This is a genomic window from Bradyrhizobium genosp. SA-4 str. CB756 (genome assembly GCF_000473125.1).
Lineage (GTDB): Bacteria > Pseudomonadota > Alphaproteobacteria > Rhizobiales > Xanthobacteraceae > Bradyrhizobium > Bradyrhizobium arachidis.
This window is the reverse complement of record NZ_KI421499.1, coordinates 9,779,697-9,820,120: the sequence shown is the minus strand read 5'-3', so window position 1 is coordinate 9,820,120 and position 40,424 is coordinate 9,779,697. Positions and strand designations below refer to the sequence as shown.

At 61.5% G+C, this 40,424-nt stretch carries 21 protein-coding genes and 1 pseudogene (1 of these 22 only partly in view); 3 read left to right on the top strand and 19 right to left on the bottom strand.

Going from position 1 to position 40,424, the window contains the following annotated elements; all coding sequences use genetic code 11:
- Positions 1-412 precede the first annotated feature (412 nt).
- Positions 413-1,452, bottom strand: a pseudogene (locus BRAGE_RS51525) (IS110 family transposase).
- A 323-nt stretch (positions 1,453-1,775) separates the two neighbouring features.
- Between BRAGE_RS51525 and BRAGE_RS51520 the strand changes: the two are divergent.
- Positions 1,776-2,006 (top strand): hypothetical protein, encoded by a 231-nt coding sequence (locus BRAGE_RS51520; RefSeq protein ID WP_035730814.1) that lies wholly within the window; start codon positions 1,776-1,778, stop codon positions 2,004-2,006.
- Between the two features lie 129 nt (positions 2,007-2,135).
- Here BRAGE_RS51520 and BRAGE_RS51515 read toward each other — a convergent pair whose 3' ends face one another.
- The 8 genes from BRAGE_RS51515 to BRAGE_RS0147415 form a co-directional block, all read right to left on the bottom strand.
- On the bottom strand, positions 2,136-3,194 hold the full coding sequence (locus BRAGE_RS51515; RefSeq protein ID WP_035730812.1) for a hypothetical protein: 1,059 nt from the start codon (positions 3,192-3,194) through the stop codon (positions 2,136-2,138).
- 295 nt (positions 3,195-3,489) lie between these two features.
- Positions 3,490-6,231 (bottom strand): AAA family ATPase, encoded by a 2,742-nt coding sequence (locus tag BRAGE_RS0147445; RefSeq protein ID WP_027562695.1) that lies wholly within the window; start codon positions 6,229-6,231, stop codon positions 3,490-3,492.
- Between the two features lie 179 nt (positions 6,232-6,410).
- The gene (locus tag BRAGE_RS54115) at positions 6,411-8,039 is read right to left on the bottom strand and encodes a hypothetical protein (RefSeq protein WP_141263225.1); all 1,629 of its coding nucleotides are present in this window, start codon (positions 8,037-8,039) and stop codon (positions 6,411-6,413) included.
- A gap of 281 nt (positions 8,040-8,320) precedes the next feature.
- Positions 8,321-9,301 carry a hypothetical protein gene (locus tag BRAGE_RS0147435; RefSeq protein ID WP_199820248.1) on the bottom strand — a complete coding sequence of 327 codons (981 nt, stop codon included), beginning with the start codon at positions 9,299-9,301 and terminating at the stop codon, positions 8,321-8,323.
- A 520-nt stretch (positions 9,302-9,821) separates the two neighbouring features.
- Positions 9,822-13,364 carry an ATP-binding protein gene (locus BRAGE_RS51510; protein ID WP_051395261.1) on the bottom strand — a complete coding sequence of 1,181 codons (3,543 nt, stop codon included), beginning with the start codon at positions 13,362-13,364 and terminating at the stop codon, positions 9,822-9,824.
- Between the two features lie 3 nt (positions 13,365-13,367).
- Positions 13,368-14,639 carry a metallophosphoesterase family protein gene (locus BRAGE_RS0147425; RefSeq protein ID WP_027562692.1) on the bottom strand — a complete coding sequence of 424 codons (1,272 nt, stop codon included), beginning with the start codon at positions 14,637-14,639 and terminating at the stop codon, positions 13,368-13,370.
- A gap of 302 nt (positions 14,640-14,941) precedes the next feature.
- Positions 14,942-16,249, bottom strand: a complete 1,308-nt coding sequence (locus tag BRAGE_RS51505; RefSeq protein WP_063617214.1) for a hypothetical protein — start codon at positions 16,247-16,249, stop codon at positions 14,942-14,944.
- A 17-nt stretch (positions 16,250-16,266) separates the two neighbouring features.
- The gene (locus BRAGE_RS0147415) at positions 16,267-16,821 is read right to left on the bottom strand and encodes a hypothetical protein (RefSeq protein ID WP_027562691.1); all 555 of its coding nucleotides are present in this window, start codon (positions 16,819-16,821) and stop codon (positions 16,267-16,269) included.
- 370 nt (positions 16,822-17,191) lie between these two features.
- Between BRAGE_RS0147415 and BRAGE_RS0147410 the strand changes: the two genes are divergently transcribed.
- Positions 17,192-17,452: a pyocin activator PrtN family protein gene (locus BRAGE_RS0147410; protein ID WP_027562690.1), complete on the top strand. Its 261-nt coding sequence runs from the start codon at positions 17,192-17,194 to the stop codon at positions 17,450-17,452.
- 772 nt (positions 17,453-18,224) lie between these two features.
- On the opposite strand, the gene BRAGE_RS0147400 is transcribed toward BRAGE_RS0147410, so the two are convergent.
- Positions 18,225-19,694 carry an HNH endonuclease gene (locus BRAGE_RS0147400; RefSeq protein WP_027562689.1) on the bottom strand — a complete coding sequence of 490 codons (1,470 nt, stop codon included), beginning with the start codon at positions 19,692-19,694 and terminating at the stop codon, positions 18,225-18,227.
- 381 nt (positions 19,695-20,075) lie between these two features.
- On the opposite strand from BRAGE_RS0147400, the gene BRAGE_RS0147395 reads away from it, so the two are divergent.
- On the top strand, positions 20,076-20,933 hold the full coding sequence (locus BRAGE_RS0147395; protein ID WP_027562688.1) for a DUF3883 domain-containing protein: 858 nt from the start codon (positions 20,076-20,078) through the stop codon (positions 20,931-20,933).
- A gap of 9 nt (positions 20,934-20,942) precedes the next feature.
- Here BRAGE_RS0147395 and BRAGE_RS0147390 read toward each other — a convergent pair whose 3' ends face one another.
- The 9 genes from BRAGE_RS0147390 to BRAGE_RS0147350 all read right to left on the bottom strand — a co-directional run.
- A complete protein-coding gene (locus BRAGE_RS0147390) occupies positions 20,943-21,884 on the bottom strand; it encodes a 5'-nucleotidase (RefSeq protein ID WP_035730807.1) in 942 nt (313 codons plus the stop codon).
- Between the two features lie 70 nt (positions 21,885-21,954).
- Entirely contained in the window at positions 21,955-24,624 is a 2,670-nt protein-coding gene (locus BRAGE_RS0147385; RefSeq protein WP_027562686.1) for an RNaseH domain-containing protein, read from the bottom strand.
- Positions 24,617-28,105 carry a hypothetical protein gene (locus BRAGE_RS0147380; protein ID WP_199820247.1) on the bottom strand — a complete coding sequence of 1,163 codons (3,489 nt, stop codon included), beginning with the start codon at positions 28,103-28,105 and terminating at the stop codon, positions 24,617-24,619. The genes BRAGE_RS0147385 and BRAGE_RS0147380 overlap by 8 nt, the downstream gene beginning before the upstream one ends.
- Positions 28,106-28,173: 68 nt before the next feature.
- The gene (locus BRAGE_RS0147375; protein ID WP_027562684.1) at positions 28,174-29,466 is read right to left on the bottom strand and encodes a hypothetical protein; all 1,293 of its coding nucleotides are present in this window, start codon (positions 29,464-29,466) and stop codon (positions 28,174-28,176) included.
- Between the two features lie 191 nt (positions 29,467-29,657).
- Complete coding sequence (locus tag BRAGE_RS0147370) at positions 29,658-32,993, bottom strand: UvrD-helicase domain-containing protein (RefSeq protein ID WP_027562683.1); 3,336 nt, start codon at positions 32,991-32,993, stop codon at positions 29,658-29,660.
- Positions 32,990-35,677 (bottom strand): PD-(D/E)XK nuclease family protein, encoded by a 2,688-nt coding sequence (locus tag BRAGE_RS0147365; protein ID WP_231164117.1) that lies wholly within the window; start codon positions 35,675-35,677, stop codon positions 32,990-32,992. Before BRAGE_RS0147365 ends, BRAGE_RS0147370 begins: the two co-directional genes overlap by 4 nt.
- A gap of 246 nt (positions 35,678-35,923) precedes the next feature.
- Positions 35,924-38,161: a DEAD/DEAH box helicase gene (locus BRAGE_RS0147360; protein ID WP_027562681.1), complete on the bottom strand. Its 2,238-nt coding sequence runs from the start codon at positions 38,159-38,161 to the stop codon at positions 35,924-35,926.
- Positions 38,130-39,464, bottom strand: a complete 1,335-nt coding sequence (locus tag BRAGE_RS0147355; protein ID WP_027562680.1) for an ATP-binding protein — start codon at positions 39,462-39,464, stop codon at positions 38,130-38,132. Before BRAGE_RS0147355 ends, BRAGE_RS0147360 begins: the two co-directional genes overlap by 32 nt.
- Positions 39,461-40,424, bottom strand: the 3' portion of a protein-coding gene (locus BRAGE_RS0147350) for a TerB N-terminal domain-containing protein (protein ID WP_027562679.1). The gene runs 1,430 nt beyond the window's last position; the window shows 964 of its 2,394 coding nt (coding positions 1,431-2,394); its start codon lies off the right edge, out of view — the gene reads right to left on this strand; the stop codon is at positions 39,461-39,463. Before BRAGE_RS0147350 ends, BRAGE_RS0147355 begins: the two co-directional genes overlap by 4 nt.

Here is a 40,424-nt window from a genome sequence, read left to right as displayed (position 1 = left end):
TTCCCGTGGTTGTCGACGCCGTGAACTTCGAAGACATACTTCGCCAGATCTAGACCTATCCGAACGACCTGCATGATATCCTCCTTCACTGCAGTTGACGCTCGAGATTCCACCGCGGCGAGGGCGGGGTCCATACCATTGGCCCCCGACTTGCAAGGATTGGCTCTGGCAGCACGCTCGGATCGCTTGCGCTCATATGTCCGGCCTGTTTTCGGGTCTTACGACCACCGGCCAAGATGGGCTTCGCGGACAGTGAGATCCAAACACGAGAGCGGCATTTTCTGCCGGTAAACCGAGCGGAGCATTTCACTGACCGGCTTGCGCCGAACGTACCACCTCTTCCTGTCCTGCAAGTTCCGCCCCCAGCGTCAACCCTGCCGGTCTGGCGCCAAGCTCTGCATTTCGTTCAAGGCTATGTCGGCATCGGCACGACGCTGCTTGCAGGTCGGTACCGCTCGCCGCTGACCATCAGTTTCCAGGCGATCCGCGCCAGCTTATTTGTCAACGCTATGGCCACCAGCTTCGGCGGCTTGCGTGCGATGATATCTTTGAGCCAGGGCCAGGAGCGACCTTCCCGTCGGCGCATATCTGCGATCACAGCTGTCGCGCCTGCCACCAAGACGGTTCGCAACATTCCGTCGCCGGCGCGCGTAATCACGCCGAGGCGGTTCTTTCCAGCCGTCGAGTGATTCTTTGGTGTCAGGCCAAGCCAGGCAGCGAAGTTTCTTGCCGACTTGAACCCGCGTGCATCCACGACCTTGATTGACAGCAGCGTCGCGCCGATCGGACCAACACCCGGAATAGCCGCCAGTCGCCGGCTCATCTCGTTACTACGGTGGAGTTGCATGAGCTTTTTGTCGAGCTTGGCGATCTGGTCGTGGACGCGCGCCAGCTCTATTGCCAAAGCTTCCACCAGCTCCTTCGCCAAGTTGGGACTGTCGCGTCATCCCGAATGTCGATCAGCAATTGCTGAAGCCGGGAAAGCCCCTTGGGCGCAGTAAAGCCGAATTCCGCGGCGTAGCCTCGGATCGAATTGGCGAGCTGGGTCCGCCTGCCGATGAACTGGTTGCGCACACGCGCGAGCATCTGCGCGCCCTGCTGCTCGGGGCTTTTGATAGGCACAAAGTTCTTGCGCAATTTTGGCCGGCTTGCCGCTTCGCAAATCGCCTCGGCGTCTGCAGCGTCCGATTTTCCGCGCTGAACATACGGTTTGACATATTGCGGCGGAATCATCACCACCTGGTGCCCAAGCGATTGAAGCTCCCGCGCCCAATAGTGCGATGCCCCGCAAGCCTCCAGCGCGACAAGCGCAGGCGGCAAACGACGGAAGAATTCCAAAACCTGCCCGCGCCTCAACTTACGCCGTAAAACCGGCTGCTCGGTGCCATCAACGCCATGCAACTGAAAAACACTCTTTGACGTATCCAAACCGATGCGAACAATCGTTTCCACGGGCGGCTCCTTCGTTGAGGTCAGCGACGACCTCATCTTGCCACGCAGTTTGGCGGAAGGGGGCCGTCCACCCCAACACGAGAGCCCGGTGCGGCGACAGCCGCACGCGCAAAACGGACAGGGATCACCCACCTGAGCTCGGACGTCTGAAGTATCGGAAAACGGTTTCTTCAGTTCATTCCTGCCACCCTAGCACTTGGCCGCGCGGAATATTCGGCCGTCGAAAAACCAGGAGATCCCACGATCCCGAATCCCAGTCCTGTGTTAGCGATGGGGAACGTCTGGGGACTAAACGATTCGTCTCAGCGTGGGAGAACCTTTCAATGCTGATGACCAAGCAGAGACGGCCGGCGATCCGCACCCTGCGCGGTTGGGCGATCAACGTGCTGAATGAAGCCGGCGCCATCCGCGAGTGTGAGGAGCACGGTTGGATGCAGGACCGCGCCGATCCGCATGCGCGAGAGCGGGCCTTCGACATCGCCCGTCGAGATCCGCCAGCAGGCGCATCCCGTCAAGCAGCGTCTGCAAATATTCTCTATATTTCAGTACGTTAGGTCCAGCTATTGTGGAAGTGCGTATTTGTAGGTTGCGCCATACACCTCGTTCGCACCAATGATGCTTAACGCGAATGATCGACAGCACCCCGCAGCAGGCGATCGTGGCGATTCGCTCCGCTGAACAGATCAGCGCCCCATTCCCATCAGCATGTCGTCGACCTTCTCGAACATTACATTCTCAGGCGGATCTCCGGCATCAGCTCCTTCCAACATGGCGCAAAGTTCGGCCATGCTGATCACAAGGATCAGCTTTTGATCTTCGCGCAATGCTTGCTCGGCGGCGATCCTCGCCTGAGCCGAGGCCCCTTCGCGGGCGAGGATGATCGCTACCGTTCGAAGCCCGCCTCTGAAGAGATATTTCTTTGTCAGCTCGATCTCGTTCTGACCGACCGGTGCCTCATAGTTCTTGGCGTCGAAGACGACGTAGCGTGTCGAAAAATCGGAAGCGATCATTGACCAAAAGGAGTTCCCCTCCGACCTAATGCGGCAGATCAGATCCATACGATGCAGGCCTTCTCCACTGCGCTTCTGGGACGTGGACCGATGCAATTCCCGACCGAATAGGAACTTTACCGCATCTGCGCATGTGCGTTCGAACGCCTGCCACCCATGCGTACCAGCAAGCGTCGCCCGCAAAATGCCGGCGATCGCCGTACCCTTCGCGAGAACTTGAGTTTCGGCCCGCGGTGCAATCGAACGCGTGTCCATTGCTGTGTCGCCGGCAAGTTCGTCGAGCTGCTCGGCAAGCGTTTTATCCTCGCCGGCGAGCTCGCGAAGGTGCTGCAGAGTCCAGATGTCGATGGCTCCCGCTACCCGCGATCGCGTCGCAGCAAGGGTTTGGTCATTGACGTCGAACGAGAGGATGATTATCCCTCGCTGATAACGTCCTTGCGCCAGTATCTCCTGCATGTGGGCTACGGCTTCCCGCAGCCGCCGTTGCCATTCGCTCTGCCAGCGGTACATCTTGAACTCGACGGCGAGCGGCTCGCTCTCACCCGCCGGTGTAAAGGCTAGGTCTGGTACAAGCCGGAGCTCGTTCCATCTTTCCTCATCGTCGGGCGCCTCGTCCGGTCGCATGACGTAGGCCGCACCGACTTTATCTTGACTCAGAATTCGCCTGATCAGCTCGTGCCAATCCTGCGTCAGCCCCATGATCTCGATCTGGAGGTCCTTCATCGAACCCATGCGTCGTCACTTTCCACGCCAATGCCCGCTTTGGGCGGCAGTTGTAGCCGCGTAAACCAATGACAGGCTTTAAGCCTTGCGAAAAGATGGTCTCAACGGCCGATTTCAAGGATAGCCGCCGTCGCATTTAAGTTGAATGAGCGGCCAAACACAGCGTTAGCCCAAAACTGGACGTGCAGGTTTCCGCCGGGACTCCCCGCCTCAGAAAGCCCTTCAATACCCCACCCGGCTGAGAAGAGCGATTTCCAAGGAAATTTCGCTTGATCACAATATTCATCTGCCATCCTCCGCCACTTTAGCTTCGCTGGTGCAATGATTTGTAGAACTGCCGCGGCGCACCAGGACTCGGCTCATATCTGAAGCACTCACAGTACTGATCGATCGACTGCATCACGCCCAGAAGCGATGGACCCGAAAAACTGAGCGTTTGCCCCGTCCCCCAGTGACTGAGGAAATTACCAACGATGGTTGCCATGTTGGCATTCAGCCCGGCGATTTGAGTAGCATCGAGCACGAGAGAATTGGCAGCTTGATGCAGTTTGACGGCCGCCTCGATAGCCTGCAGAAATTCATGCGCAAGCTGTTTGTTGTCGTTGAACGCAACGTCGACAGGCACCGGGATGCGCAGGCGGCTGATGAGATCGCTAAGGCGGTATTCCAGATATTGCCGCACGCCTTCTTTGGCAAAATCCACCTGCCCTGCCTGCAGCATCGAGATCGTCTGATCGCGCACCTTGTTGACGGCGCCGGCCTGCGGCAGAACCGCGATTTGCGGAACGCCTTCGAGCCGCTGATGCCACCAGGTCCCTGTATTGCTGTGCTTGTTGAACAGCTTCTCCAGCATGGTGTCGTGGCTTAGCAGGATGACCTGCAGGCCGGATGGGTTCGCCGGACGGGCGAAAGACGTCCTGAGCAGCTCAACGAGGAAATTCTGATGACCCGCATCAAAGCTTGAGGTCACGTCGTCAAGCACGATGAACTTCGGAAGCCCGCCATAAAGAGAGGCGGCCGCGAGATAGAGAGAAATCGCGAACGCGTTGCGGAAGCTCTCCGAAAGCAACGCCTGCGGCGAAAGATTCTGCAGCCCGTGGAAGTCCGCGAGCGCGATTTGAAGGTCCTCGCTGTTGGCGCGTTTAGCCACCGTCGGAACGACACCGAAGAACGAGAGCTTGTCGAAGTACGCCCTGAAAACCGGCTCGACGGCGGCCAACCGCGCCTTGCTGAGAGCGCCTTCCGCGACGCCGAAGCAATCGGAAGCAGAATCAAGAAAGCGCTTCACCTGCGTGACCAACGCCTCCCGCCCTTGCTCGAGCCCCGCGGCTTTTTCAGCCTCGGCAAGCTTGTTCCAATTGGCCTGGAGGCGGCGAGCCGCCTCGACTTTGCGCGTGACCTCGACGGAGGACGGCGGCAGTTCCTTCTCAAGATCGGCTTGTTCGGCAGCCAGGCTCTGCTCTTTCTGGTCGGCCCGTGAGCGCAACGTTTTCAGCCACTCCGTGAGGCTCTCCGCGTCGTTAGATGTGATATCGCCTTTTTCCGCGCGCGCCTTCAGCTTCGCAATCAGCCGATTATCGGCGCGCTCCTCCAACTTAGATTCAAGATCGCCAAGATCGGACCAGCCGGCTTCGCCCCATTCTTTTGCAATCGCCGTTCCTGCCTGCTCCAATGCATCGAATTGGGAAAGCTTGGAAGCGATATGCGCCTTCAGATCGTGCGAGCCCTTCTGATCGCAAAGCGGGCACAGCGTGGGATCACTCCATTCCGGCAAGCCAAGCGCCTTTTGCCCGGCCTGAAACAGGGTCAGCATGACGTCGCCTGCGGTTTCAGCGAGCGCCTGATCGCGTGCCATTGCCAGGGCCACAAGCACTGCCGCACGCTCGGGTTTCGGAGCTTCGACATTGAGCTTCTTTAGATCCGCCCGCTCGCGAATGCATTCGCTCAGGCGGTCCCGCTTAGGCCCTCCCTCGGCCGCCTTCACCGCCTCAATGCAGGCGTTAATGTCAATGTCGTGAAAAGCTTTGTTCTCGCAGAGCGGCTTCAGAGGACCGATCTGCTCCAGAGCATGGTGACACTTCGCCTGTGCGGCCGCTCCATTGAGGGCTGCCAAAGGCTGCCCTACCAACACTGCATAGTCGGCCGCAATGGCGGCGCGCGCATCGGCCGCTGCCTTCTCCTCGCGGCCGCGAAGCTGCGCATGTTCTGCTACCGCGAAATGGTTGTTAAAGGCCCGCGTGTTCGCGACAGCCGCAAGTGACTGGCGCATTACACTGTATTGGGCGAGACCAAGCAGACCCGAGAACGTCCGGCCCCGATCCAGGGGTTTTGCTGAAATGAAGCTTTGAAACGTGTGCCCGTCCAGAAGAACAAATTCGCGATTGAGCGATCGCAGAATGCCTTCGGCATCTGCCGCCGGCGCCGACGAGACGGTGCGATTACCTTGCGCGTCCCGCTTCACCGTGATGGCTACTTGCTGGCCGCCCGGCTCGGCGATCAGCTTGAGCGTGATCGTCGCCAACCCGGATGAGTTGAATTTGTTCAGATAGTAGTCGGGGCCCCGTTCGCTTGCGGGCAAGTCTTCAAGCCACGCTACCGCACCGCATATCGCATATCGGACCGCATCGTAGACAGAGCTCTTGCCCACCCCGTTTACCGCCGAGATGCTATTGACCTTGTCGGTATGAAACTTCAGCTCGAGCGGCTTGCCTTGATTGTTAATGCCGCGAAAGCCTTCGATCGAAAGTCCTTCAAGCAACCAGCCGGTTGCGGACGGCAAAGCAGCGGCCGGTGCCGCCCCTTGGCCGCTAGCGGCGCCTGAAACCGGGTTCGCGGTTTGCGGCTGCGATGGCTTTCCGGCAGCGGCGAACAAGCCGTTCAGAATGTCCTGCTGGCTGTATGTGCCCTGCGACAACGCTTTGAAGTGGGACTGCAGTTCTCCGGCAAGCGCGGCGTCCTCCTGAGCCATGTGCCCGAAGAACGCCGCGATGTTCGCTTCAAATACCCCGTGCTCGGTAAACTCGAATTTTTTTCCGCTTGGGGCCATGCCCTTCTCCCAAAATTTCTTGTCAATATTGGCTGCCGCTTTGCGGCTCAGTCTTCATCTCTGACCGCAATCTGCGGGCGTCGTTGACACAACTGTCGACGACTGTTTTTTTAACTGGAAGGAGGTCCGCCCACGTTCTACTGGAATGACTACCCCGGTAAAAAAAACCGCATCTGCTGTCAGCCCCGCAAGCGGTCGGCGAAACGCTTGAGATCCACGCGGTCCTCGTCCATCAGGAAGAAGCCCCGGGCCGGGTAATCGTTGGTCCCTCCCCCCAACACGCGCCGCTCGTTGATCTGGGAGATCATATAGGCAAAGGCCGGATTGAAGCGGCGCAGCGGCCATCCGGTCGCTGCGTGCAATTCTTCGACGCCGACCATGTCGCTTTTCGTTAGCGCGAGATCAACGATTACGACCACATCCGATGCCGGGTCGGTCTTCACGGCATGCGGATCGAAAGTGATGAACAGCTCGGCCGTAGTGCGCATGCGTGGAATCCGCTTTAAAATCACCGCGCTCCTCCGCAGATAACCGTCCTTGGCAAGCTCCGCCACCGCGAACGCCAAATCGTCGATGGTCGAGTCCGGAAAAGCCGTCCTCAGATCTTCTTCGGCGATGAAATCATCGAAACCTTTCTTGGAGCGTTCCGACACCCACAATCCGATGCTGACCGCGAGCTTGCCCAGCTGGCCGACCGTCAATGCGGCCGGCTCCTTTGCTTGCGGCGCTACGATCGGCCTGGCAGGCAGCGACCCATGGCCCGGCGGCGACACGCCGTTCGCGAGCCACGCATCGATATGGTCGATCATCGTCTTGCAGATATCCGCGAACTGGAGAATGTCCTCGCCAACCAAGGGCACCGTCTCGCCGAGGCGCGCATCCGTCGCGTGCTCCGCGAAAGCCGCATCGGCGACACCCAGATTATGCCCGATCACATGGCGCTTTTGAATATTGAGCGTCAGCACCGCGAGCGCGTCGGCGCTCAATGCCCCGAACGGATCGAAATCGAATTCGGAAAAGCGCTTTCGGCCCCTCTCGATATTCTGAAAGGCATTTCCCGGTGGCTTTACCTCGGGCGCGTCGGCGGGCCGCGTGGTGAGCTTGTAAAGGTAGACCGTCTTGAGCGTCGCCTCGAAAGCCGTGAGCACATCTTCATGCGCATTGCCGAGCAGCCGGTAGGCAAGCTCGTCCGCGCCTGCGTCCAGCTTGCCGGCAAGTTCCACCTGCTCCCGCACGAGCGTCGCCTCGCGCGCGAAGTGCAGATGAATGTTGGGCGCGCCGCAATCCGGACAGAACAGCGAGATTGCGAAGACGCCGTAGTCGCGCCCGCATTCGTCGCAGATCAAATCGCGCAGCAAATCGCGTCGAGCAAAACGGGGCCGGGGCTTGGGATGCGGTTTCGGACCCGGTTTGATCTTGACAAACTTACTGCCCGCGAACTTGCGTCCTAAATCGGCGAACATGCCGTGAAAGACTTCAGCGACGTCGGCCGCGGCGGCATGCGCAACGACTTCCTTCGCGGCCGCAATATCGTCAGGGTGCGTGAAGGCACCGTCTTCGGCCTTTACGCCGCTGTAAGGGCAGATAGTCCCCGGCGTGCCCGGCGCATGGGTCATGCGCGGCGTGGGCGCCTCCGGCAGGGTAACGCCTTCCACGCGGCCGCCGAGCAGGAAATGCCGCGGATGCGCGTTTTCGTTGGGCGAATAGCGATAGACCCGACCATCCGGCGTTCTAGGTAAGGGTATAGCGAGTTGCATGTCGCTGCCGGCCCCGCTGCTCCTGTAGCTTTCAAGATTCCTGAAACGCATCGCCGTCACATCCGCACAGGCCTGGGTTGAGTCGATCCACAACCGCCAGTATATCACGCGGCTTCCGGTCCATCGATATTCGTGTATTCTTTTCCCTTCTCAATTTACGCGCGCCGGTATTGCCGACCGGGCTCTACTCGCCTGCGCTCTCCAGGCTACCCGTTGCGTCTCGGGGCTGCCCTCGATTCCCCTGTCGGCGGCGCTATGCCGACACTCTTGCGAGTGCCATTTCATCGGACCGCTCATTGCGGGCGCTGCAAAGGAGCATGGTACCTCAGCGCTCAAGGAGTTCGCGAGGGTTGGGTTGGAAAGTCCACGCCGGAAACCATAAGGCGGACGTCATCGCCGTCCACGAAAATGAAATCCGCCGCGTTGGAAATAAACCCGTGAGGATCACGCGCGCCCCGCACCCTGCCGTGCGCCGTGTTGAAGGTCACGTCTTCGTTGACGAGATACCCGTAGCGCAGGAAGCCAGCTCCGTAGAGCCCATCGGAGCCTTTTGGGTATCGAGCGAACCGGACCTTGTTGTAATCAGGTTTAAGCATGCTCACGAATGCTTTTTCGGCGTCCGCTACAACCTGCTTTCGGTCAAGATTATCCTCGAAGTCGCTATCCTGAAAATCGTGTTCTGGCTCGAAGGTTTGCATAACGAGCGACTCGGTCCGGAACAAAAACAAATACGTCTCGTCAGAGACACGCGCGCCGGGAAATCGTTGAGGCTCATTGGCCAAAATCGCTGTTCGCGCATGATGACCCTTGTCGATCAGTCGATCGAAACTATCCCCTGTTTTGGCAATACCAACGTAGAGAAGATCGTACACCGCAAGCTCAGCGTGCCGGTCAAGCCCCTCGATTCCAGGCCACTCATGCGCGCGGCTCCAAAGCAACTTCTCGGTGGTGAACCATTCCAGCACTTCCGAGCCGTTCTGCTTTACGGGGCCATCCCAGAAACGGACGAATTTAGGGCCAAGCTCGATATATAACGTATCGGGGTCGGCCTCCTCGATACCGGGCAGGTCTTTGATGCGCAGCAACACGTGATCGGAAGGGCCACCCTCGACCGAGACGTCAAAACTCAAGGTGGCCTCTTCGTCGTCTTTCTGGAAATCGCTGAGCTTGATCTCCGGTCGGCCGCCAATGATATAGAAGTCACTCTGCCGCAGTATTTCCTCAACTTCCGGGACGTCCCTGAACCACACAGCTTCCTGGTTGGAGACCGGCGGAAATACCAGCTCAAGCTTCGAGATTTTTGCGCGTGTCACTGTGGGTTCTGACATAGAGGGAAATTAGCACTTCGGCATCAAGGATTGAACAAGCGAATTCAGATGCTTTCATTACTTTGGCATTCAGCTCGGGGATGCTAAGAAGCGAAGGCGCCGAGGTCCGGTGACGATCCCTCTCGCAAGGGAATATCGAGCCGCTCGTTTCGCGGCTGCAGTCGGTCCCGCGCCCCCACTCCGGGCGGCGCTATGCTGACGCTCCTACGGGTGCCATTTCACCGGCCCAGCGCTTACGCCTTCCGGCGCGTAATCCGCAGGCCTTTTCATGACCGCCTGTCGCGGTCGCTGCCCCCGTCGGCGCGCCGCCAAAAACAATCTGCTCTCCGTGGCTCGGCTTCGCCTGCGCCCGCGCCAAACTCCGCAGATTCTTCTTGCGGCTTGCACACCTCGCTCTCGGCGAGGGCCAAGGCTGCAACACCCGATGCGACCCTGACCAACAAGGAGGAGACGGTAGCGACATCGAATCCTATTGCCGGTCTTTGCGCGACTGATCGCAGGAACGCTATGCCACGTTTTTCAGGGGATCATCGTGATGCTCAAGCACGGCTGTCGACACATTCCCGCCGAACGCAGTGCGGGCCACGTCAATCAGGTGTTGATGGTGGGTAAAGAACAGCACCTGCGTTTTTTCCGAGAGCTCGCGCAGTACTTTGAACCCGGCAGCAGCGCGCTCATCGTCATAATTGATAAACAGATCATCAGCGATGAACGGAGCTGACCCGGCATGGGCGAGATACTCTTCGACGGCGGCGACGCGAAGGGCCAAGAACAACTGATCGGCCGTGCCCTCACTGAGGCCGGAAACCCCCACTACGCTCCCGTCGCGCCGAACACCTGCGAGATGAGGAACGTCTTTCTCATCGTACTCGAGCGCGAGCCTCTCAAAGGATCCGCCGGTCAGGATAGAAAACAGCTCCCCCGCACGCTTAAGCAGCGGCGCCTGCTTTTCTCGGCGGAAGCGTTCGATCGCCCATTGCAGGATGAGCGATGCCGAGCGCACACGGGCATATTGGCTGGCGGCGTCTCTCATATCCGCGAGCGCTGCCTGACGGTCGGACGCGGCCTTTGCAGCGGCAGCGTCGCCGCCAAGTGCTTCGAAAACGCGCGCCGCGTCGTTGCGCTGCTGGATGGCCTCAAGCTGGCGCTGTCTTTGATCCTTCAGGGATTGCGTTAGCGTCTGTTCGCGAGCCGCCGCCTGATCCAGGTCGCTGTTGCGGCACTCCTCTGCAAGAGCGTCAATGCCAAGACCATCACCGTCCGCTTCGAGCGTCATATGAAGGCTTGCTTGTTCATCCTTAAGCCCGCGCAGCAAATCGGATCGCCTTATGGCTGCGCGCAACGCATCGAGCGTCACGCAAGCCGCCTGTTGCAGCTTCAGGATAATTTCCTGCGCCGCTTCTCTCGACTTGTCGCGTTCCTCTAATTTCTTTTGAAGGCGGTGGATGGCCGCTTTCTTCTCACCGAGCGTTGCCTGGCTTTGCTTCGCGTCATCCAGCCGCGCCTGCATTTTGATGACAACGTCGTCAGCATCTGCGCCTGCCAAATCCGTTGCTACGGACCCGGCGAGTCTCGCTACCTCGCTTTCAAATGCTGTAACATCCCGCTCGATCTTGCCGATACGCTCATGCTGCAGGTCGGCAATTTTTGCAGCGACGTCGCGCATCTGTTCCAGAGCTTCGATCTGGCCTTGTATGGTCTCGACCGCCGCCTCGCCCGACAAGTTCAGCGCGACCAAGGCCTCCTTCCATTCTTTTTCCCACTCGCGCTGCTCTTTCTCGGCGCTTTCGAGGGCCTTGCTCTTGCGCTCCGCGTCAGCCTTGATCTTGCGTTGCTCAAGCTCGAGCTCGGCGCGCTTTTGCGCAATCGCTTCCTGCGTCCGGATGCGCAGCTCCGCCGTCGTCAGAATGCCATTGAGCGGCAGGCTTTCTGCGGCGGCGGCAACCGCAGGATCCTGCAGTATGCCAACAAGCTGCTTCCTGGCGTCCGCAATCTCCTGCTGCAGCGATGCCGACGACCGGAGGGCAGCGTCGCGCTTGGCGATCCGGCCAAGCAACACTGTCCTTGCATCGAGCCATTCGAGCATTTCATCCGGGGTCGATGGCGTGTCCGTAACACCGGTCCACATGCCCACCCATGCAGCGGCCAGTCCAGACTGCTCCCGGGTTAGCGCTTCCAGCTCTTCTTTTTGCGCGTGCAGTCCGTCTTCCTGTTCAGTAATCTGCCGGGCCAACACCATCGCCTCGGCCGTCGATTGCGCATTCTCAAACCGCTGATCGGCAGCTCCGTCGGCATGGCCGATGCTCGCCTCAAATACGCTCAGCAGGGAACCGCCCTTCGTGAAGGCCTGTTCGTCGGTATCCGGCACGGCGACGTTCTCAATGTGCTTCCGCTTTATGATGGACCAGCCGGCATCACGAAGCTCCCGCAATTTCGTCAGCTCGCCTGCGGACACGATCCCTTCATCCGAGACAAGCCGGAGGTAAGCTTTGCGATTGTTCTCGACCATCCGGGCGGATTCACGGATTGCCGCCTCGCGGCTATGGATGCGGCGTTCCAATTCGCGGGCGGCATCACGGTGCGCTTTGACTGTTGCGTTGACCGGCGGCCGCATGGCGCGCAAACGCGCCTCATCTGCAACCGCGGGAATCATCGTCGCCATTTGCTCCTGACAGAGATCATTGGCGTCCCGCCGCTCTCTTTCGGCCGCCTGCAGACGCGCATCCAGGTCACCGAGGGCGCGGATGGATTTCACGACGCCCGCGAGCGCCGAAACATCCTGCGCGGCGCCCACCGATTCGATACGGACACGAATATCTTCTACCTTCTCAAGCGCGTCCTCGACCGCTTTCCGTGCGTTTCCCACCGCCGTGAAACGGCTGCCGCGCGCGGTCAACAACCCACGGACAACCGAGACCTTGGCGCGCACGGGAATCCGGGCGATCAAATCCTCGACTGTTGGAGCCATCCATTCCAGTTCGGTGGCCAGGCGTTTCAGCGCCTCTTCTGAAGCCGCAAGATCCGCGCGCCGCTTTGGCAGGTCCGCCCTGCCCGACGCGATCTGGATGCGGCGTTCGTAAAGCCGCTCTATTTCCGGTCCGTGCTGAAGGAGATTGTCATCGATAACCAGGCCATCGCACTCCACGCCGATGGCCGCGATCTGTTCGCCAAACGCGCTGATGCGCACTTCTGCGGCGGCGTTATCGGAGGCCGCTTTCTCGAATTCGCTCGCCGCGCCGGCGGGAAGAACCGCAACACCGCCAAGCCCGGCGATGTCACGCTCGATTTCCGCCAAACGCCGCACGGCGCGATAAACGCGCCGGATGCGCGCGATTTTGGCGAGTGCAGTAACCTGACCTTCAATCTCCTTTTCAATACTGGCGCAGCGCTCGCGCGCATCATCGAAGGCCGATTTCAGTTCCTGCCATTTGCTTGCCGTCACGGTGTGCTGCCGCAAGGCGGTTTCCGCATCCTTGAGGCGGTCTTCGGCCTGGTAATATTTTCGATGCCCCGCTTTGCGGCTGGCCCACAGCCCTTCGGCCTCTTCCTGCATCGCTGCAAGGCGGCCGCGAAGTCCCGACACGCCTGCCCCGGCCGCGAACAAGGTGGCGCCGACATCGTCCTTGGCCTGGATAATGTCACGCCCGCCGACGCGCAGGCGCTCATGATCGAGACAGAACATCCTGCAATAAAAGGCGCGATCAATCCCTCCGAGCAGCGGCCCAAGCGTCCCGTCGCCTGTGCTCAAGGGCAGATCGTCCCATCCCAGGATGGTATCTTTATTGCCCTTGCGACGCCGGATGGCGAGCGTATTCGCATCGTGCTCCAACGTCGCACCGATCCGAAGTGCAGCGTTTTCATGAAGAAAGTTGCGAGGAGACTGACCGGGGATTCCGAACAGCAAATCTTCAATCGCCGACATTGTCGTCGATTTCCCAGCCTCGTTCTCACCGTACACGATATGAAAATCCGGCCCGCCTGACGGAAAAGCGAGCGTCCGGTCGGTGAAATTGCCGTAGCGAATGAGATCAAGAGAACGCAAACGCATTGTTCAGCGCCTCCCTGCACTCAGGCGTGCGTTTAGATACGCGCCGGCCTGATCGATCACCACGGCAAAATCCTTGTTGATGGCGGCCAGCAGAAGCGTATCGTCCACATCGAGCGCAGCGTCATGCGGAAGCTTGCGGATGAGTTCGCCCAGTTCATTCGCTATCTGAGCCTGCAATTCAGAATCGCCGGCTGCCTGCGACAGCAAGACGTTCAGATCATTGAGAGCTTCCTGATCCATCGCTCCCGACATTGTCGATGCTGGCTGCGTCACATTCGTCACGCTCGCGATCCACGCAATCTCTTCGCCGAGCGCCAGGGAAGCGGCCCGCGCCTCGGCCAGCAGCTGGGTCTCTGACGCCAGCAACTCGCCATGGAGAGCGCTCGCACCCGTCAACTGGATGCGGCATGCCAGCAGCCGCCCCTCTGCGTTTCTCGTGGCTGCATCAATCTTGTATTTGATTTCATCGACGACGTCGCCAAACTGCGCGCACGCGCCGACCGGCACATCGATCTGCGCCCAGCGCACGACGTCGGTGTGAAGCGTTTCAATGCTTTGCAGAACACCGTCCTGAACGGTGCTCAGGTAAGCTGACTTTGGACCTGTTTCGCGAATATGCCGGCCCTGCAGGTTGCCGCAGAAAACGACATGAGGATTCTCGTGCAGAACGCTGGCCTGATGCACATGCGCCAACGCCCAATAATCATAGCCCTTGTTCAAGAGCTCATCGAGGCTGCACGGCGCGTAATTCTGGTGAGGTCCATTCACGCCTCCAAGCGCAGTATGCAACATGCCGATGTTGAAGCAGCCTTTGAGCGGCGGAGGATAAGCCGCCGCGAGATTGTCTGTTGTCGCCGGCACTCTGAAACTTTGGCCATGCAGCGCGACGCGGCATCCTTCCAGCTCAAACGTTTGCGGCTTCCGATAGCCGAAGACCTGCACGTTGTCCGGCAAGGTGAGCCGCCGGGTGATCTGGCTTTCGGCATCGTGATTGCCGTGGAGCACGAATACGGGGATGTTCGCTGCGCGAAGACGCCCCATCTGCCGGACGAAAAAGAGACCTGTCTGAAAATCGCGCCAGTCGCCGTCATAAAAATCACCGGCGATGATCATGAAGGCGACCTGCTCTTCAATCGCCCCGGAAACGAGATTTTCGAAGGCGGTTCTGGTTGCCGTCCGGATGCGCTCGGCGGCAGCCCCCTCCTGGCCGCTCACCCCTTTCAGAGGGCTGTCGAGGTGGATATCCCCGGTATGAATAAATTGGAAGGAACTCATCCTCGCCCCGTTCGAATCGCTAACGTGAACAAAACATGAAAATCAAGTTCTCGCAATGGGTGTGGATAACTGCGTCCTTGTCCCAGAGTTGAGGCCCATGACCGAAAAGGCGTGAGTTTCCGGTCACTTAGCTTGGGGGTCATGACCGTGGACGCACCGGCGCTCGACCGGACTCTCGTAAACGGAGCCACGCGGGTTTGAGAGGCGTGTTACCCCTGCCGTCAAGGCTAGGTCCTTTGGGTCTGTATTAGCCGGGATCGTCGAGCTTCAAGAAGCACATGACGCCGAGAAAGCGCTAATGGCTATTCCACGCTTTCATTCTCCAAGCCGTCCTTATGATCGGCATCGGTGAAACCGCACCGCTCCATGAACTGCCAAGCGTTGAACCAGCTGTACAGCTCGTTGACCTTGAGCACCGAGATATCCTCGTCGCACAAGCCTGCATTTTCATCGGCATAAAGCATGTTCAGATAGTTTGAGTACGCTTCCCGAAGAATGCCCGTGGGACGAAAGGCGAAGTTATGCGTAAGGACGACTTCGAGCGTCGAAACGACCATCGCGCTCCATACCGCGCTTTCCAACTCACATCTATAATCGTGCGTCAGGCCGTCCTTGATCGTGCGCTTTGCGAGGGCGAATAGGCGGCTGTCGAATCCCATCTCCGGTACTTCGAAGAATGCAAAGTGATGTTTTTCGTCGAGTTGCTCCAGAATGTCATTCGACTGCTCGCGGCCAGCGACCCGGAACGGGTTGATCGCGCAAATGATCAGGCTGTTGCCGTAGCCCATCGCAATCTCTTTATAACGCTTACGGACGAAACAGAAACCATGAAGCCGTTCGGCTTCCATGAGTTGCGCAGCGTAGGTGCTTAGCTGGCTTAGATGCTCGACCGTGTGGCCGTTGAGGCTGCCGCCTTCTTCGTTGCTGTCGAACCATCCCTCCATGTCATCGAAGGAAACGACAACGCAGTCCATTGACTCGTGCGACAGCAGCCGATTGGTGAGATGCTGAAAATCCTCGTCGCTGGGAATATGCAGGTGAAGCGTGAGATCGTCCAAAGAAGCAGTCGGAAACTCCGGCCGGTAGACGATCACGTTACGGTCGGCGATCAGCAAATCGTACAGGTAGGCTTGCGTCGTGATCTTGTTATCCAGCTTCGCGACCAGAACGTTCGTGATGTCCTTGCTGCCGGACAGGGCGAACATCTCGGCAATGTAATTGCTGTAAGCGAACATCTCCGAGAACGCGTTGCGTTCCGCCGTTTTATCGACCTTAAGCTCCAGAACAAACAGGCCCGGTTCATGCTGCCCCAAAAGGTCCAGCTGCATCGGTTTGGTATCGTCGGTTCGAAGATTGATTTTGCTGCCGATGAAATCGCCGTAGCGGATGGTCCGATGCAGGTGCCCGATCTTTTGCAGCGCGCGGGATTTCACGAACTTCCAAAGTTCGAAATCGGGACCGGGATACTCCGCGGGATCGATCTTTGGCGGCGTGTAATCCGCTTCATCGAGCGCCGTCTCAATCTCAGGACTGTCCTGAACGAACGTTTCAAGTCCGCCCTTGGCATACAATGCGTCGTGAACCTGCTTCTCACTAAATGTCGATGACACGTCTTGCCCGCTATCGTCTAACTTTTCGGGATGGAAACGTCGTGCGCAAACACGCCCAGCGTTTCAGGCCGCGGAAATTTCTCGCTCAAATGCTTCAAGGTTTTGATGCACAGCTCAAGCGACCACGCGACATTTTTAGTGGTAAAGGCGTCGTGGTCGTTTCGGCCTACTCCCTTGGGTTTATTGTCGAATTGAATATGCACGCGGTTGCGAAACTCGCGCAGCAGATGCAGGTCATCGTAAATCGTCGCGCCCAGACCATCGAGAAGCTTGTCGGTCTTCATGGCCTGAATGATGTTGTTAAATCGCTCGATCTCGGTCTCGCGGATTTTCTTGAGGGCTTCAGCCGGAATATTGGGCACGCCTTCCGTGGTGTAATTTTGTGCCCGATAGATGATCTGGTCGAGCGCGGCTTCAACGATCGAGCCCGCTTGAACCACCATGAGCTTGTTGAACGTATTGCCTTCGTTAGTCGAACTCAAACGACACAAAGCCTTCCCATTGACCAGAATGTTGTCGCCGACCTTGAAGTCACCGATGAAGTTGCACTTGATCGTTTCGATTTCTGCCATTGTTAGATATCCGTTCAATGGAATTGCAGCATGTTCTAGCACGGGCGCCTGCTAGCAGGTTGCATTGGGTAAGAAAATTTTGAGCAATTGTGAAAACGATTAGGAGAGCTGAGGAAGCCGTGATTGGGGGCGTCGGCTCTCGCCGACCAGGCTCTTCGCGCTGCGCTCGCCGAGCCTCGCTGTCGACACGAAGATACGGAATGCCCAAGATAACTACGCCAGATACGGGACCTGCATTGACGATGGGCAGCACGCCAAGCGACCTTTTACTACGCTAGGACAAGCCAAATTCCGCCGACGACAGAAATAGATCGACAGGCCGAAAGCGTCTCAAGCTAGATAGAATAGCGATCAGTTGAGACCTGGCCCAATGAACACTTCATTCCTTTTGATGGCGCAGTACGGAGGTAAGGCCATCATCCCCATTGAAGATGTATGTCGGGATTACTTCTCACACCTGAATCCGACCAAGCTGGTGCAGAAGATCAGCGCAGGCGAAATAGCCATCCCTCTGGTACGAATGGAAGCAAGCCAGAAATGCGCCAAAGGCATCCACCTTCTGGATTTAGCCAAATACCTTGATGCCAGAGTCGAGGTAGCCAGAAAAGAAATGGCAGCTTTGACGACCTAGGCGGCGAACCGCATCTGTCTTTTTTGGTGCCCTCAGGCGAGTTGCTTAAAACTCGCGCGCGCCTTCGCCCACGACGCACGCTAAAGGTCCGAGCTGAATGGATCGTGCAGACCGTTGCACGCGCCGATGCAGACGCATATCGCCTACTGCGGCGCGCAGGTGCGTCGCGCTACGCTATAGCCGCAGGGCAGACGCCGGCGCGCGACGACACCTTCTCGTCGAGCTCCGAGCGGTGGCAGTATTACATTTGGTACGACATGCTCGATCAAGCTGCGGCTTAAGTGCTGATGATGCTTTGCTTTTTGCGATCCCGGTCCAATCCATCATGGGACAGAACTGTGGCCCTAACGTGCCGAGTGTGAAGTGCCTACCTAAATCTCACTGACCGCACCAGTTTCGCACCAGAAACGACGTGAACAGACCACAACGAACGCAATCAAAATCAAACGAAAACGCAGCAAAATCAAAGAACCTGATCGATAGTCCGCCGCTCATAACGGTCTGGTTGCAGGTTCGAGTCCTGCCGGGCCCACCAGTGGAATTAATCATATGCGGACACTTTGAAAACGACTCGATTTCCGCTTTAAGAACGACTCGATTTCGTTTTGAGAACGACTCGATCTCAGATCTTCCTGACATAGCTGACGAATTTCGCCCCGATTTTTTCGCCGACTTTTGAGCGCGAAAAAACCGAGGGGGGTCTATTTGCGATAGCCGACCCATCTCGCGCCTTCGAAGCAGCAGTCGGCAAACGGGGCAGGCGCTCCGGCGCTCACCAAGATCGAGGTCGTCGCTTCGTGTACGCGGCGGCCTTCGCCGCCGTCACCACTTGGGAGCCCTTACACAGGGCGCACGTATCCCCGACCAGACCGGTCGTTCCACGGCCTTGGCAGTGGGGACACTCCTCCTCATCGATTGAGGAAGTATCGTAAGCTTCATACTTTGCCTGACTGACTACGCAGGAGCCCCCGCAATAAGCGCAAAAATCGCCGACAAGGCCGGTCTGACCGCGACCATTGCAATGGGGACAATCGACTTCATCAATGTCAGCCGGGTCGTACTTCTCGGCCATCTCGCGGGATACAGAGCAGGATCCTTTACAGTATCCGCAGGCATCTCCCACTAAGCCGGTTTGTCCCCGGCCGCCACAACGAGGACAATCGACTTCGTCAATTTCGGCCGGATCATAGTCTTCGGCCATTTGCCGGGAAACAACGCAAGAACCTTTGCAGTAGCCGCACAAGTCCCCTACCAATCCCGTCTGCCCTCGACCGCCGCAACGCGGACAGTTGACCTCATCGAGCTCCGCACGATCGTAGGCGTCGTGCTTGTCTTGCGTGACCACGCAGGAGCCCCCGCAATAGATGCACAGATCTCCCACCAGTCCAGTCTGGCCCCTTCCTCCGCAGTGGGGGCAATCGACCTCGTCGATTTCGATGAGGATCTCGTCAACTTCATCAACGAGACTTTTGGCTTGCGAGCGGATGTCCCTCTCAGTCGCATTTGGTTTCACCGCCGCCGCGAGAGCAGCGAGCTTTGGAGCGGCTTGGGCCAAGACCTTCTCTGGCGCGCTGCCTATCAGATCCTTCTGCGCGTCTGCCTCGGCAGCCTTGGTCAAACCCGGTATCGAGGCCAACAAACCTTTCATTTCCGCCACATAAATCGAGCGATGGGATTCGTCGGATGCTTCTCCCATCTTCTTCTCAGCGTGCTTCAAGAAGTGGATCATGGCATTCAAAAGCTGAGTGGCGTTCGCCTCGAACTTCAGAACACGACAACGCGACGTCTTCTTCAGGAGCTTCGCCGCGCGGATGACCTCAATCGTGATGTTGGATGCCAGCTTGAACCCGAGGTCGTATTTTGCGTGGTGGTTCGGACATAGGTAGATCAGGTTCGCTGGCGAGTTGTTCAGCGTGTGAGTAACAGCCTCAATATGCGCGACCTCTCCATTGTCCATAGAGCCGCATATAGCGCAGCTATGATGCGATTCATCTTTGACGTCATCACTAATCACCTTTGGGATGTGCGGACGTCCGCCCCCCTTCGGCTTGGGCCAAGGCTGCGCGAGGTATACCATATAGGCCGAAAGCTCGGCCTCGTCGAAGAGTGGCCCAGTGGGGCTCTGCAAATAGTTTAGAGTTCGGTCCTCACCCAGTTTGGGGCAGGATTTTGCGAAGTGCTCCACAGTCTCGACTCTCAGACCGAGTTGCATGGCAGCTTCGATTAAGGTCTTAAACGCCATGCGCGCTTCCTTCGCCGCAATCGGAGTAAGGTCCGTTGGCCTGATCGAGCAACGCGGTCTCTCCTTCGAAGCCCGTATCTCTGGCCGCCTTTTCGAGAAGGATTCGCGATCTGAAGTCCAGCATCCCTGCCCCCGCTCCCCAAAGAAGCTTCAGGTCAGGCTCTAGTGCAAGCAAATTCAGCAAGGATAGGTTTTAGAGGTCCACACCAAGGAATCACTCAGTGGCGGGCGAGCCTCTGAGCAGAGCGCTGAGCCATGGCGCGGTCCGAAGCTCCGTGGCGTGGTGTTTGCTCTAGCTGACGATCCGGGGACGGGAAGCTCCTGAATTTTGCGGATCAGCGGCGGCCTGGTAGGATTCCTGCCGGAAGCAGGGAAGCGATCGTGGACGCCGAGGGTGCAGCACCGGGAGCCATGGGGACCGACTGGACGGCCGAGCAAGTCGCCGTCGTGGTGGCGAACTATTTTCTGATGCTTGCGCGGGAGCGGGCGGGGGACAAGATTAACAAGGCCGACCTGTATCGGCGGCTCGCTCCAGAAGTGGGGCGCTCCGAGAAGTCGATCGAATGGAAGCTCCGCAACGTGTCGGCGGTGCTGGAGGAGTTCGGTATCGCCTGGATCCCGGGGCTGCTGCCGGCCCACAACTACCAGGACGTCTTGGTGGAGACCGTCGAGGCCCAGTTGGGCCTGCATCCGAAGGTCCTGACGGAGCTGGTGTCGGTGAAACCGCGCTTCACGTCGGCGGGAGGGCCAGTCCTGGTGCCGCCGCCGCCGTTTTTGAATTCGAACCCGCAGGATGATCAGCCGGCGCTGCGGCGCCTGATTGACAAGTACGATCCGGCGACCAGGGACGAACTCAACCGCTCACTAGGGCGCGCCGGCGAGGAGATGGTGTTCAAGTTCGAGTACGACCGGCTCTGCCAGGCCGGCCGCAAAGACCTGGCGAAGGAGATGGACTGGCCTTCCGACCGCGGCGAGGATCACCGGGGCTACGACATCAGGTCCTTCGAGCCAGACAACGGCGAGGAGCGGCTGCTCGAAATCAAGACTACCAACGGGCACGCTCGCACGCGGTTCTGGTTGTCCCGCAACCAGATTGAGACGGCGGCGCAGAGCCCGGCGGCCTACCGCATCCGGAGGGTCTTCCACTTCACGAACGGAGCGGAGATGTTCGACATCAAGCCGCCGCTTGATGTCGGCCTGTGGCTGACGCCGGACAAGTACGCGGCCGTGCCGAGGTGACCCGAAGGGCTATCCCGCAGGAATTATCGGCTCATCGGGGTTGTGGGGGCCGGGAACGTGCCCGGCCGCCACGACGTGAGAGGCCCCAAGCACGTGCTTTTCTTGGTCATCGAAGAAAATATGCGCGCCCAGTGCCTCCAATATTGGTGTTTTAGAACGAGTCCCCACGAAGTGTGCTTCGTCGGCGGGCGTTCCCCAAGCTCTTAGCGTGTGCACTACACGGGCGTGCGCAGGTGCATTGCGTGCCGTTACAATTGCGATTCGAACTCTGCTGACGCCCTGATCATTCATGAAAATCTGCCGCAGGATCGAAAGCTTTTGTAGGAACTTGCCGAATGGTCCGCCGGACATCGGCGTTTTCGCGTTTTCCCGTTCGTGCTGCAGGAATGCCTGTAAGCCGTGATTTTTGTAGAGTTCATCGGATTCGGCGCTGAACACGACTGCGTCGCCGTCAAACGCGATGCGAACTTCATCGCCCGGATCTTCTTGGCGAGATTGGGGAGCTATTCCGAGTTTCGCTGCAGCGGCGCCAGCATCTATCGCCGCCCTTACGTCGATGATTTCATTGGAAAGAAAAAGATCGAGTTCCCACGCCGAAATGAAGGGGCCGAGCGGGCGACCACTAGTGAAGCTGCCGGCCTTTATTCCGAGTCCGTATTTGTCTATGGAATTAAACGCTCGAAGGGAGAGGTCTGGTGAATTCCTTGAGAGCAAGTACACCTCGACATATGGCTTTTGATCCGGCTCGTTTAGCCTCAAAAGTCGTTCTACGACTTCGAATCCGGGCCCTTTCTCGATGAGTGCGTCTTCTCGGTCGAGTTGCAGCGCTGCGTAGGCCTGCACCCCTTCGTTCACGAAGACTGCATGCTCCTCCTCAAGATTGAATAGGGAGCGAGTGGAAATACCCATCCGTAACGGTTGAGATCTAAGAGCTTCGCGGATGTCGTTCATTTGGAATGCCTTATCGCGTGCTCGGACTGCCGAGGATTCGCAGGCCAACACAGCTTCGCTACCGTTTGGACTAGGACGTAACCGCCCTTCCCAACAGAAGCAGCTCGTGCAACGGGAACGGCGAGACGGTGTCGTCGTCGTACTGGGCGTGCACCGATCGCAGCCGGTGGGTGAAGAGCTTAAGCTCCGTCAAATCGTCGCCGTCCTGACACAGGGCGATGCACACCTCGTCGACGGACGAGATCTTCCGCGGCTTGTTGTCCATGGCCTTGTTGTCGCCGGTCGGCAGGTGGCGGGATATCGGCATGGCGCGACCGACGGTCTTTGCCGAGACCGGCTTCCTCTTCAGGGCGTAGCCGGTGCGCCGGGCGTCGGGGCCCCACGTGAACATGCCGGTCGGCCACTGCGTCTCATCGTCCACGTAGTAGGTCGGAAGCTTGTTCGACGTCGCCGAGAGCCGGATGAGACGCACGTTGCGAAGGTCAGCGGGCGTGAAGACCCGATTGCCGATCTCGATGCGGTCGAAGATCAGCCGGCCGTTCTGGATCGACTGCATCCACTTCTCGCCCAGCGTGTCCATGTCAGCCAGCACGACGGTCTCGCCCCGTCTATTGAGCTGATCGAGGACCGCGCCGTAGAACGTGTGGAATTTGGCGACGTTGTCGTCGACCCGCGAGCGCCGGAACTTCTCGTTCACGCCGGAAAAGATGAACAACGCGGCCTCGGCGTACGGCATCCAGGTGGGTTCGCCGCTGTCCTGGGGCATCGCGCATTCGAGAATGCCGTCCTTGGTGCGCACCGCGAGCGGAAATGCCTGCGACTTAATCGTCCCGCCGCCGACGGTCTGCGCGTTCCGCTGGATCGCGGCGATGGCCGCCACGCCGTAGGGAAGCTCCTCCTCGAACACCGGCAGGACGCCCAGCATCCTGAAAAGGTCGCGCACCGCGGCGCGGATCTTGGGGTTCTCCTCGCCATCGTCGTCCTCGACGAGCATGACCTGAGGGAGGAGGCGCTCGCTGGCGAGTTCGCTTCGCGCTACGGCGTAAGGATCCAGGGCGCCCGTGCCACGATGGGCCGACGGCATTTCGAGGATAGCGCAGCCGATCTCGGTCGTTCCCGCACGGGCCAACTTGACGTGGGCCCGCATCTCGGCGGCGACCCGGCTGTTGGCCTCTTCCTGTTTGGAGCGACGGATTTCGGCCTGCTGCTTGTCGTTCCTGCCAGCCTCCTCGGCCGCCGTCAGTTGTATCCTCGGCAACGCCTCCGCGAGCACGCCGGAAACGGCGGGAATCACGTTGATGCGCAGGCCGTCGTTCCAGACGAGAGACTCGCCGTTCACCCGTTCGGGGATGCCGAGATACTCGCCGATCTCCTGCGCGACGGCCTGGGGCGTGGCGTCCTGCAAGCGGAAGACCACGATGTCCAGACCTCGCCCGGCCGTTCCGATCGCGTTCAGCACCCTGGACAGAGCGGCGCGTCGCAGGCCGCGAGCTTCGTCCCTCCGGTCCGCCGGCACGCTGCTGAACGGGCCCTTGACTGGCATCCGTCCCTGCAGACGCGTCAGGGGCGCGGCGCGCTGGAAACCGGCGGGTTCGAGATGCTTGTCGATCGCCGTGGCGATGTCCTGCCGATCGGGCCAGCCCACGCCGCTGCCGCCAGCCATGAAGCGGTCGCCGCTGCCGGGTGCGAGACGCGGCAGGACCCATCGTCCCTCCTCGCCGACCACTATGTGCGTGAGGTCCGCTGCGGCGATCTGCGCGGCGCCGGCGAGACGGCCGACCAGTTCGAACACGCGATGCTCGTTCTGCGAATCCCACTTCGCGACGATCTCCTTTGGGGCGCCGTGACCGATGACAGCCTTCCAATCGACCGTCGCCTTGTAGCGGAACGTCGCATGACGATAGCCGGCAAAGCCCGGCTCGCCGCCGGCCGGCGGCACGAACACGTCCAGCGACCGCGACGGATCCTCCCGTCTGTCGTAGCTTCGCACGGGACCCCAGTTTCGGATCGACGGCCGCGCTAGGATGTGGATGCCCTGTTCCTTCCGCTCCGGAAAGGTGGCCGTCGAGATGGTGATCACTTCGCTCCAGAGAGCGTCCGACCCGCTTTTGCCTCGCGTCGGCGGGAACGCGACGAGTTCGACACCGCCGTAGAGGGCGGATTGCGGAGTCTGCAGGACCATCGTGCGTTCCTGCCCCGTCGCGAATTGGATGCTCCTGCCGGCGAGGCGACGTGCTACGAGAGACGTCAAAGCGTCGTAGAGCCTTGTGTCCACCGCCGCCGCGCAGGTGCCGTCGTGCTTGCGCATCGCCGTGTCGACAGAGAGCGTTGTCCAGTTCGCGTCGTCGTCGACCGCGTTCGCGATGTCGCTGCGCAGGTCCGGATCCTTCTTCGGGTAGACGAGACCGATCCAGAGCGCCAGGCAGGCGCGGACGCGTTGTCGGAGGTCGTCGCGGTCGACGACGTCTTCCGCCAGAAAATACAGCGACAGTCGAGACGGGCCGCCATTGCGCTCCAACTTGATGTGGGCCGTCTCCGGCACCAGGAACGCGACGACTTCGGAAAGACCGCTGAGGATGACGTTGACCGGCTGGTCGGGACTGCGGTTCGTCTTCTCCCTGAACCACTGCGCGAGGATTTCGTGCGCCCTGGACGGCAGCGCGAAGCGCACCATTGGGATCTCGTCCGGCAGATTCTCTGCCGTCCACACCGCGACCTGAAGCGTATCGACGTTAGCCACGGCGAAGTCCCTCCGTTTTAGCCAGTGCATCATGGAAAGGTTCGTAGAGCAGTTTCGCGACCTCCCGCGCGGACTCGTCGCTTCCGGTCGTCATCGCCTGCTCGAGCTGGTACAAACATTGGACGAGCACGCTCGAGTCTCCCGAATCGCCACCTTCCCGCGCGTCGAACGAGTGCGGCGCGAACGCGTAGTCGACGAAGCCGACAAAGACCGGACATCCGCCGCGTATGCCGCGTCCCACCGTCTGCCAGATCGGCGTCAGCAGATCCCATGCGAACTGCGCCTTGAACTCCGCGGGAAGGCTGCGGTAGCCGAAGCGGCCGCGCTCCAGGGATTGCTTGACGAGGTTCGTCGCGGCGTATCGCATTCGCCTGGCCCGCGTGGACATGCCGTCGGCGGAGAGCACCCCCTTGTCGAAACGCTCCTGGGCGAATCTGTTGAGCCGCCCGATCGTCGGGGCGAGATCGTCCGGACGCGGGTGCAGTCGGTGGAGGAAGTAGATCGTCGAGATGGCGGCCCTGCCCTGACGGTTGAGGATGTTGTGTCCACGACCGACGATCTGGACCGGCGCGACGATGACGGAATTCTCCAGCTCCAGACCGAACCGCTCGATCAGTGACCGCGGCATCTGGCGTGCCTGCAGCAGGCGGACGTCGCTTTCGTCGTCCGCGCGGTCGGGGACCACGCAGAACACCTTCCAGCCGGTGTATCCGTTGGCCTCGAGCTGGGCCGCCAGCGATTCCGCCACGGTCGCGGCGTCGGCGTAGCTGGTGGTCACCAGCAGGCTGCGCCGGCGGTCTTCGAGCGCCGTCTCGCTCCAGCCGCGCCACTTCTCCCCGACCCTGAACCAATCGGATTCGAACCGGTTCATTCCGTCGCGCCGCGTCGCGAACCGCTCGGCGATCGCGGACAGATTGGTGCGGCGGTCTTTCTGGTTCATTCCGGATATCCGGATCTGCTGGCCGTCCTGATCCTTGATGTTGACGAGCGAGAAGACCGAATGTCCGATCGCATCGAGTTCGGCGTCCGGCTGTCGCAGTACGCCCTTCACTGGCACTTGTACGTCGAAGGACGGAGAGGCGGTGTCCATGGGGCGCTTGGTCTTCGGGTTCTGCCGGCGGCCGCTGCCCCCGGCCCAACTTGTTCCCGACAGCATCAGCACGTGCGGCCCGGCCTGGCCTTCGGCGGCGAGCAGGTCATGCAGATGCGTCAGCAGATGCCGGCCGACGCCGAGATGGGTGATCAGCGTCAGCTTGCCGCCCATGGTGCGCGAGTCGTTCGCCGGCTCGTCGTAGAACAGGCCGAACGCGGCGCCGGCCGGGTTCGACGGCAGCAGCGTCCGGTAGTGCTTGAGCAGGCTGTTCGTTCGCCCCAACAGATGCCCTTCGTCGATGTCGAAATCGCGCGCGACGGCCGGTTGGGTCTTGATCAGCCAGTTGTAGTGGCTGAGAGCGAGGTCGGTGACGGTCGCCAATAGGAGAGCGAGCGCGTTGCTGCGGCGGTCTAGCCGCTTGCGCGGCGCTCCGGTCTCGTCAATGGCATTGAGTATCTTCAACCGACCGTCGAGCTTCTCGCCGATCTCGCCGAGGAGGGATTCGTAGTAGTCGGCGACCAGTATCTGCCGAGCCACCTCCTGCAGCGCCTCGGCGGCGTCGGCGAACTCCGGGTCGGTGAACTTCGGCCCGGCTCCCGCATCATCCTCCTCGTCGCTATCTTCAGAGACGGAGGAGCGGTTCGAATAGTGACGGATCGCGCCGGCGACCTTGATGATCTCGAGAAATTGCCTTTCGTATTCCGGATTGTCGAACGTCAGGTCGACCGACGGATCGCTCGCCTCCATCCTTCGCCGCCAGAGTTCGTAGAGGATACTGCCGGCGGTGAACGGCGTATTTTCGTAGAATGCCGTCAGCGCCTCGCGTTCGTTCTGCAGGATCGCGTAGATCGTGCCGATCAGACGGAAGAATACGTAGAAGTTCGACTGCCACTTCGTGTTGACAGGCTTGCGGAATTGGGCGCCGCTCTTGTCGCGGAGGGCACCGGACGAGCGCAGACCGATGCTGGGAGCGTAGACGTCGGGCGCATCGCCCATGATCGGCGATCTCGGCGCGAAGATGTCGTCGAACACCTTCTGCGCGCCGTCTACCTCGTCGACGATGACGAGATCCGCCGTGTACTGAAGAAGCTCCGGGATCGTGATGTGGCGGTCGGTCGTCCACTTGTCGGGCGTAATGTGGACGAACGCCTGCGGCGTCATGATCGTCACTTGGGCACTAACGAAGTCGCGCTGCTGCTCCTGGGCGGGGCACTTCATCCACAGCGGACACGATCTGGTTTGGGAGTTGTCGCCGACGTCGTCGATGTCGTCCTGCTCGTCGCCTCCGGCCGACACCGCCTTCTGCTTGAGGCTATGGCATTGCTTCTCGGTGAATTTCGGATATCTCGCCCGCGCGTCGGCGGCGCCCTCGGCGATCTCTGGCGCCTGCTGCGTGCCATCGAGAGGGCACGCGGTACTGAATCCTTCTGACAGATCTCCCAGCGACGACAGGGACCAGCCGGTCGGATCGAGACCGCGCTGCCAGTAGATCGCGTTGAGGTGCTTCTCCCGATTGCGCAGGCTCGCCAGCACGGTCGCCTTGACGCCGTGGTGCCGCAGGCGTGCGGCCAGCACGGCTCCCTGGATCGTGTCCGTCGACAGGACGGCGATCCGCTTCCCGCTGCCGCCCAGCGTCAGTGCCAGAAGCAGCCCAAGCACCAGGGTGGACTTCCCAGACGACAGCATCCCCACGACATGGACCGCCCCTTCCAGGGTGATGTCCTTGCCGTCAAAAAATCCCGACACGTCTTCCGGCTTGAGTTTCCGCAGACGCTCGACGAGCCTCAGCGGAGGCAGGCTTTCCTTCGGCCAGTCGAGCTGCCCTTCGCGCGCGTCGACCCGTTCGGCGATCTCCAGCATCTTCTTCAGGCTGATCTTGATCGGCGGATTGACGCTGCGCTGCGAGAGATCGTGTCGAAGCTGGTCTTCCTGATCGGCGACGACCGACGGAATGCGATAGATCAGCCTGGTCCGTCCGTGATCGACTGTGAAGGTAGCTTCACCCGGGTCGGCGATGCGGAGCTTCCGGGACGACCATGGCACCTGCCAGGCGAAGGTCCGGTCGATCTGCTCGATGAGCGCCCGAGGCGCTGCGGCCCGCCGCCGGGCCTTGTCGGCTGCGACGTCGTGGCAGCGGATGGTCGCCGGCATTCTCGCGTACTGCGCGGTCGCGTCGAGCCATGCGGAGACCGATCCGAAGCGGGAGCACAAGTGACGCAGCGTCGCCATCGCGCCGCGGGCCTCCGGCTTAACGGCGTCGTCGAGCAGCTTCGGATATCCCATCATCAGGAACGGCACCGACCGCAGGCGTTCGTCGGGGAGAAACCTCTCGACGAACGCGAGGCACAGTTCGGTCTGCGCCAGCGCGCGGACCTCCTCGACGTCCATGTCTTCCGTCGCTGGATCGACGATGGCCAGCGCCTTGCGGTACGACGCGACGAATTCGGTATCGGATCTCATCGCACAGCCTCCAGCTGCGCGACGAGTTCAGAGGTGGTCCGCAGTTCGACTGGTGTCTTCGCGTACGAAGCGCGGACGGCTTCGAAACGAAGCCGATAGCCGCGCGAGACCTCGGGCATATAGTCCGGCACCACGACGAAGCATTCGTGGTCGGCTCCATACTCGCGGAATCCAGGAAAGCGTGCCGCCAGATGCTCAGGCGACAGATAGTCCTTTACGTCGACGGCGATTCTCCGCTTGCCGTCTGCGGATACCGCGGTCAAGTCGACGCGATCGAGATCCGGCCAGAGCGAGCAAGTCCAGCCAGCCTTCGAGAGCGCCTTCTCGATTTCGATTTCGGTCTTGCCGGGCAGGCACCAGTAGGTCCGAAATGGGCGTCGCAGATGCATGGCACCGACCCGCCACTTCAAGCGCTTGATGTCTCCCGCTTTCGCGCGGCGGATCGCGTCGGGAGCGCGGCACTCGGTGTGGAAACCCGTCGACTCGCGACGCAGGATCGTGCCGCTGACGGCGCAGATCGGCAGGCTGCCGTCGACGACAAGCGCCTCGGGGATGCGGTGGTAGAAAGCGTCGATGATCTGATCGATGCGGTCTACCGTCGCCAGGCGCGGGTGCGTCAGCACGACCGCGGTCCAGTTCGACAGTACGGGGTTTTCGATGATGGTGCGCCGGACCGCCACGTAGACGTCCTGGCCGTCGCGACGGTCCATACAGACCCCCCGCAGCAGCTTGTAACCGGCATTCTCGATCAGTTCGGCCTCGGGGTCCGCTCCAGGCATCGCGAGGTCGGCGCAAGCCGGAGTGATTTCACCCGCCTCGATCAACCGCGACGCCGTGAATTGTCCGTCCGTATCCCAGGACATGTCGCCCGCCCATTCGTAGAGCGGCTTCTGCGCGAGGCGCGCGAGATCGGACAGGTTCGTGGGCCAGTCCGCCTGTCCGGACGAAAGATTGCTCGCAGCGGCCAAGTCAAAACCACGCTGAAGCGACGGCGGATATCCGTCCTTGAGCCACCCGTAGTCATCGATCTGCGTCTGAACGTCGAGGAGACCTCGCGCGAACCAGGTCACCAGATCCTGGGCGGAAGCGGGTCGCTGGTCGTCACCGCTCTCCAACTTGCCCAGTTGGGCCAGAACGTCCGTCGGAATGTCGCTGTCGTCCTCGAAATAGCGGTACAGGGTGGCCCGGCTGATACCGAGCGCCTGCGCGGCGGCCGTCTTCCATCGGCGCCCCATTCCGAGCTTTTCGCCGAACAAGGCTTGGCAGCGAATTTCGAACTTTGTGGCCATGAGTCGCCCTTGAGACAGATGAGACTGTACTGTCTCAAGTGTCTCATTGCAAGCCGTTTGTCCCCAAACGGCACAGGTTGGCCGATTTGGGTATCCGGACCCGCTAAAGAGGCGGGTGAGCGCAAGAGGATCGGGGTGTCGCCGCCAACGGCGACCGAATCCCATGGCTCCTGAGCGGCAGCCGTGGCTGCTCAAGTGACATCGACGACCTGCCCGGTAGTCATGAAGACCAGCAGCCCCCGCTTGGCCTTGGTCTGCTTCCGATAGTCAGCGATCTGCTGCCTGTAGTGACCGATGCTCGACGCGTCCGGAGCCACGTCGCTCTTCCAATCGACGACGGCGTCGATAGCACCGGCGTCATCGAACGCGATCGCGTCAACCTGTCCGGAGAGCAGGATCTCCTCACCTTCGTGGGTCTGACTTCCGAACAGCGGGAGCTCGGGGACGAGGCGCGGCCGTAGCGTCGCGACGTCCGGAAGGGCGAGCGTCCGCAGCACCGTAGAGGCCAGCTCGTCGGCGCATATGCCGAGCTTTGGGTCCGCCGCCGGCTCTTGCCCCGCCTGACGGACCAGTTCAGCGGCCCGCGTTTCGAGGTCCGCCATGGCGTCGCAGGTTTCTCCGGTCAGCACCTCCTCGATTAGCTTGTGAAGGATGGTGCCGCGCGTCGAACTGCCAAGAATGGCAGCCGGCTCCATGGTGGCGGTTTCCGGAATCGCCCCGCTTTCGATCTTCGCTTCCGCCTCGTCCACCTGGTCGAGTTCGCTCCGGCTCGGCCGACGCCAGACCACGGTCTTGCGCGCATCGAAGATTGCGGCCGCCTCGGCGGCGAAGGTCTCGCGAGTTTGGCCGTTCTCCCGGTGCGCGATGTTCCTTTCCTTCGCAGTGCCGACGTCATCTGGCTTGATCGCCGGGAGACCGGCGACGCCCAAATCGACGAGCTTCGCCCAGCACTTGTCCGACAGGTCGGCGGAGTGCCTGGGCAGGATCAGCAGGTCGCGCGCCCGGGTCGCGGCCACGTACCAGAGGCGCACGCGCTCGCGCCGCTGCTCCTCGTCGGCGCGAGCCTCGATATCGGCATGGTCCGCCGGGCAGACGCCGAGGATCGGGATCGAGAACAGGTTTTTCGAGCGGTCCTGGACCAAGCCCGACTCGGCCTTGGGCGTGCCGGTCATGTTGACCGGGATGACGACCGGCCATTCGAGCCCCTTGGCCGCGTGGACGGTGATCAGCGAGACCGCCTCCTGCTCGGCGTCGGGCCGGCCCTCGACCTGGCGGACCGCCTCCTCCCAGTTCGCCCGCATATCGCTCGCGAACGCCCGCAGGCCGCGGACGTCGTAGGCCCGCGCCATATCGAGGAAGAGATCGACGTTAGCGACCGCCCGTTCGGCGCCGGCCTTGAACCGCTGCCGGATCTGCGCGCGGACATGGAGCGCCGAGATCGCGTCGGCGAGAAGCGCGTACGGCGTCGTGGTACGCACCCGCTTGCGCAGCGACGACAGCTTCGTCAGGACGTCCTTGGCGAGCGCATGGGCCACGCTCGCCGGATCGGTCCGGATCGTGAGTATCGGCAGCCCTTGCCGCTCCGGATCGGACGGTAGCGATTCCGAGATGTCGAGCAGTTCGGTTTCTGAGAGACCGACCAGCGGTCCGCGCAGCAACGCGCCGAAGGCCAGCGTGTCGCGCGGATCGGCGAGAGCGCGGGTCAGCCCGATCAGATCCTGGATCTCCTGCCGCCGGAAGAAGCCCTTGCCTGCCTGGGTCGAAACCGGGACTGCGAGATCCTCCAGCGCCTCCTCGAAGCGCCAGAGCTCGGTGCCGACCGGCGCCAACAGGGCAATGTCGCCGAAACGGCACGGCCTCATCTCGCCTGTGTGATGGTCGCGGACCTCCAGATTGCCGACCAGCCTGTCGCACAAGTCGGCGACCGCGACCGCCTCGGCGTCGCGGATCGCGGCGGCCTTGGGCTTTTCGCCATCGACCACGACGTCCAGTGCGCACACGCCGGGCTTGCCTCCGATCGCGGGATGGATCGGGGACAGTTCGGAGAATCCGGGCTGCCCGGTGGCGGACAGCGCCGGCTCGAATCGCGCGTTGACGAAATCGAGGATCGGCTCGACTGACCGGAAGTTAGCGGTGATCTTGATCTGCGAGCCAGCGTCCACCGCCGATCGTGCGGCGATGTAGGCATTCACGTCTGCGCCGCGGAAACGGTAGATCGCCTGCTTGGGGTCGCCCACCATGAACAGACTGCCGTGGCGTAGCGGACGGGCCAGCGCATCGTCTCCGACGCAATCATCCCCGCAGATCAGCCACATGATCTCCGTCTGCAGCGGATCGGTGTCCTGGAATTCATCGACCATGACGTGCCGGAAACGCTGCGACAGCTCCCGCCTCACGGCCCCGTGGTCCCGCAGCAGGTCGCGCGCGGTGTAGAGCAGGTCGTCAAAGTCCAGGAGCGCCGCACCCCGCTTGTAGTCGCGCCATTGCTCCAGAAGGCTCCGCGTCTCCTCGCACAGCCGCGACAGCAGTTCACCAGCGATAGCGCCGAGCAGCGCCTCCAGGGCGTCGTGGCAAGCCTTGTACCGCGGAAGGATCGCGTCGAACGCCGCCGCTCCGCTGGTTTTCGACTGGCCCGCCTTGGCGGCGGCGTCCTGCCACTTCGTCTTGGTCTGCAGCGCCCTTCGCCCGCCCGCCTGGGTAAAGCAGCTTTCGTCGCGCTCGAAGTCGAGCGCCGCGATCAGAGCGACGTTACTCGGCACGGCGTCAGCCAGTCCGGAGCCGCCTAGAAGATCGACGAGAACGCGCAACGCCCGACATGCGGCCGCCGTCTTCTCCTCGCAGTAGGCGAAGCTGGCGAGATCGGCTTCGAACTGTGTCGTCGCCTCTGCGAATTCGATCATGGCGCGGGACGACCACGCGGCCCGCGCGCAACGGGCGTCCCGGTTCTTGCGCAGGAACTGCGCGACCTCTTCGACAAGTTTCAATCCTGCGGCTTCACTCGCGAGAATCATCTGGGCGATCAGGCCATCGCCGGCATCCCCGGACAGCCCCTTCTTCAGCCAGGCCTCGTAGTGTTCCTTGAAGGCCAGGTCTGCCTCGACGGGATCGACGACGTTCGCTCCCGGGTCGATTCCTGCTTCGGCCGGATAGGGTTTGATCAACGCCTGCGCGAAGCCATGGATGGTGCTGCAGGTGAGCTGGTCGAAGGACTGGTAGGCGCGGTGGACGTTAGCCTTCTCCGCTTCCGGGACGCCCTTTGGGAACGCTTGGACCAAGTCGCGGGGCACCTCTCCGTTGGCGAGCGCCATCGTGAATTTCTCGATACGCAGACGGAGTTCGCTGGCGGCGAATTCGGTGAAAGTGATCGCGGCGATGCGCTTCGGAGCGACGCCGCGCGCGAACAGCACGGCGACCCGGCCGGCCATGACCGACGTCTTGCCCGATCCGGCGCCAGCCTCCACCAGCAAGGTTCGCTCGACGGCCGTCAGCGCGGTCAGGCGCGCGGCGAGATCCGGAATAATCTTCATGGCTCCCCCCACACCGCGGCGGCGGGCCCGAGCGCGGTCAGCGCGAGCGGCAGCTTGCGCGGCAGGTATCCCGCATTGGCCGGTAGCGCGAAGGCGTGATCGTTGTAGTCGCTTGATGCGTCTTCGCCCGGGGGCGCTACGCCGGCCAGCAGCGCGTTACGCGAGGCAACCGCCGCGGACGACACCTTCGCCAGCGTCCCGTCGAGGTCCGTCAGCGGAAACAGCGCCTGATCACCTTCGGCGGCGTTCGGATAGAGAAGCGAGGCCTCGATGGCCACGCCGCCGCCGAGCAGCGTCTTGACAGCGAAGGCATAGAGGCAGCGCTGGAGTTCGGCACCTCCCTTGATGACCACTTCGTCCATCTTCTTACCGAGCTTGCCCGTCTTGTAGTCGGTGACGCGTGCGCGCGCGCCGTCACCCGACAAATCAAGACGGTCGATCTGTCCTTCGATCAGGAGGCCGGTCCCCGGAATCTCGACAGGCGCGCCGAGCACCCAGGGCAGATCGCGGCCATTGCTGTTCGGGTCCGCTTTTCCGAACGGGATTTCGCACCAAGTCTTCTGGTTCGGTAATGACTCTCCGTATGCCAGCGCAGCAGCCGCAAGCGCATGCGCGCGTGATGTGGCGCTACGCCAAATCACTTCGGGCGGCACCGGTTGTGCATTCTCCCAGGAGGCGACTGCGCGCTCGCGGGCGGCGACAAGGGCAGCTTCAATCTGCGCCTGGTCAGCCCCGGCGATCCCTCCATCTCTTTCCAATTGCTCGACGGCCTCGCGGAGCACTGCGTGGACGAACGTCCCGAAGGCATTCGGGTCCAGCGTCAGTGGCTCGTCAGTGTCTTCGGGGGCCTTCCAACCGAGACCGTAACGCCAGACGAAGCGGATCGGATCTCGCAGCAGCAGCTTCAGCGAAGTCGCCGACAACGGACGCTCCAGCAATTTCTTCAACCGCGCGTGCGCTGGCGCGATCAGGCCGTCGTGGGCCGTGATCTCGCTGCGATGCCAGTCGCGCCAGCACGCAAGTCCGGAGACTGCGATCGGCAAGGTCGAAAACTCGGAGGGACGAGCCAGAAGGCGGTCAGCTTCGCTGAAGGCGTGTTCGGGGGCGCCGGCGCGGTCGAGATAGGTCTCCGGACTAGGAATATCGGAGATCAGCGGCGAGCGCCCGAGCATGCGGCCCTCGGCGTCGCGCCGACTGAACGAAATCGCGACGCTTTGCGAAGTGCCAACGATCGTTTGGATATCCCGCTTGTCGCCGTCCGCAATTGGCAGAGGATCGAGCCGCTCGATCGGAAGCACGTGATCCGGAATGAGCCGGTCCTCGGAAATCCGCCGGGGCCATCGGCCAGCATTCAGTCCCAGCAACCAGACGTGCGGTCGCGGAGAAGAAGCAAGTGCAATCGCGGACGTCCAGATCGCGTTGGCGGCGGGCTCGATGCCGTCTTCGATACGTAACCCCGCCAAGGTGACCGGCAGGGCCTGCGCCGGCCCCTCCCGCAGCGCCCGCCGCCACAAGGACCGTTGAACCCCGCTCAGTAGGGCTTCTCCAGCCAGCTCCGCCGACTCCACACCCCGGTCCAGCAACCGGATCACCTCCATCACGTCAGCAGTCCGGTTCTTGCCATCCGGCCACTCGGCGTCGTCCGCCTGCCTCAACACCCTGTCCCACCGCTCGGCCGAGGTCAGCGGAGCGTCGACGGGGAGGAGTCGCATCCACCCTGCCGGCAAGTCGCGTAGCGGCCCCCTCTGGATCAGCGACAGTAGGCGGCGCGCCCGTTCCTGAGACAGCCCCTTGATCAGCACCTCCGCCAGAGCTGCGGCCGCCTGCCCGTCGGCGGTGGTCAGCGCCTTCACGCCGTGCACGAAGTGGATGGGGAAATTGGCGTCGCGCGCCGTTGAGAAAACGTGATCGTCGTAGTCACCGGGGCTGGCCGCCACGATGGCGATGTCCGATGCCGATACACCCTTGGCCAGCAGCGCCCTCATCCAGCGGAAAGCCTCGCCGACCTCATGAAGCTGATTTGCGCAGGAGAACACCTCCGGCTGTGGCTCGGTCGCCGGTGCCGTCACCACCTCAACTTTCGTGCCCTTCAGCCAATCCGGCACCTGCCTCGGGCCGGCGATCCACGACACCGGGATGGTTCCGGCGAGCGCGATCAGGAGGGGCCGCCAGCACGGCGACATCTCGCTGTGGCCCTGGATTTCGAGAGGACCGATTACGGCCCGCGCATGTCCAATGCGTCGCAACGCCATCTCAACCAGATCGCGCGGACGCTTCATCGATGCCGGCAAGCGCTGGACGACCGCCTGCTCGAGCGAGGCCAATGCGTCGGTCCGCGGATGGCCGACGTCCGACAGATCAATTCCCGCGCGCCACGCCTTGTCGAAGGTGGCGCTAACGGCCGCTGGCATTCCCGGCAGACCCTTAATAGGTTCGAGCTCGCCCATCGCAACGTCCGGAAGCGCGTCGATGACAGCTTGCTTGAGGACGTTGAGATCGACCGGTTGAAGAAGGCCGCCAGCAAGCCTCGCGGCAAGCTGGCCCATGGTCACGACTTGCACGCCGGCTTCGTTGCGGCGAGCGGCATCTACCCGAACCATATGACCGGCGAGGATCGTATGAACGACCACCGTTCTGCGCACTTGCATCTGCTGACGAAAAGCCCCGCTTTGGGTGCGCCTCAAGAGGAGTATTCCTAGCGCAGCCTGAATCCTTGAAAAACGTAGAATGCTCTCACGAGTTGAATCCTTCGGCAACTTCACCCGATCAATAAGGCGGCGGTTTCCACCACTTTTAAGGTCTCGACGTGACGATAGGTATAAACATGCCTCCCGAAATCCGAAATGCAGTCCTGCGGTTTATTGCAGCTTCCGGGGAATTCGATCTCTTTCCTGGAGCGACGTACGCGTCCAGCAAGGACCGGCGGATGGTCAGCGCAATGTCGTGGCGATCGCCGTGGCCGTGCCAACGAACTGCCCGTTCTGGAGAGCCCATTGCTTCTGAGCGAGCGCCTCCGGCACGAAGTCCTGAAACTTGCCCGCGCGCACGTTCTTCACGAAAGCTGCGACGTCCATAGGGTCGAGCGCCGACATGGAGCCGAGCTTCTCGAGAATGGGCATCATCTGCGCTGGCGTGGTCTCGGGCACGGTCACTCCCAAGTCGTGGACACCGCACTCCAAGCCGGCCATTCCGAGCGCAGCGCTGAAGACGGCCGTCGTCTGCGAGCCCCTCCAGACGAAGAGGTGGAGGTCGCGCTCTTCCTGGATGAGGGAGCGCCGATCGAGATCGAGCGCCCGAAAGGTGTCGCGTCCCTCCGCCAGCAGCTCCTGGGCAGCCCTGTCCATGTATTCTGGAACGTCGTTGTCGAGGTAGACTGCCCTCATCTCGGCCAACAGCCGGTCGTGCGCGGCTTCACCGTGGGACGGCTCGAACCGCGGCACCATGCCTCCCGGATGCGGCGCGACCGACAGGACCTTTCCGGCCTCGTCGACGTCCAGGACGACCCATCTTTGCCCAGCAAATACGACCAGGCTGTCCTTATGGACCGGGAAAGAGATCGGGAGAGTGCCGAGCGTGCGCCCGGCCGCCGTCAGGCGCCACTCTTCCGAGCTCTCGAACACGGCGAAGAAGTCGCGCGACTGCACGATCTTCTCTCCCTCCGGACCGAGCATCAGGACGCCGTCCGGCGCCTGTTCGATCATCCGGACTTCAGCGGATCCCAGATGGCGCAGTAGCTGCGCGAAGTCCGCCGTGTCGATCGAGTTGAACGGTCCCAGTCCGCACAGCAGATCGAACAACGGCTTCGGGCGGATGCCGCCCCGTTCGGCGATGACGGACAGAACTTGATGGATCAGCGTGGAGGCCGTTTCCGGGCTGGGCGCGGCAGGCTCGACGAACCCAGCCAGCAGCAAGCGGACCACGGCCACCGACCGGATGGTATTCGGACGCAATTGGTCGAGGATGCCTGACTTGACGTCGACGTAGGGCTCGCGGACGTAAACGCGAAGGATCGATGGGGTCCCTCGCCGCCTGCCCGTTCGGCCGAGACGCTGCCGCAGAGAGGAGAGAGAGCGAGGCGCGCCGATCTGGGCGACCGATTTGACGGAGCCGATGTCAACGCCGAGTTCGAGCGTCGACGTGCAGACCGCCGTCGTCGGCAGGCTGCCGTCCTTCAGCCGAATTTCGAGATCCTCCCGGAGAACCTTCGAAAGACTGCCGTGATGAGGATAAAACTCGTTCGGCACGCCTGCCGTCTCGCATCGGCGCCGAAGGCGATCGGCGGCCGACTCCACGGTCCGGCGAGACCCGCCAAAGACCAGATTGTTCGTACCGCGCAGAGTGTCGAATAGATGGTCGCAAATCGCGTCCAGTGCGATGCGCTTGGGCACTTGAGCGTCTTGGCTGGCTCCTTCCGCATGATCGGGATCGTCGAGATCCGGCGGCTCGACATAGCCACGTATCTGGAGCCTCAACTCCGGCGCATCCGCCTTCGCGACGAGGAGATCGACGTTTTGCGGAGCCGACGGGCGAAGCCAGGCCGCAGCTTGGCTCAGATCGCCGATGGTAGCCGACAGTCCGACTCTGCGGGCCGGCTTCTGAGCCATCGCGTCGACGCGCTTCAGGAGGCTGGCCACATGCAGTCCGCGAGGTCCCTGCAGGAAGGCGTGGAGTTCGTCGACGACGATGAAGTCGGCCGATCCGAAAAGCCGCACCGCATCGCCAGGGCGCCGCGTCAACATCGCCTCGATCGACTCGGGGGTTATCAGCGCGATGCCGGAAGGCTTCGCGATGGCCTTCCTCTTCTCGGCTTGGGAGGCGTCCCCGTGCCATTTGACGACGGGGATCTCCATCGCTTCGCAGAGCTCGTCCAGCCGCCGAAACTGGTCGTTGATCAGCGCCTTCAGAGGGCTGACGTAGATCGCCGAGAAACCGCCGCCCTTGCTGTCAGCGATCAAGGTCAGGATCGGCAGGAACGCCGCCTCCGTCTTTCCGGCCGCGGTCGACGCAGCGATTACGACGTCGCCGGCCCCGTCGAGAATGGCGCCAATGGCGCGCGCCTGGATCTCGCGCAGCTCATCCCAGCCCTGGTCACGTATCCAACGTCGGATCTTCGGATGGAGCCGATCGTAGGCACCTTCAGTTGCCGATGCGGAGACTGGTGAGCTCATCGCCCTCCCCTCCCGCGGACTGGGTCGTCTCCTCCGCGACGGCGATATCCGGTGCATCGGGCGCGATCTGGATCCCGCCGATCAGGTCCTGCCAGCGCGCCCCCGGATTCTGCTCGAGAACGGCGAGCATCTGCACGAAGGCTCGGACCGTGGTGCGCGGCGTCCTGAAATATGCCTCTCCGATGCGGCGATTGCAGTGGTCCATGAACGCAGTCAAGGCCTCGTCCGGCACCAGAAACTTCGCAGCATCGCCGCCAGCAAAGACGTTCCGGATGTTGGACAAGAGAACAAGAAGGTCCTCCGGCGTGAGGCTCTGGAGTCGGATGACCGGACCGCTGTAGTCGACCAGGCCGTTGGCCGCGAAACGGTTTTCGGAGAGACGCGATTGCAGCGCTTCGTAGCTGTAGAGGCCGCGCCGCGTATCGAGGAGAAATTCCGGCGTCCCGCACATCACGAAGCCGATGCCAGTGGTATTGCCCTGGAGGGCGTCGTTCACGATGCGAAGGATCTCCTCGAAGTTCTGATTGCGGGCCTGGGAATTCTGCAGCTTGTAAATGTTGACCATCTCGTCGAACATCACGACCAGGCCAGCGTAGCCTGCCAACCGCGTGAGACAGGCGAGAGACTTCAAGGAGTCGTAGACGTTGTCGTCATCGACGATGGTCCGCACCCCAAGCGCCTGGCGGGCCTCGGTCTTGGTCGAGAACTCCCCGCGGAGCCACCTCAGGGCCGAAGTTTTCAACGACTCGTCGGAATGTTCGCTGCCACGCCAGTAGGCCTTCAGCACGACGGCGAAATCGTACCCCCCGACGAACTCCTGAATGGGAGCGAGCTTCTGATCGATCACGGTCTCGACGGGAAGCTGCCGGTCGGCGGCCTCCTTGACCGAGTCCGTGACAAGCCTCTCGATTACCGCGCCCAGCGCGCCGCCGTCCGGCTTCGTACGAGTGGCCATGTTGCGAATGGCCTCCGAGTACAGCGCCCGCGCCTGGCCGCCGCCCGCGTGGATGCGTCTGTCCGGCGCAAGATCGGCATGGACAGTGACGCACTTCCGCTCCAAGGCGATGAGACGGATCAGGTTCGCGAAGAACGTCTTGCCGGCGCCGTACTCGCCGATCACGAAGCGGACGCCGGCCCCGCCGTCGGAGATGCGTTGGATGTCGCGCACCAGCGCAGTGATCTCCGCAGCGCGGCCGACCTGGATGTGCGGGAGCCCTACGCGTGGCACCACACCGGCGGCGAGCGCCTGGATGATGGTGTCCCGATCCTTCGCCTTGATGGGGCGTGCAGTTGGTGGATTCATGCCGCTTCTCTCAGTTCAGCCAACCTGTCGCGAAGGTGCTCTACCATGACGACGTCATGGCCGTCCTCGATGATTGCCTCTTCAAAGCGGTCGAAGGCCCAATCGTTGATCCGCTCGATTGCACCATCGGGCAGCAGCTTGAGATCTTTCGCACGCTGCTCGAATTCGCTCCGCAGAAGGGATCCCTTGATCTCCAGAAGCTCGACCAGTTCGGTATGGGCGGCGTCGAGACCGTCAAGCGAGCCGGTTGCGGCAGGCGCGGCTGCGGCTGGCTCAGGCGGGGAAGGCACATCTTCCTCGAAGATGTTCGCAAGGAGCGCGGACACGGTTTGAGTCTCGCGTTGCGTGCGCGCGAGCCGAGCGGCATCTATGCGGATCGTCGATGCCGGCGTCGACTCTGCCTGCGGCTTGGTCGTCTCGGGCACAACGGGCGCCTTCTCCGAGACGGGTATCGGCACCCCCTCAGCACGTACTTCCTGCGAGATGGGGACGGGCTCGTCGGCAGCCTGGGGCGGACTTGCACGATGCAAGGCGGAATACACCCGCTCCTTCGGAAGGCCAAGCGCCTTGTGGAGGCGCTCCAGAAAGCGCACTTCGCCGGGATCGACGCTGTCGTTGCCGGCGATGATCGCGAGCGCGGCGTCGGCGATGATCGTGCGCTCCTCCGGGCTGCGTTCGCCCAGCTTGCGCATCACCCGGTCCTGTTTGGGCGGACTGTTGAACACGGTCGCGGCGTAGGCGATCAGCCTCGCCTGCTCTATCGGGGACAGCCCCGTGGCATCTCGAACTCCTGCGACCACGCGCTTCAACTCGTCGGCAGAGGCATCGCCGTCAGCCGCCGCGGCCAACACGGCCACCTCGACCTGGGCCTTTACGGCTCTGTAGCTGGATCGGTCAGCATCGACCTTTCCGCCGCCATCCGCTTTGAAAATGATCACTTGGTCGTCGAGCTGGGGGACG

Bases quoted from the DNA above. Each gene is read 5' to 3' on its own strand.
- BRAGE_RS51520 (WP_035730814.1), top strand. From the start codon at position 1,776: ATGCTGATGACCAAGCAGAGACGGCCGGCGATCCGCACCCTGCGCGGT.
- BRAGE_RS51515 (WP_035730812.1), bottom strand. From the start codon at position 3,194: ATGGGTTCGATGAAGGACCTCCAGATCGAGATCATGGGGCTGACGCAG.
- BRAGE_RS0147445 (WP_027562695.1), bottom strand. From the start codon at position 6,231: ATGGCCCCAAGCGGAAAAAAATTCGAGTTTACCGAGCACGGGGTATTT.
- BRAGE_RS54115 (WP_141263225.1), bottom strand. From the start codon at position 8,039: ATGCGTTTCAGGAATCTTGAAAGCTACAGGAGCAGCGGGGCCGGCAGC.
- BRAGE_RS51510 (WP_051395261.1), bottom strand. From the start codon at position 13,364: ATGCGTTTGCGTTCTCTTGATCTCATTCGCTACGGCAATTTCACCGAC.
- BRAGE_RS0147425 (WP_027562692.1), bottom strand. From the start codon at position 14,639: ATGAGTTCCTTCCAATTTATTCATACCGGGGATATCCACCTCGACAGC.
- BRAGE_RS0147415 (WP_027562691.1), bottom strand. From the start codon at position 16,821: ATGGCAGAAATCGAAACGATCAAGTGCAACTTCATCGGTGACTTCAAG.
- BRAGE_RS0147410 (WP_027562690.1), top strand. From the start codon at position 17,192: ATGAACACTTCATTCCTTTTGATGGCGCAGTACGGAGGTAAGGCCATC.
- BRAGE_RS0147400 (WP_027562689.1), bottom strand. From the start codon at position 19,694: ATGGCGTTTAAGACCTTAATCGAAGCTGCCATGCAACTCGGTCTGAGA.
- BRAGE_RS0147390 (WP_035730807.1), bottom strand. From the start codon at position 21,884: ATGAACGACATCCGCGAAGCTCTTAGATCTCAACCGTTACGGATGGGT.
- BRAGE_RS0147380 (WP_199820247.1), bottom strand. From the start codon at position 28,105: ATGGACGTCGAGGAGGTCCGCGCGCTGGCGCAGACCGAACTGTGCCTC.
- BRAGE_RS0147375 (WP_027562684.1), bottom strand. From the start codon at position 29,466: ATGGCCACAAAGTTCGAAATTCGCTGCCAAGCCTTGTTCGGCGAAAAG.
- BRAGE_RS0147370 (WP_027562683.1), bottom strand. From the start codon at position 32,993: ATGAAGATTATTCCGGATCTCGCCGCGCGCCTGACCGCGCTGACGGCC.
- BRAGE_RS0147360 (WP_027562681.1), bottom strand. From the start codon at position 38,161: ATGAGCTCACCAGTCTCCGCATCGGCAACTGAAGGTGCCTACGATCGG.
- BRAGE_RS0147355 (WP_027562680.1), bottom strand. From the start codon at position 39,464: ATGAATCCACCAACTGCACGCCCCATCAAGGCGAAGGATCGGGACACC.